This is a genomic window from Rhizobium sp. 1399 (genome assembly GCF_031455475.1).
Lineage (GTDB): Bacteria > Pseudomonadota > Alphaproteobacteria > Rhizobiales > Rhizobiaceae > Rhizobium.
Genome location: NZ_JAVDSU010000008.1, coordinates 108,479 through 165,155, shown reverse-complemented (window position 1 = coordinate 165,155; position 56,677 = coordinate 108,479). Strand labels below are relative to the sequence as shown.

Below are 56,677 nucleotides of genomic sequence, written 5' to 3'. Positions count from 1 at the left end.
CAGCCGGATGTGCAGCCAATGCGGCTGAACCTCGACACCCGCGCCTTCAGGAGCGGCAGGCTCTCCGTCGCCCGCTTCTGGCAGGGCCAGGTTTACCTCTTCTCCACCTGAAACCGGTTCAGGCAGCATTCTCCTCCGCATCGACCTGAGCCGGCGCTTCCGCCGGCTTTTTGCGCCAGCGGCGCAGCACGACATAAAAGACCGGCGTCAGGAACAGGCCGAAGATCGTCACACCCAACATGCCCGAGAACACAGCCGTGCCGAGCGACTGGCGCATTTCAGCACCTGGGCCGGTGGCGATGGCAAGCGGTAGAACGCCGAAGATGAAGGCGAAGGCCGTCATCAGGATCGGGCGCAGGCGAAGATGGCTTGCCTCGATTGCTGCATCCACGACGCTTTTCCCTTCTTCTTCCGCCTGTCGTGCAAACTCGACGATCAGAATGGCGTTCTTGGCCGCAAGGCCGATCAGGACGATCAGGCCGATCTGGGTGAGGACGTTGTTGTCCATTCCTCTCAGCGACACGCCGATCAACGCGGCGAGCACTGCGAGCGGAACGATGAGAATGATCGCCAGAGGCAGGATCCAGCTTTCATATTGTGCCGCGAGCGCCAGGAAGACGAAGATCACCGACAGGGCGAAGATGTAGATCGCCGTGTTGCCGGTGTGGGTTTCCTGATAGGCAAGCTCCGTCCATTCGAAGGTCGTTCCCGGCGGCAGGATCTGCGTTGCCAGGGCCTCCATCTTCTTGATGGCGTCGCCGGTCGATGTGCCGGGCGTCGGGTTGCCCTGAAGCGGCACGGAGACATACATATTGTAGCGCTGGACAAGTGCCGGGCCACTGGAATCCTGGATGTCCATCAAGGTCCCAAGTGGGACCAGCGCACCCGTTGCCGATCGGACCTTCAGGGCGAGGATGTCTTCCCTGTCCATACGGTATTGCCGGTCGGCCTGGGCACGAACCTGGTAGACGCGTCCGAATGCATTGAAATCGTTCACATAAGCGACGCCAAGGTTGATGGAAAGCGCGTTGAAGATATTGGGGATCGGCACGTTCAGGAAACGTGCCTTGTCGCGATCGATCGCAAGGAAATATTGCGGGCTTGCATCCGAGAATGTCGTGAAGACGCCGGTAAGCCCCTCGGTCGTTGCAGCAGCACCCATCATCTGGCGGGCGAGACCAAGGACGCGTGTCATGTCCGAGTTTTCAAGATCTGAAATCTGCATCTTGAAGCCGCCGGAGTTGCCGACGCCACGCACCGATGGCGGTGGGATGGCAATGATGAAGGCTTCCTGGATGCTTTGCAGCTTGCCGTAAAGCTCGCCGATGATCTTGTTTGCGGTCTCACCGCCCTCTTCACGTTCGGCAAAGGATTTGAACGGGACGAAGACGACGCCGGCATTCGAGGCATTGGTGAATGTCGCCCCGCTGAAGCCGGCAAATTGTACCGCATTGCCGACGCCGGGCACGGTGCGGGCGATATCGCCCACCTGTTTGACGACGGCATCGGTACGCGCAAGCGAGGCGCCGTCTGGCAGCTGGATGACGATGATCGCGTAACCCTGGTCCATGGTCGGGATGAAACCGGCGGGAACTTTCTGGCCCATATACCAGGTTGCTCCGAGCAGGCAGGCAAAGGCGACCAGCGAGCAGGTCAATCCTACCCAGCTGCTGACCAGATGCCGGACGATCCAGGAATAGCCGTAGCTCAGCCGATCGAATCCGCGGTTGAAGCCATTCGCAAGACCGCTTCCCAACTGGGAGAAGATATTCTTGGGCTTGTTTTCGTGATCGTGGGCCTTCAGCAATATGCCTGCGAGCGCAGGCGAGAGCGTCAGCGAGTTCAAAGCGGAAATTGCTGTGGTGACAGAGATTGTGACCGCAAACTGTTTGTAGAACTGTCCGGAAATGCCCGGAATGAAGGCTGTCGGCACGAATACCGCGATCAGCACCAGCGAGATGGCGATGACGGCGGTTCCGACTTCGTCCATCGTGACATGTGCAGCCTGTTTCGGGGTCATGCCGCGCGCCAGGTTTCGTTCGACATTTTCCACCACCACGATCGCGTCGTCGACGACGATACCAATCGCCAGCACGAGGCCGAACAAGGTGAGCATGTTGAGCGAGAAGCCGAAGGCCAGCAGGACCGCGAATGTACCGATCAGCGATACGGGGATGGCGATGATCGGAATGATCGCCGTTCGCCAGGATTGCAGGAAGACGAGAACGACGATCGCCACGAGGATCGCCGCTTCGGCGATGGTTCTATAGACCTCGGTGATCGAATCCGAGATGAATTCGGTCGTGTCGTAGACGATGCGGTACTCCAGGCCCTGCGGGAAATTCTGGGAGAGGTCCTTCATGATCCCCTGGATCTGATGGGCGGTATCCAGTGCATTGGTTCCCGGCCGGGCGAAGATGCCGAGAGCAACCGCGGGGTCATTGTTGAGATAGCTGTTTGTGACGTAATCCTGTGCGCCGAGTTCGATGCGGGCGACATCCTGCAAGCTCACAAGCCGGCCGGTGGCCGTCGATTTCACGATGACATAGCGGAACTGGCGCACATCAGAGAAGCGTCCATCCGTTCGCACCGTATATTCGAAGGCGTTCTTGCCGGTAACAGGCGGGGCGCCAATCTTGCCGCCGGATACCTGGACGTTCTGGTCTCTCAATGCGGCGACGACGTCATCGGATGTCATTCCGTAGGCGGAGAGCTTTTCCGGATCCAGCCAGATTCGCATCGAATACTGGCGCTCGCCGAAGAGCTGCACGTCGCCAACGCCGTCAAGGCGCACGAGAACGTCGCGTATGCGGTTACGGGCGTAGTTCGAAACGTAGAGCTGATCATAGCGGTGCGACGGCGACAAGAGGTGCACCACCATCATCAGATCAGGCGAGCTCTTGTCAGTGGTCACGCCAAGCCGCTGGACTTCTTCGGGAAGGCGGGGCAGGGCGATGGAAACGCGGTTCTGGACAAGAACCTGGACCTTGTCGAGATCGGTGCCGAGCTTGAACGTGATCGTCAGCGACATGGCGCCATCGGCGCTGGAGTAGGAAGACATGTAGAGCATGTCTTCGACGCCGTTGATCTGCTGCTCGAGCGGGGTCGAAACCGTGTCGGCGATCGTCTGCGGGTCGGCGCCCGGATAGGAGGTGCGCACGACGATGGTCGGCGGCGCTATCTCCGGATATTGGGATACCGGCAATTGCGTATAGGCGATGCTGCCGACGACGAGGAGAACGATCGAGATGACCGCCGCAAAGATCGGTCGGTCTACGAAGAAATGAGCAAATCTCATTGTCCGCTCTCCGCGCCGGCGGTTTCCGGCGGAGCGTCAGTCCGCTCTTTCGGCAGTTCGGTCATCTGAGGTGTGATCTTTGCGCCCGGCCGGGCGCGGATCAGGCCGTTGACGATGATCGTCTCGGTGCCGTCGAGGCCCTCGCGAATGACGCGGTAGCCGTAGAGCCGCGGTCCGGGCCTCACGGGCTTGGTCGAAACCGTGCCGTCTGCGCCAACGACATAAACGACACGCTCATTCTGGTCCGAGCCGATTGCCTCGTCGGGGACAAGAATGGCCTGATAGGTGTTGGAGGCTTCGACCTGGATGCGGCCGAACAGGCCAGGCTGCAGGATGAGATCGGGGTTGGGGAAGCGAGCACGCAGACGAATGGTGCCGCTCTCATTGTCGATCCGGTTCTCGGCGAAATCGAGTTTTCCCTTGAATGGCTTGGCATTGGGATCCGAGATCGTGACGGTTACATCCAGTCCGCCGCCGCCCTGCTGGAGATCCTTGCCCAGTTTGCGCGCCGTGTCGGCGAAATTCAGCAGCCGGCGCTCGTCGACGTCGAAATAGAAATCGATCGGGTCGAGGGAAACGATTGTCGTCAGCACGGTCTGGTCTGTCTGCACGAGGTTGCCGGCCGAGATCAGGCGGCGGTCGATGCGGCCGCTGAGCGGTGCGGTGATCTCGGTATATTCCATGTCGAGAGAAGCGCGATCGGCCGCGGCCTGCGCGCCGCGGACATTGGCCTGGGCCGAATCGAATTCGCGGCGGCGATCGTCCAGTGTCTGCGCCGACTGGCTGCCGCTCGAGGCAAGCGACTGTGCCCGCTTATACTGCGCATCGGCGAAGACGAGAGCCGATTTTGACGCTTCGAGCGCGGCATTAGCCTGACTGAGCGCGGTTACGAACGGCCGCTGATCGATGACGAAGAGCCGGTCGCCCTGTTTCACCAGAGCGCCGTCGGTGAAGTCAATTTCCTGCAGGTAGCCACCGACACGCGAGCGGACGGAGACCTCATCGACGGGTTCGAAGCGGCCGATGAACTCATCGCTATCGACCACATCGCGCACGACGGGCTTGGCAACGGTGACGGGCGGGGGAGCAGAGGCCTGCTGCGCCTGGGCCATGATGGGCAGGAAGGCCGCAAAGCAGCCGAGTGCCAGTGTCTGTCGAAGCGAATAAGCCATTCCGGTCCCCCTTGCGGACGGCCGAATGCAGCCGCCTGAACCTATGCCTGAGATAAGCTGCTCATGTCTGCCGGGACGAAAGCATGAGCCTTCGTCCTAAGTCCGAATTCTACTCATGCGCGGCTGCCAGGAAGATGACAGGTGCAAGCCAGCACCTCGAAATCAACCGGAGGGAGAAATCTGTCTCTCCGTAACCCTCTGAAGAAAGACTATAAAGGGGAGAATCCAAAAATTGCAAATGCCAATTGATTGCACCGGTTTGGGTTCCCCAGGCATCGGCTTCCCACCAGCGCGTCGCTGCCGGGTGCTGCGGAAGCAAGCTCCGGTCACGTTTCAATCTTTCGGAAAGCCATATCGAAAGCTCTGCTTAACCGTGGGCTGCGGCATTTTGGCCGCAGGTGCGGAATTTTGCGGTAGCATCCTTGTGCGGCGCACATGCTCAATATATCTACCAACATCATAAGGGTGCTTATTACTAGCCGGCGAAGGTATATGGCCAACAATCCAACACTCGGTTTTCTTCTGCACGACGTTGCCCGTCTGCTTCGCAAGCGGTTCGAGCAGCGCGCAAAGGACCTTGGGCTGACGCGGTCTCAGTGGCAGACGCTTGCCTATCTCGCCAATAATGAGGGCATCCATCAGAGCGGGCTTGCCGAAATTCTCGAAATCGAGCCGATCACGCTGGTCCGCATCCTCGACAAGCTTGCCGAGCGCGGCCTGGTCGAACGCCGCCAGCATCCGACAGACCGGCGCATCTGGCTGCTTTACATGCGCGAGGAAGCTCATCCGATTCTCGCCGAAATGCGCGAGATCGGTGACGTGACACGTGGCGAAGCATTGGAAACCATCACGCCCGAACAGCGCGACCAGCTTTTCCACATCCTATCCGTAATGAAGACGAACCTGGTGCGGGCGTGCCGGTCTCCGGTCGCCGAGAATGAGACGAAACATGGCTGACCAATCCTCCCTGCGCGTCGTGTCCGACGCAAACGCCAAGAACCCTGTCGAAGAGAAAGAAATTCCCCAACAACCGGAAACGGTGGCTGAGGCGCCTTCATCCAATTCAGCGCCCGCGGCCGCCGCGGTGGCTGCGCCTGGCGGCAACAAGGTCCGCCGCCGGCGCAGCTTCACCCGCCCCGTTCTCTTTGCCCTGCTGCCGGTGGCGCTCGTCGTCGGTGGCTACTACTACATCAATGGCGGTCAGATCATGTCGACCGACAATGCCTATATCCAGGCGGATATGGTGGGCATCACGACTGACGTTTCCGGTCTCGTCGAGCAGATCAACGTGCATGAGAACGAGCAGGTCAAGGCGGGGCAGGTGCTCTTCAGCCTGCGCTCGGATTCCTTCAAGATCGCGCTCGATGGCGCCAAGGCGCAGCTCGGGGCGCAGCGCAACCAGATCATGAACCTGAAGGCCAGCTACCAGCAGTCGCTTGCCGAGATCACACAGGCCGAAGCCGATCTGCCCTATTACCAGGATCAGTTCGACCGGCAGCAAAATCTCGTCAACAACGGCAGCGCGACACAGTCGGCCTATGACGAAGCCAAGCACAATCTCGAGGCGGCACAGCAGAAGGTTTCCGTCGCCAAGGCGGAAGCCGCAACGACGCTTGCTCAGCTCGGCGGCAATGCCGACCAGCCGGTCGAGGAAAATCCGCTCTACTTGCAGGCCAAGTCGCAGGTCGACAACGCTCAGCGCGAGCTCGATCACAGCGTTGTCAAGGCACCTTTCGACGGCATCGTGACCAACGTCAACGCGCTTCAGGTCGGCTCCTACCTCCAGGCTTCGCAGCAGGCCTTCTCGCTGGTTTCGACCTCGCATCTATGGATCGCCGCAAGCCCGAAGGAAACTGAGCTCACCTACGTCAAGCCCGGCCAGTCGGTCGATATCTACGTCGACACCTATCCGGGCGCGCTTTGGAAGGGCAAGGTCGAGAGCATCAGCCCGGCATCGGGTTCTTCCTTCTCGCTGCTGCCGGCACAGAATACGACCGGCAACTGGGTAAAGGTCGTACAGCGCATTCCGATGCGCGTCAGCATTGACGACTCTCAGGGCAAGCCGCCGCTTCGCGTCGGCATGAGCACGGTGGTCGATGTCGATACCGGCCATGCGCGCGGCCTGCCTGATTTCGTCAACAACCTTTTGGGCCACGGCAACAGCCACGAGTAACGGCCATGAGCACTGCTCCTACATCACCGGCAACCCCGGTTGCCAATCGCGGCGCGATCACGGCCTGCGTTATTCTCGCCGTCATCATGCAGGCGCTGGATACGACGATCGCCAACGTGGCGCTGCCCTATATCCAGGGCAGCGTTTCGGCCTCCGCCGACCAGATCAACTGGGTTTTAACCTCCTACATCGTCGCGGCCGCGATCATGACGCCGCCTTCGGGCTTTCTTGCTGCCAAGTTCGGCCGCAAACGTGTGTTGCTGACGGCGATTGTCGGCTTCGTTGTCGCCTCCGTGCTTTGCGGTCTGGCGCAGTCGCTGCCGCAGATCGTTGCCTTCCGCCTGCTGCAGGGCCTGTTCGGCGCCTCGCTGGTTCCGCTTTCCCAGGGCATCCTCCTCGACATCTATTCCGCCGAGGAGCGCGGCTCGGCCATGGCCCTATTCGGCGTCTCGGTCATGGTCGGGCCGGTTCTGGGTCCTGTCATCGGCGGCTGGCTGACGGACAATATCAGTTGGCGCTGGGTCTTTTACATCAACATCCCGATCGGCGCGCTCGCCTTTGCCGGCATCGTCATATTCGTCTCGGAGACGAAGAGGGATGCGCTCGCCAAGCTCGACTGGTTCGGCTTCGGAATAATGAGCCTGTTTATTGCGGCGCTGCAGCTGTTCCTCGATCGCGGCGAGCAGCTCGACTGGTTCTCCTCCGGCGAGATCATGGTCGAGGCGATCGTCTGCTCTGCGGCCTTCTATCTGCTGCTGGTGCATACGCTGACGGCGGAGAAATCCTTCGTCAATCCGCGGCTGTTCCTCGACCAGAATTTCACCGTCAGCATGATCTTCATCTTCGTGATCGGCATCACCTATCTCGCCTCACTGGCGCTGATGACGCCGTATCTGCAGACGCTGATGGGCTATCCGGTCACTACGGCGGGCATCGTCATGGGACCGCGCGGTCTCGGCACCATGCTCTGCATGTTCATCGTCGGCCGGTTGATCGGCAAGGTGGATACCCGTTGGCTGTTGCTGCTCGGTCTCGGGCTGACGGCCTGGGCGATGTACGACATGACCGGCTGGACGCCCGACGTCTCGCAGTGGACGATCGTCTCGGTCGGCTTCATCCAGGGTGCCGGCCTCGGCTTCCTCTTCGTGCCGCTGACGACGATTGCCTTTGCGACGCTGCCGGCCCAGATGCGCGGCGACGGAACCGGCCTCTATAACCTGTCGCGAAACATCGGCTCCTCTGTCGGCATTTCGATTGTCTCGGCACTGATTGTCGAGAACACGCAGAGCAACCATGAGTCGATTGCGGCCTACGTGACGCCGTTCAACCACGCCTTCAATGCGACGGCCGCACAAAGCCTCAGCCCGCTGACGGCGGTCGGCCGCGCGGCGCTCAACGACGTCATTACGCTGCAGTCGACCATCATCGCTTATATGGACGACTTCAAGCTGCTGATGCTGATGTCGCTCGCCGTCATGCCGCTGGTCCTGTTGTTGCGCAAGCCGAAGGCCGCGCCGGCCATGGACCATAGCGCCGTCATGGAATGACGTTGAAGGTTCCCATTTAGCGGAACGGCTTGCTCAGATATCGCGATCCCTGAATGCCGAAGCGCCATGGTGCTTCGGCATTTTTCGTAATGCCGATCCGCTTGCCCGAGACGATGGGCACTGGCGCGGAAGGCGAGATCGCATAGGGTGGCTGGTCGAGCGTCCGGTCGTTGATGGAGATATCGATGCCGAGCGCCTGGCAGAGCTTGCCGGGGCCGCTGCAGAGCTGGGTCAGCACATCGGTGCCGCGCCGTTCCATCATGGCCGGCAAGCCTGTTTCCGGCTCCAGCGCACGGATCAGCACCGCCGAGCCCGGCATGCAGACGAAGTTCAGGCACCAGTACATGCCGTAGATGCGGTAGATATAGACATTGCCCGGATGGCCGTACATGGCGCCATTGCGCTTCGTCGGGCCACGGAAACTGTGGGAAGCCTCGTCATCCGGATAATAGGCTTCCGTCTCGGTGATCCGCCCGCCTGTGTCGTTGACCGTCAGATGGCAGCCGAGCAGGTCGCGGGCGACCTCGATCGCATCGCGTTCGAAGAAATGGCGCAGGCTTTCCCCGGCAAGCGGGCCGGCGCCGATCGCGCCATTGATCATATCGGTCGTCATGGAGAGTGCCGATAGCATCCTCTTTGCTCATTCGCCATCCGGAACAATGATTTGCCGGCCGGCGTTTGGAACGCAAGCCAACAATCGCAAGGAAATGGATCATGGATGATCTCAAGCTCTACCGGCTGGTTCCCGCCGCCGCCCCTGACGATCCCAACTGGGATCTTGCGCCGTCCCATGGTGTGGTCGTCGTTGCTGCTCTTACACCAGGGGATGCACGCGTCGTCGCCTCCGAAGCCGAACTCGATTTTCTGGAGATCGACGGTTCGCCGGCGGAAGACAAGTCGACAAAGAACGCGAGCGCCTTCCGCAACGAAAAGCTCTATACCGTCATCGAGGAAGCGGCGCGCACTAATATCACCGAGCGTGGCGTTGTGCGCGGAGAGGTCCGCGTCGACAATATCATCTCGACACAGATCTAGTGGCCGGCATTGGGGTCGCGTATCGAAATCGACGAACTGGTAACGGAAACCGGGTCGCTCGCCGGGAAGGAATCTTCCAGGCCTTCCTGCAGCTCTTCTTCAAGGACCGCTGCATCCTTGCTGCGAGGGCCGTCACCGTGAACGGGCTCGAATGCGGAAGAAAGCAGTGCTTTCGCCCTGGCGATGGCATTTTCGTGCGTGAGATCGGGGGCGTTGCGCAGCGTGACTGCGATCCTGTCTTCACCCTCGTTGCCGAACTCGACGACGAAGCCCTCATCCGTCTGGTAAACCATGGTGTCGCTGAGTGCCATGCCTGTTCCTCCGAGAATGCTAATATGAGTGAACCGCGTTTTCGGAGTTTTGTCGAGCGAAGACCTTCACCAACCAGTCGATGAAGACGCGTACGCGCGGTGAGAGTTGGCGGTTGCGCGGATAGAGCAGCGAAACCGGCGTCTGCGTGAGTGGAAAATCGGCGAGCACTTGGACCAGGGTGCCGGCGGCGAGATCCTGTTCGGCGTGGTAACGCGGGATCTGGATCATGCCGAGCCCCATGCGAGCGGCGGAGATATAGCTTTCGGCAGCGTTGACGGTCACAGTCGCGGGGATCGTGATGTTGCGCACGCTGCCGTCGACGATGAATTCCAGGGGTAGGGGGCCGGCGCTGCCGGTCGCGCGGAAGCCGACCATGCGGTGCGCGTCGAGACTGTCGGGATGTTCGGGCTGACCGAGAGCGGCGATATAGGACGGCGAGGCGAGGGTGATCTCATCCAGCATGGCGACACGCCGGGCGACCATGTCGCTGTCCTGCGGAGTACCGACGCGCAGCACGCAGTCGATGCCCTCGCGCACCAGATCCACCAGCCGGTCGCCCTCGCTCATGTAGAACTCGATATCGGGATAAGTTTCCAGAAAGGACGGCAGACTTGGCAGCACGAAATGCCGGGCAAGCGTGCCGTGCACATCGACCCGCAGTAGCCCCTTCGGCTTGGCGCCGGCGAAAGCGCCTTCGGCATCTTCGATATCGGCGAGGATCGACAGGCAACGCTGGTAATAGGCTTCGCCATCGAGCGTCGGGCTGACATGGCGCGTCGTGCGCTGGAGCAGGCGCACGCCGAGGCGCGCTTCCAGCTGCTTGACCGCATCCGTCACCGTCGAGCGCGGCAAGCCGGTGTCTTCGGCGGCAAGCGTGAAGCTGCGGCGCTCCACGACACGGGAAAAGACCCGCATGGCATCAAATCTGTCCATTTTGTTTGTTCGCAATTTCCGGATAGTGATGCCGAATAATGGCTGATTATCCGCAACGTGAAAAGGGACATCTTCTTCTCATCGAAAGGGCGCTGCGGCGCCGAACCAAAGGAGAAGAAAATGTCTGCCAATCAAAACAAGGTCGCTCTCGTTACCGGCGCTTCCCGCGGCATCGGTGCTTCGATCGCAGAACGTCTCGCAAAGGACGGCTTCACCGTCGTTATCAACTACGCTGGCAACGCGGCGCTTGCCGAAGAACTGGCCCAGAGGATCGAGAAGGCCGGCGGCAAGGCCCTGACGGCACAGGCCGACGTTGCCGATGAGGACGCCGTGCGCCGCATGTTCGATGCTGCAGAGGCAGCCTTCGGCGGCGTCGACGTCCTCGTCAACAATGCCGGTATCATGCTGCTCTCCCGTCTTGCCGACGTGGATGATGCCACCTTCGACCGCCAGATCAGCATAAACCTCAAGGGCACTTTCAACACGTTGCGCGAAGCTGCCAAGCGACTGCGTGACGGCGGCCGGGTCATCAACTTCTCGAGCTCGGTCGTCGGCCTGAAGCCGGAAGCCTATAGCGTCTACGCCGCCACGAAGGCCGCCGTCGAGACGATGGGCGCCATCATGTCCAAGGAAATGCGCGGCCGCCAGATTACCGTCAATTCGGTCGCTCCCGGCCCGACAGGCACCGACCTCTTCCTCAACGGCAAGTCCGGCGAACTGATCGACCACCTTGCCAAGGCAAACCCGCTGGAACGTCTCGGCACGCCTGAGGATATTGCTGGTGTCGTTGCCTTCCTCGCCGGCCCTGATGGTGCCTGGGTCAACGGTCAGGTGCTGCGTGCCAATGGCGGCATGGTCTGACGCAAACTCGTGGCGGTGTCGCGCCGCCTCACTCTTCCCCGCATTTTCTCAACCGCCCCACTCTCATAGAAGGAACAGGATCATGAGCAAGCAAGTCATCATCATTACCGGCGCTTCAAGCGGTTTCGGCGCTCTTACCGCCCGCGCTCTCGCCAAGGCCGGTCACACCGTCTATGCCTCGATGCGTGAAACCGAAGGCCGCAACCGGCCGCAAGTCGAGGCAGTGGAGGCCTTCTCCAAAGAAAACGGCGTCGATCTGAAGGCCGTCGAACTGGATGTCGCCTCTGAAGGTTCGGTCGAAGCAGGCATTGCCAAGGTGATCGCTGCCGAAGGCCATATCGACACGATCATCCATAATGCCGGCCACATGTCCTTCGGCCCGGCTGAAGCCTTTACGCCGGAGCAATATGCCGAGCTTTTCGATATCAACGTGCTGTCGACCCAGCGTGTAAACCGCGCGGTGCTGCCGCATCTGCGCAAGCAGGGCAAGGGACTGGTTGTCTGGGTTTCTTCCTCCAGCACCCGCGGCGGTACGCCTCCGTACCTTGCTCCCTATTTCGCCGCCAAGGCCGCCATGGACTCGCTTGCCGTTTCCTATGCCAGTGAGCTAACCCGGTGGGGCATCGAAACGGCAATCATCGTTCCCGGCGCCTTCACCAAGGGTACGAACCACTTCGCCCATTCCGGCTCGCCTGCCGATGCCGCCCGCGCCGCCGAATATAATGAAGGTCCCTATAAGGGCCTGCCGGAACAGGCGCTGAAAGGTCTTGCCTCGCTCGAACCCGCTGATGCAGATGCCGCTTCCGTTGCAACCGCCATCGTCGATGTCGTGAACATGCCCTTCGGAAAACGGCCGTTCCGTACCCATATCGATCCGTCGGAAGACGGCGCGGAGATCGTCAACGGCGTTGCGGACCGCGTGCGCGCCGAACTCTTCCGCCGCATCGGCATCGAGGATCTGCTGAAGCCCGTCACGAACGGATAAAGATCGTCGCAAACTTGTGAACGGCCTCTTGGTGAGCTGCCCCTTACTATCCGGCTAAGCGCACCTATATCAGAATGGACGGAGGCGGACGGCAATCGCCGCCCGCCTCCCGACCTCCACTCCAGGGCCTGCCGCGCCTTTCCTGCGGTGCGACAGGCCTTCAGTTTCAGACATCAGATCAAGGCCCGTGACGGTTATCCCTCCCATCACGGGCCGCTTCTTTTCTGCCAGTGGCTCTAGGTCAGCGGGCGTTGAGTTTTGCGTCTGCCAGCAGTTTCACCAGCCAGTCGACGAAGACGCGAACCTTGTTGCTGAGATGCCGGTTCGGCGGATAGACGACGTAGAGCGGCAGCGACTCGCGCGTCCATTCCGTCAGGGTCTGAACCAGTTCCCCCTTTGCCAGTGGCTCACGGGCCATGAAGATCGGGATCTGGGCGAGGCCGAGGCCGGCGAGTGCCGCGGTCATATAGGTGCGGCTGTCATTGACGGAGACGATATAGCGCGGATTGACCTCGATACTCTCATTGTCCTTCCGGAATTCGAAAGGCACCGTGCGATTGTTCTGGGCGCGGAAATAATTGACGGAATAATGTTCCGTTTCAAGCTCTTCCGGCCGCTGCGGCAGGCCGAATTTCTCGACGTAGAGGGGGGCGGCGCAGGTGATCATTTCGATTTCCGAAACGCGCCTCGCAATCAGCGACTGGTCGGCCGGCGTGCCGGCGCGCAGAGCACAGTCGACGTTTTCGGCGAGATAGTCGACGGTGCGGTCGCCGACGCCGAGGTCGATGCGGATATCGGGATAACGCTGATAGAAATCACAGAGCGCCGGTACCAGAATGGAATCGGCAAAGGCACCCGCCATCTCGACGCGCAGCCTGCCCGTCGGCAGGCTCTGGGAGTTTGAAAGACTGCCGTCCAGCTCCTCGAGCTCGGAAATGATCTGCGCGGCGCGTTCATAATAAAGAGCGCCATCCGTCGTCACCATGACACGGCGGGTGGTGCGGTTGAGGAGCTTGGTGCGCAGATGCGCTTCCAGTCCTTGAATGAGATTGGTCACCGTCGCCTTGGGCATGGCGAGCATGTCGGCGGCGCGGGTGAAATTGCCCGTCTCCACTACGCGGATGAAGACGCGCATTGCCGAGAGCTGATCCATCGGTTCAATTCCGCAGTTTGCGTTGCAACATTGTTCGGGATTTGGAATAGTGTTATCGCGATATCGCTTCTTATTCCCGGTTTTGAATAACAATATCTTTTTAGTGCAAAATGCAAGAGACGGGGGATATCCGTCCATCTGCAAAGCAGCGAAGAGATAGAGACTATGGTGCCCGAAATTAAGGACATGGTGCTGGAAAAGGTGGCCGCTGGCCCCGTTTCTGCGCGCGTCTATATGGGCGCTGATTTCGGCAAGGGTCCGCCGATCGTGCTTTATCTGCATGGTGGGGCGTTTCTCGACAGCGACCCCAAGGCCGATCGCCCGATTGCAAGCAGCCTCGCAAAGGCCGGCGCGATCGTCGTTTCCGCCGACTACAGCACGCTTTCGGGCAATGTCTTTCCGAAGGCGCTCGAAGTCTCCTTTTCGATCTTTTCCTACCTCGCACTCAAGAAGGCCGGCCTCGGCGACCGCAAGTCGCTGCTTTTCGTTGCTGGCGAAGAGGCGGGTGGTAACGTCGCCGCCGGTGTTGCGCTGAAAGCACGTGACCAGATGCCGGATGCGCTTGACGGCCAGATCCTGCTTTCTCCTCTTCTCGATCCTTTCATGGGTACGTCTTCGATCCGCAAAGCGGAGAAGATCGGCATGCGCCAGCGCTGGACGGAAGGCTGGAGCCATTACCTGAGCGGCGGTGGCTGTCATCCCTATGCCGCGCCTTGCCTGTGCTCGCGTATATCAGGTGTTGCACCGGCTCTGATTTTCACGGCGGAAGACGATCCGCTGCACGACGAGACTATCGGTTACGCCGCTCGCCTGAAGAAGGCAGGCGTTGGCGTGCGCCAGCATGTCCTTCCCGCCGGGACAGGTTGGCCATCCATTTATGGCGGAAAATCTGAGGGGACTTCCACGTGGCAGGGCAACGTCAGCCGCCACTTTGGAGATTTTCTTCAGGACGTGAGCGTTCAGCCACAATTGCATTGAAGACGAACTGATTTTTTACGGCCATTCAGGGCCGCAAGGAGAGTACCGATGACGTCCAGAAATAAGCGCTGGGCCCTGGTGGGCGCCGGTCTGGGTGTTGCTGCGTCCGTTTCGGCCGCTGCCATCTTTTTCGAACTGCCGATGAGCGCAACCGCCACGGCCGCCTCTGAACCTGCGCAGCCTCCCGCTGTGCCGGTGACGGTTGCCGTCGTCGCCAGCCGTGATGTGACGAACTGGGAGAATTTCTCCGGTCGTCTCGAGGCCATTGACCGCGTGCAGATCCGCCCCCGGGTTGGGGGTGCCATCCAGTCCGTGCATTTCCGTGAAGGTGCCTTGGTGAAGCAGGGCGACCTGCTTTTCGCCATCGATCCGGCGCCCTATCAGGCGGCGGTCGCCCAGGCCCAGGGCCAGGTCGCTTCGGCTGAAGCCAAGGTCAGCCTGGCACAGACCGAACTCGACCGTGGCCGCAGGCTTTCGGACAACCGTACAATCTCGCAGAGCGATCTCGACCAGCGCCAGAGCACGCTGGCCGAAGCCCAGGCGAGCCTGCGTTCGGCACAGGCGGCTCTCCAGTCCGCGCAGCTCGACCTCGACTATACGCAGGTTCAGGCGCCGGTTTCCGGCCGTATTGGCAAGATCGAGGTCACGGTCGGCAATATTGTTGCGGCCGGTTCGGCTTCGCCTGAGCTGACGACGCTGGTCTCTGTCGATCCGATCTATGCAAGCTTCAATGCCAGCGAAGAGATGGTCACGAAGGCTCTTTCGGAGCTTCCGGCGACTGACGCCGCATTGCCGGCTGTTGAACAGATCCCGGTTGAAATCGGCACGCTCGCCGATGAGGGGACGCCGATCAAGGGCAAGCTTCAGCTCGTCGACAACGAAGTCGATGCTGCCAGCGGCACCATTGCTGTGCGGGCAGTCTTCGACAATCCCGGCGGCAAATTGATCCCCGGCCAGTTCGTTCGGGTGCGCATGGGCCAGCCGAAGGCCGAGAACAAGATCGTCATCAGTGACCGCGCCGTCGGAACCGACCAGGACAAGAAATTCGTCTTCGTCGTCGATGGTGAGAACAAGGTCAACTACCGGCAGATCAAGCTTGGTTCGCTGTTCGATGGCCAGCGCGTGGTCGAAGACGGCCTCGAAGTCGGCGACAAGATCGTCGTCAACGGCCTTCAGCGTATCCGTCCGGGTGCAGTCGTAGCACCCCAGATGGAAGAGAAGGTCGCGACCGCTCAGTAAGATCTGAGCTGCCTTCCCTCGGGGAGGCGGCCGTTACACCAGATAACATGACCTGCCGGTGCGCCTTTAAGCCGCCGGCGAGGGACTTTGCATCCATGTTCACCCCGGAGAGGGCGTTAAAATGAACATATCCAGATTCTTTATCGACCGCCCCGTCTTTGCCGGTGTTCTTTCGGTCCTCATCGTGGTCGCCGGCCTCATCGGCCTCCGGGCGCTGCCGATCTCCGAATATCCCGAGGTCGTGCCGCCGTCGATCGTCGTGCATGCCACCTATCCCGGCGCAAACCCGTCGGTCATCGCCGAAACGGTAGCCACACCGCTCGAAGAACAGATCAATGGCGTCGAGGGCATGCTCTACATGTCAAGCCAGGCGACGTCTGACGGCGCCTTGAACGTCACCGTCACCTTCAAGCTCGGTACCGACCCCGATAAGGCACAGCAGCTCGTGCAGAACCGAGTGTCGCAGGCCGAACCGCGCCTGCCGGCGGAAGTTCGCGCGCTCGGCATTACCACGGTCAAGAGCTCGCCCGACTTCATCATGGTCGTCAACCTCGTCTCCGACGGGAACAGCCATGACATCACCTATCTGCGTAACTATGCGACGCTGAACGTCAAGGACCGGCTTGCCCGTATCGCCGGTGTCGGCCAGGTGCAGGTCTTCGGTGCCGGCGACTATTCCATGCGTGTGTGGATCGATCCGCAGAAGGCAGCCGAGCATAATCTTGCCGCAAGCGACATCAGTAATGCGATCAGCTCGCAGAACGTTCAGGCTGCTGCCGGCATCATCGGCGCTTCGCCGAGCCAGCCGGGGGTCGATCTTCAACTCAACGTGAACGCCCAGGGTCGTCTGCGCACGCCCGAGGAATTCGGCAGCATCATCGTCAAGACGGGCGCCAATGGCGAGATTACTCGTCTGCGCGACGTTGCCCGGATCGAACTGGGTGCTGCGGACTACACGCTGCGTTCGCTGCTCGACGGCAAGCCGGCTGTCGCCGTTGCCGTTCTCCAGGCGCCGGGTTCGAACGCGATCGAGATCGCCGATAATGTTCGCGCGACGATGGACGAGCTGCAGTTGGCCATGCCTTCAGGCGTGAAGTACGAGATCGTCTATGATACGACGAAGTTCGTTCGCGCCTCGATCGAGAAGGTCATCGACACGCTGCTCGAAGCCATCGCGCTCGTCGTTCTCGTCGTCATCCTGTTCCTGCAGACATGGCGTGCTTCGATCATCCCGCTGATTGCCGTTCCGGTATCCATCATCGGTACATTCGCGGTCATGTACATGTTTGGCTTCTCGATCAATGCACTCAGCCTTTTCGGTCTGGTGCTGGCGATCGGTATCGTTGTGGATGACGCAATCGTCGTCGTTGAAAACGTCGAACGCAACATCGAGGCCGGGCTCAGTCCGCGTCAGGCGACTTACAAGGCCATGAAGGAAGTCTCCGGCCCGATCATCGCCATCGCGCTGGTGCTCGTCGCGGTCTTCGTGCCGCTCGCCTTCATCTCCGGTCTGTCGGGTCAGTTCTATCGCCAGTTCGCGCTGACGATCGCGATCTCGACTGTCATTTCGGCCTTCAATTCGCTGACGCTGTCTCCGGCTCTGGCCGCCCTTCTGCTGAAGGGTCACCATGCGCCGAAGGACTGGCTGACGCGGTTCATGGACGCGATCTTCGGCTGGTTCTTCCGTGGCTTCAATCGCGCTTTCGGCACCGGTTCGAACGCCTACGGCAAGGGCGTCGGCGGTCTGGTATCGCGCAAGAGCATCGTCATGGTGATCTACCTTGCGCTGGTGGGAGCGACCTACAGCATCTTCAATACGGTACCGGGCGGTTTCGTGCCGTCGCAGGACAAGCAGTATCTGATCGGCTTTGCCCAGTTGCCGGATGCCGCAAGCCTCGACCGTACGGAAGGCGTCATCAAGCGCATGACCGACATCGCTCTGGCGCAGCCGGGCGTTGCCAACGCGATCGCCTTCCCGGGCCTGTCGATCAACGGCTTCACCAACTCTTCGAACGCCGGCATCGTCTTCGTGACGCTGAAGGATTTCGAGGAGCGCAAGACGCCTGATCTTTCGGGTGGGGCAATTGCCATGGCGCTGAACCAGAAGTTCGGCGTCATCCAGGATGCGTTCATCGCCATGTTCCCGCCGCCGCCGGTCAACGGCCTCGGCACGACGGGCGGCTTCAAGCTGCAGATCGAGGATCGCGCAGGCTTGGGCAATCAGGCGCTCGACGAAGCGACCAAGGCAGTGCTTGCCAAGGCCTATCAGACGCCTGAACTTGCTGGTTTGTTTTCCAGCTTCCAGATCAACGTGCCGCAGCTCTATGCCGATCTCGACCGCGCCAAGGCCGAGCAGCTTGGAGTTTCCGTCACCGACGTCTTCCAGACGCTGCAGATCTATCTCGGTTCGCTCTATGTGAACGATTTCAACGCCTTCGGCCGTACCTACAGCGTCCGTGTGCAGGCCGATGCCAAGTTCCGCGCCCAGCCGGAAGATATCGGCCAGTTGAAGGTTCGCTCGGCATCGGGCCAGATGATCCCGCTTGCAGCTCTCCTGAAGGTGGATGCAAGCACCGGTCCGGAGCGTGCGAACCGCTATAACGGCTTCCTCGCTGCCGATATCAACGGCGGTCCGGCTCCGGGCTTCTCGTCCGGGCAGGCTCAGGCGGCGATCGAGAAGATCCTGCATGAGACACTTCCTGCTGGCATCGACTTCGAGTGGACGGACCTGACCTACCAGCAGATCCTTGCCGGTAACTCCAGCATCGTTGTCTTCCCGCTGGCCTTGCTGCTCGTCTTCCTCGTGCTCGCTGCCCAGTATGAAAGCCTGACATTGCCGCTTGCGATCATCATGATCGTGCCGATGGGTGTTCTGGCCGCCTTGACCGGCGTCTGGCTCACGGGTGGAGACAACAACATCTTCACGCAGATCGGCCTCGTCGTCCTTGTCGGTCTATCGGCCAAGAACGCGATCCTGATCGTGGAATTTGCCCGCGAACTGGAGTTCGAAGGCAGGACGCCGCGTGAAGCTGCGATCGAGGCCAGCCGCCTGCGTCTGCGCCCGATCCTGATGACTTCGATGGCCTTCATCATGGGCGTCGTGCCGCTCGTCACCTCGACCGGTGCGGGTTCCGAAATGCGAGCGGCCATGGGTGTCGCGGTCTTCTCGGGCATGATCGGCGTCACCTTCTTCGGCATCTTCATGACGCCGGTATTCTACGTGCTTCTGCGCCGGATGACGGGCAACCGCCCGCTGGTTCAGCACAACGACAATCATCCGCAGGACGAGGACGACCATATGAAGGTCGCTGCGGAATAACCTCTCCTTTGTCGGGTAAATCGGGCGGGGGCCTCGGTCCTCGCCCGTTTCGTTTTTAGGCGATGAGACAAAAATGCGTTACGTCCATCAAAACGGTTGCATGCTGAGGTGAGGGGGGTATCAAGGGCAGGCAACAGTTCGGGAGGGCTGGGTGACACACGCATTGGAAAACAGAGGAAAGCGGAAGATCGCTTTCCTCGGTACGGGGCTCATGGGTGCGCCGATGGCGCGGCGTTTACTGGGTGCAGGCTTTTCTGTTACCGCCTGGAATCGTGACCGAGACAAGGCTAAGGCGCTGTCCGGCGATGGTGCCATTATAGCTTCTACGCCTTCGGAGGCTGCTTCCACAGCCGATGTCGTCATCTCCATGCTGACCAATGCTCAGGCCGTCAGCCAAGTGCTGTTCGACATGGGCACCGTCGAGGCCATGAAGCCGGGTGCTGTTGTCATCGACATGAGCTCGATCGCTCCGCCTTTCGCGCGGGAACATGCCGAGAAGCTTGCCAAGCGCGGCATCCGCCATATCGATGCGCCGGTTTCCGGCGGCGTGGTCGGAGCTTCGGCCGGGACGCTTGCCATCATGGCGGGTGGGGATGCTGTCGTCATCGCCGAACTTTCGGATGTCTTCGCGCCGATGGGGCAGGTCACGCATGTCGGCCCACATGGGGCCGGGCAGCTTGCCAAACTTGCCAACCAGCAGATCGTTGCGGTGACGATCGGCGCCGTCGCGGAGGCGATGATGCTGATCGAGGCCGGCGGTGGTTCGCCGGCCGCCTTCCGGGACGCGGTGCGTGGCGGCTTTGCAGACAGCCGCATTCTGGAGATCCACGGCAAGCGCATGATCGACCGGCAGTTCGCGCCGGGTGGTTCTTCGGCCAACCAGTTGAAGGATCTCGACGCCGTCATGGCGACGGCGAAAGCCCTTTCTCTGACCTTGCCGCTGACGGAAGCGGTTCATGCCGAATTCACAGAATTTGTTGCCAGGGGCAACGGCGAGACGGATCACAGCGCCTTGCTGCTCCATCTCGAAGACTGGAATGCCCGACCGGGAGGAAAGAGATGACCGACAGCAAGACCGCCAAGCGCCGCCTGCGTTCGCAGGACTGGTTCGACAATCCCGATCATATCGACATGACGGCGCTCTATCTGGAGCGCTTCATGAATTACGGGGTAACGCCGGAGGAGCTGCGGTCCGGCAAGCCGATCATCGGTATCGCCCAGAGCGGCAGCGATTTGACCCCCTGCAACCGCGTCCATATCGAATTGGCAAAGCGCGTGCGGGACGGCATCCGCGATGCGGGCGGCATCCCGATCGAATTTCCGACGCATCCGATCTTCGAGAACTGCAAGCGCCCGACGGCAGCACTCGACCGCAATCTCGCCTATCTCGGCCTTGTCGAAATTCTCTACGGCTATCCACTCGACGGAGTCGTGTTGACGACCGGCTGCGACAAGACCACGCCTTCGGCGATCATGGCAGCTTCGACGGTCGATATTCCGGCAATCGTTCTCTCCGGCGGGCCAATGCTCGACGGCTGGCATGAAGGAAAACTCGCCGGCTCGGGCATGGCGATCTGGCAGTCGCGCCGGAAGCTCGCGGCAGGCGAGATCGACGAAGAGGAATTCCTGCAGACGGCGCTCGATTCGGCACCCTCCGTCGGCCATTGCAACACGATGGGCACGGCCTCGACCATGAATGCGCTGGCCGAGGCGCTTGGCCTGTCGCTGACAGGCTGCGGCAATATTCCTGCTGCCTATCGCGAGCGGGGCCAGATGGCCTATCGCACCGGTCGTCGCGCCGTAGAGATCGTATTCGAAGGCCTGAAGCCGTCCGATATCCTGACGCGCGAAGCCTTCCTCAACGCCATCAAAACCAATTCGGCGATTGGTGGCTCGACGAACGCCCAGCCGCATCTTGCCGCCATGGCGAAGCATGCCGGGGTCGAGTTGTATCCCGAGGATTGGCAGGTGCATGGTTTCGATATTCCGCTGCTGGCGAATGTGCAGCCGGCTGGTGCCTATCTCGGCGAGAAGTTCCACCGTGCCGGCGGCACCCCTGCTGTCATGTGGGAATTGCTGCAGGCCGGCAAGCTCGACGGCGACTGTCGCACCGTCACCGGCAAGACCATGGCGGAGAATCTGCGAGGGCGCGAGGCGCGCGACCGCGACGTCATCAAACCTTACAGCGACCCTCTGAAGGAGCGTGCGGGCTTCCTCGTACTCAAGGGCAACCTCTTCGATTTTGCCATCATGAAGATGAGCGTCGTATCCGAGGATTTCCGCAAGCGGTATCTGCAGGAGCCGGGCCGCGAAGGCGTCTTCGAGGGCAAGGCTGTCGTCTTCGACGGTTCGGAGGATTACCACAAGCGCATCAACGATCCGGAGCTCGGCATCGACGAGAACACGATCCTCGCCATCCGCGGCGCCGGTCCGCTCGGCTGGCCGGGCTCTGCAGAAGTGGTCAACATGCAGCCGCCGGATCATATCCTGAAGCGCGGTATCAAGAGCTTGCCGACGATCGGTGACGGGCGCCAGTCCGGCACTTCGGACAGTCCGTCGATCCTCAATGCCTCCCCGGAAAGTGCGGCAGGCGGCGGGCTCGCGTGGCTCAGGACCGGCGACATCATTCGCATCGATTTCAATCAGGGGCGTTGCGATATGCTGGTTGACGAGGCTGAAATCGAGCGACGCAAGGGCGACGGAATCCCGCCGGTGCCGGCCGATGCGACGCCATGGCAGCGCATCTACCGGAAAACGGTGACGCAGCTGTCAGATGGTGCGGTCATCGAGGGGGCAGCAGAGTTCCGGCGGATTGCCAGGAACCCACCGCGACACAATCACTGATTAAAACAATACTGATTGAAAAGAAGGCAGTCGTAACGAAGAGTTCACCTAGTAACTAGTTCGGTACTTACGAAAAGGCTTCATTAATGAGGGCTTGCGACTATATTATGAGTTTTTGCAGGCTTCGAAGGCTGAAACGAAATTGCCCGAGAATAAACCAACGCGATCAGAGCGAGAGTTCCAGGATCTTCTTCGGCGACTGGAGCTGGCGCTTGATGCTTCGCAAATTGGTGTGTGGGAGCACAGCATCAACAAGGATGCTATTCTTTGGGACGCGCAGATGCATCGCCTCTATGGCACCGGTCAGACAAATCGAGAGGTGCCGACCTCTGTCTGGTCCGAGGCCATACATCCTGACGACAGGGGGCAGGCCGAGCGGGATTTCGAAAAAGCGGTTGCCGCCCGCGGTGCCTATAACTCCCAGTTTCGTATCATTCTGCCGAGCGGAGAAATCAGGCATTTAAGGTCGCGTGCACATTTCTATGTCGATGAGGAGGGCACACCCTCTTTCATCGGTGCCGAATGGGACGTGACATCCGATGTGCTGCTCAATGCCGAGCTCGGCAAGCAGAAGATGATGGCCGAGGCCCGGGCGCTGGCGCTTGAAGAAAGCAATGCGCGGATCGAGCATGTCGCCAATCATGATTACCTGACCGGCATGCCGAACCGGCGCCTGTTCGACAGGCGGCTCGCGGCGTTGCTGGCGGATAAGAGCGTGTCGACGCTTGCCGTTCTGCATCTCGATCTCGACCAGTTCAAACAGATCAATGACAGCCATGGCCACGCCGCCGGTGATGCCGTGCTGCGCACGGCATCACTCAGAATTGCCGCTGCCATTCCCTCAGATGGCATGGCTGCCCGTGTCGGCGGCGACGATTTCGTTATCGTACTGATCAATTTCGCCGGCCTCGATGCGCTGGAGGCAATCGTTGAGGATGTGCAGCGGCGATTGCTGAAGAAAATCCGCTTCGGGCAAGAGATGCTGCAATCCGGTGCGTCGATCGGCGTATCCTGGAGCAGCGACAAAAGGGCGCGCAACCTGCTCGCCGAATCCGATCTGGCGCTCTACCAGGCAAAAAAGCTCGGCCGTAATCGTATCGAATTCTTCAGCCGACAGCTTCAGGACGATTTGCGCGGCAAGCGTCGCTTGGCCGAAGATCTCGCCCAGGCCCTGGAGCAGGGTGAGATCATTCCCTACTACCAGGTGCAGCTCGATGCGCGCACCCGCGAGATCACGGGGCTGGAGGCGCTGGCACGCTGGAACCATCCGGAAAAGGGCGTGCTTGCGCCAGGCGTCTTCCTGCGCATTGCGGATGAATACGGGCTTTCGGCGGAAATCGATGCCGCGGTTCTGCAGCGCGCGCTTGAAGATCGCGTCGCCTGGCAGGCCTTGGGCTACCATGTGCCGCGGATCGCCGTGAACATCTCGCCCGGGCGTCTTGCCGATCCTGCTCTGCTGGACAAGTTGCGCCGGCTGGCCATTCCGCCGGGTGCCATCGTCTTCGAGCTCGTGGAGACGATCTTCCTCGACGATTGCGATGAGAAATTCCTCGCCAATATCGACCTCATCAAGCAGATGGGCATCGATATCGAGATCGATGACTTCGGTTCCGGCCATGCCTCGCTCATCGGCCTCGTGCGACTGAAACCGAAGCGGCTGAAGATCGACCGCCAACTCGTCACCGATGTGGTGGAATCGGCTGAGCAGAGGCGCGTGGTCGGATCGATCGTCGAGATTGCCAAGGCTCTCGATGTGGAAGTGATTGCGGAAGGGGTGGAGACCGAAGCCCATGCCGTGACGCTGTCATGGCTCGGCTGCGACAGCCTGCAGGGTTTTGCGCTCGGCTATCCCTCCAACGCCGCCGATACGGGGCGCCTTCTTGCATCAAACGGCCACGGCGGCAAATCGCGAAGTGTGGCCGGTTGAGATTTGCGGATGAAGTTTAGTCGATGAATGGAATGGGAAGCCGATTTCGGTTCGAACGATCCAGTCGGCGAGCACTTTAAGCTAACTCTCAGTGCACTGACACGGCACGCCTTGGGTGCGTGCCGTATTTTTCAGGTAGTGCGGAAGCGGCCCCGGATCTGGCTCATGTAGAAGTCGCCAGGAGAAGCTGCTGCGGTCAGTCCGACGACGATGCCTTCAGGGACATCTTCGTAATGACGACGTTGACCGTTGGTCAGATAGAGCGTGAGGTGTCGAGTCTCGCGCTTGTAATCGATCGCTTCAATGAGTTTGGACTGCAGTCTAGTTTCCATGCGGTACTCCCCGATGTGTTTCGCGCGCGAGAGGTGGCTGCTGGATCCGACGAGTGGTTCAAGACAGCGTCAAGCTAATCTCTGGTCGATTCAAGTCAAGGATCCAAAGAGTGGAGCCCTACCTATTTTGAGTTAAATGCGTCTGAAGTTTGACGCTCTAAATTAGCCCGAAAGCGTTATGACAATTAAGCGCAACCTGCAGCGGAACAATGCTCCCTGAGCGAGCGTTCAAAAGCGTTTCGTCCAGCCTTGAAATGGGGATGTCCTTGCGGGTGATTGCAGAGCTGATCATTCTTTTCGGCCGCATCTGTTGCGCGCTCGTGGCCGTTGTGGGCAGGATGGCTTTCGCCTCCTATCTGATCGCCTCTCCGGTCGATGCGACGCCACGGATGGATGCAGAAAGTGGAGCGATCTGGACCCTCGTGCCGGTTCATATCGATCTGAGCCATCAGCCCTATGAACGCGAGCCCGATCGCTATCCCTTCAAGTTTTCTGCCGGCCCGGCCCTGAAGGTCATCGACAATGCGACCTTTTCCCTTGATGGCAACACCTTCGTCATTGCCGGTGTCGCGCGGATCGCCCCGCGGGCGCTTTGCGCCGATGCGCAGGGTCGGCGCCTTGCCTGCGGCCAGAATGCAGCGGGCCTGCTGCGGACTGCCTTGCGCCGCAGCTTCATCGAATGCAGCAGCAAGGAGTTAGCGCCGAAGCTGTTCATGGTGAGTTGCCGGCGGGACGGTCAGGACCTCGCCGGGTTGCTCAACGACATGCCCGAGGTGCAGCTCGTTGCCAGCGCGAAGTGATCAGGCGCGTCGCCAGAAGATGAGTTCCGGCACCTGCCAGGAGGGGTCGGGCGCGGGCAGCCAGGTCTTCGGGGAGAAGTAATCCTTCGTGCGGCGCTGTTGGGCGGAGGCCTCCTGAAGCAGGAGCGTGAAGTTGAAGGCGCCCGGCCGAGAATATTCCTGGGTGAAATTGATGAGGGCACCGAAGCCTTCCTCCTTCACATCCCTGAGATTGCGGATTGCCGTCAGTGCATCATGGAAATCCAGCCACGCCGGCTGAGTCAGCATGGTTTCAAAGATGCGCGATATGCTGGGATCAAGCTGTCCGTTGCTGTCGGTCGCGGGACCGAGGAGCTTCACGCGCATGCTCGTAATCGTGCCTCTGCCATTGCCGCGCACGACGAGGAAGAGCGAGCTGACGACGTGCTCCTTCTCCTTCTTGTAGACATGTTCGTAGGAGCATTCGAACGTATCGGAATTGAACGCCGTTTCCGCCCATTCGCTGGTTTCCACGCCGGCTGAGCGCAGCGCTTCGCACATGACCGGGCCGGAAATCCGCCAGGTGCGCAGGAAAACGCTCGCGAGCGCCGGCTGCGGCGGGTCGAACATGCGCGGTGCGATCTTGATGCTGACAGGTTCGGTGCGGCGGAAGACCTTGGGCGGCGGGGGAGGCGGGGGTGCGGCGGGCAGAAAAAGCTCTATGCCGAAGTAGTGGGCCAGCGACTTCAGGTGCCGCATGTCATTCGACAGCAGCACCGTTGCGCCAATAATTGAAACGGACAGAACAATCAGCAGCCACATGACGGCGCGGCCCTTTCGCGGCTGCGGCGCCAGTTTCATGTTCTGATCGGACGATGGCATTGTCAGTTCGCGAGACCTCGGACAATGGAAATCATCATTTATAAGGCTCGGACCGATGTGGCAATCGATCTCACCTGGCGCGGCGTAATCGATTTAAAGCCGCGCCGGTAAAAGTACCGAAGTGCTTTAAGCTGCGATGCGACGGTAACGCTTTCTGATGCGGTCGATATAATACTGGCCCGGGGAGGGCGCCATCACCATGGTGCTGACGTCGTCAGCCGGTACGTCTTCGAACAGGCGTTCTTCGCCGTTGCGGAAGCAGATGCGCAGGCGCCCGTCTTCCTGGCTGAAATAGACGTTCTGGATAATACGGGATTTGACTGGAACTTCGTGCATCGTTTTTGCCCCTGTTTCGTTTTGAGGCACCTTAAAAGTAAGGATGCGAAGATAACGTCAAGGCGTATGGTAAAGATTGTTTTCTGCTTGAACAGCGACAGTCTAAAAAATCGCGTTTCAATAAAATTGTACGGATCGGCTTAAAAAGCCTGCAAATACTGGCATGTAGAGTGCCCCTCATGAAAGCGGCCGGGCATGGACAGATGCGACCGGCGCTGCGGCCAGGCGGAAATCGCCGGCCGACTGGAAAAGGGGACTTTAAGATGAGCAGACTTCTTCTCGCCGCGACGCTCGCAATGACGGTATCGGCTGTAAGCCAGCCGGCTTTCGCCTTTGGCCCGGGCGGTTTCGGCCGCGATCTCATATACACGTCGGCCATCGGCCATCTGCCCGAGGAGCCGCTGACAACGAGCATTGGCTTCGTTCGCCCGAACATTCCCTTTGCCCTGAGCGCTCCGGCACAGGTCGAAGGCGAGGGCTATCAGCTGAGGGCCTATTCGCAGCAGCTGACCATCGTTGTCGGCTTCGTTTTCGACAGTGTTCTCAGCCAGGCTGCCCAGACCATCGGTACTGCCGAAGCGCTGGGTCCGTTTCTGCGCTAAGGCTTAAATACTTCATATGTCGTCTTTCGATTTGCGCCCGCCGGAAGGATCCGGCGGGCGCAGTAATTTTCTTGAGATTGCAATTACATTGTTTCATGGTAAGGCGAGATCGAAGTTCTTTTGCATTGCATTTCAAAACGACGACACACATCGTTCAAGCCGTGAACGCGAGTTCATCATGACCGGTCTGAGCGCAGGGACAATCGACTTGACGATTGCTTGGCGCATGGCGGAATGGACTTGCGGGTTTCAATCTGGGAAGGTTGCATGAATTCGGAATTTGCCGTTCGTTCCATGCGGCCCGGCGAACTGGAGCTTGCGCTGGAATGGGCACGTCAGGAGGGCTGGAATCCCGGCCTCGACGACGCGATCGCATTCCACGAAGCTGATCCTTCCGGATTTTTCGTCGGCGCCATCGGTGAGGTGCCGGTCGGTTCTATCTCGGTCGTCAAGTATGGCGACAATTTTGCCTTTCTCGGTCTTTACATCGTGCATCCCGATTTCCGTGGCCGGGGCTTCGGCAAGGCGATCTGGAACGCCGGCATCGCTTCGGCGGGAGACCGCACGATCGGCCTCGATGGGGTTGCGGCTCAGCAGGCAGCCTACCGCAAGGCCGGTTTCGAGGTCGCCTATAACACGATCCGCTATGGCGGCGTGCCGACATCGGTGCCGCAGTCGTCACTCGTCGCGCAGCCGGTCCCGGATGCGAGGCTCGAAGGCCTGCTTCGCTATGACAGCGGTATTTTTCCGCAGCCACGCGCGGCCTTCCTTGCCGCCTGGTGCACGGGCCGCAAGGGGCGCAGCTCGGTCGTCGTGCGCAAGAGCGGCAAGATCCGCGGTTACGGTACGATCCGCCGCTGTTATGAGGGCTACAAGATCGGCCCGCTTTTTGCTGGCGACGCAGATAGCGCCGCCGCTCTTCTGGCCGGCCTCATTCCTCAGGCGCATGGCGCGTCGATCTATATCGATATCCCCTCGGCCAATGCCGAGGCTATTGCACTTGCAGAAAGCGTAGGGCTCGAGCCAGTCATGGAAACCGCGCGCATGTATCGCGGTCCGGCGCCGGAAATCCCGCTGAAGAACGTCTATGGTGTGACGACGCTGGAGCTTGGTTAGTCGACCGGTGAAGCGGGCACGGTGGGCGCAGCCGTTTTTGGCCGGCCCTTTTCGGCGATAGCGATGCCGCCGAGCGTCAGCACCAGCGCAATCATGTGGAAAAGCTGCAGCGTTTCGCCGAGCAGGGCGACAGAAAGCAGCGTGCCGAAAACCGGGACGAGATTGATGAACAGGCCGGCGCGATTGGCGCCGATTTCCTCGACGCCCCTGATATAGAGTATCTGCGCCAGCAGCGAGGCGAAGATTGCCGTATAGAAGGCAATCGCCCAGCCTTTGTCATCAGGCCATTGGGCCGCACCGCGGGAGGCTTCCCATAGAAGCAGTGGCAGGGCAGTCAGCGCCGCGCCGAGCGCGGGAATCGCCATCAGCGTGCGCCAGTCGACGACGGGCTTCCAGCGCAGGAAGATCGTATAGACGGCATAGGCGGCGACAGCGATCAGCATCAATCCATCTCCGCGGTTCAGGCTGAGCTGCAGCAGGGTTGCAAGATCGCCATGGGCAGCCGTCAGTGCGACGCCGACAAGCGTCATGCCGAAGCCGACGACCTGGGCCAGCGAAACGCCGGTGCGGAAAAAGACGAAATTCAACAGGAAGATCAGCATGGGAATGCCGGCTTGCTCGATCGCGACATTGATTGCCGTCGTGTACTGCACGGCCGAATAGAGCATGGCATTGAAGGTCGTGTAGCCGATCACGCCATAGAAGAAGAGGAGGGGCAGGTTCTTGCGCACCACCGGCCAGTCCTTCTTCAACTGTGGCAGCGAGACGGCGGCGATCAGCACGACAGCCAGGAACCAGCGAAGGAAGGTCAGCATCATCGGGCTGACATGGCCGAGCGCCAGCTTGCCTGCCACGGCATTGCCGCCCCAGCAGAGAGTTGCAATGACGAGGCAGATATAGGCCGTAGCTTGCAAGGGGATCTTCCCGTCTTTGTCGTCTCTGGCAGGCTTTTTATGACGGGGCTTAGCCTGCCGGCGGCTGATTTGTCACGTAAAAAGCCGAATCTGCTGTGACAACAGGGTCGCTTTCCCAAAAACAAAGCTTTATAGATGCGCGGGTTTGAGCAGGTGTGCGGTTCTCCGCCGGTAACAGGAAGAGTTTGATGACGAACGTGGTCGTGGTCGGTTCGCAGTGGGGCGACGAAGGCAAGGGCAAGATTGTCGATTGGCTTTCGGAACGTGCTGACATCGTTGTGCGCTATCAGGGCGGACACAATGCCGGCCATACGCTCGTCATCGACGGTACGAGCTACAAGCTCTCGCTGCTGCCTTCCGGCGTCGTACGCCCCGGCAAGATGGCCGTCATCGGTAACGGTGTCGTCGTTGATCCGCATGCGTTGATCGCCGAGATCGGCCGGCTGGAAGCGCAGGGCGTGAAGGTGACGCCTGAGAACCTGCGCATCGCCGACAACGCGACCCTCATCCTTTCCCTGCACCGCGAGCTCGATGCCTACCGCGAAGATGCAGCCTCCAACAGCGGCACCAAGATCGGCACGACGCGGCGCGGCATCGGCCCGGCCTATGAAGACAAGGTCGGCCGTCGTGCCATCCGCGTCATGGATCTCGCGGACCTCGAAGCCTTGCCGGGCAAGGTCGATCGCATCCTGACCCACCATAACGCGCTTCGCCGCGGCCTCGGCGTTGCCGAAGTCAGCCACCAGACAATCATGGATGAACTGACCTCGATCGCCGATCGTGTGCTGCCTTTCCGCGATACGGTCTGGCTGTTCCTCGACAAGCAGCGCCGCAAGGGCGCCCGCATCCTCTTCGAAGGTGCGCAGGGCAGCCTCCTCGATATCGATCACGGCACCTATCCCTTCGTGACCTCGTCCAACACGGTGGCCGGCCAGGCCGCTGCCGGTTCGGGCATGGGTCCGGGTTCGCTCGGCTACATCCTCGGCATCACCAAGGCCTATACGACGCGAGTCGGCGAAGGTCCGTTCCCGACCGAATTGACGGACGAGATCGGTCAGTTCCTTGGCGAGAAGGGCCATGAGTTCGGCACGGTGACGGGGCGCAAGCGCCGTTGCGGCTGGTTTGACGCTGCATTGGTGCGCCAGTCGGTCGCCACCAATGGCATTAGCGGCATTGCGCTGACAAAGCTCGATGTGCTCGATGGTCTCGACGAACTGAAGATCTGCGTCGGCTACAATCTCGATGGCGAACAGATCGATCATCTTCCGGCAAGCCAAGCGGCACAGGCTCGGGTCGAGCCGATCTACGTCACGCTGGAAGGCTGGAAGGAATCGACGGTTGGCGCCCGCAGCTGGGCGGATCTGCCGGCGCAGGCGATCAAATATGTTCGCCAGGTCGAAGAGCTGATCGGCGCGCCTGTCGCGCTTCTCTCGACAAGCCCTGAGCGTGACGACACCATACTTGTGACTGATCCGTTTGAGGATTAATGTCGCGGGTCACCTAGGGCGAGTGTTCGGGAGTGTGCCGGACTTCTTGAGAAAGTACTGATGGCGGATTTTATTGCAGTTATTCGGCGGGCAGTCGACGGCCTGTCTGAAAATACGCCCGAGATGCGGGTGAAGGTCTACGAGCGTGCGCGCGGCGCAGTGCAGCGGCAGCTCGAGAACATGAAGCCGCGTCCGCCGGAAGCCATGCTGCAACGCCAGCTCGAAAAGCTCGAGGCCGCAATCCGCGAAGTCGAGGGCGAACACTCGGAAGCCGTGCCTGTCGAGGAACCGGTCGCCGCCGCTCCGGAGCCTGAGGTCCATGAGGAGCCCGCGCTCGAACATGAGCCTGTCACGGAGACGGCCCCTGCTGCTGAGGAACCCGTCTCCGAAAGCCATGAGCAGCAGGAGGACGTAGAACATCCCGCCTACGAGCAGCCTGCTGAGCCAGAGGAGGTCGTTCAGGCGGCGGCTGCCGCCGAAGAGGTGGTGCCCGAGCACGCCGAATGGCATCCGCCTCATGAGGAAGAAGCGCCTGCAGACGAATGGCGCGCGCCGGAGCAGGCAGAGGTTCACGCCGAGCCCGAGAGCCCTCATGAGCCGGTAGAGGAATATTATCCGGAAGAACCGCGGCCGGAAGAGGTCGCTGCAGAGCCGGTAGCCGAAACCGCCCATGAGGTGGAAGAAGAGCTTCAGCGCGAAGAGGCTCATCAGCCGGCTCCACGCGGCCTTGACCGTGCGTCCAACCGGCTCGTCGAGCCGATGGCCGATTTCGAACCCCAATCGCAGCCGCAAACCAGCGACTTCATCGAGCACACGCGCGAAGAACCTATTGCAATGGATGCGGCAGCGCATTTCGATCGCATGTGGTCCGAGCCGGCTGCCGAAACACTGGCTCCTGTAGCGCAGGAAGCTGAGACCGAATGGGCGCGCGAAGAACTCCATTCCTATGCTGAGGCAACGCCCGCCGTTCCCGCCGATGCTTCGGCACGCGCTCTCAATGAGGTTTCAACGCTCAGAAACAGCGCTTCGCCGGCCGTCATGCCGGCTGCCAAGGAAAATTTCTCCTGGGAAGCTGCCGCTTTCGACGATCTGCCGCCGATCGAGGCTGGTACGGACAAGAAGACACCAGCTTCCGCGCATTTCGACGACGTCGATATCTTTGCGGAAGTGCATGCTGGCAACGGTTCCGGCTCTGCAGCTCCCGCACCGGCCGCAGCGCCAAGCGAAGGCTGGCGTGAGGCGCGGACGCTGCGTGGTTATGACCGCCGCAACGCTGCGACCGATGACGACGACAGCAATCCGCCGATGGATCTGGACCAGATCGTTGCCTCGAAGATGCAGGGCAAGAGTTTCCGCATGGAACCGAAGCGCCGACGCTTCGGCATCGGCACCATTCTGGCGATTCTCGTTACGCTCGGCATTCTCGGTGGCGCCGCCTACGCGGGCTGGATGAACCGCGAAGCGGTGATGGAAATGGTCGATGGTCTCGTCAGCTCAGCGCCGTCACAGGCTGCGCGCGACGAGACTGTGACGACGCCAGCCACAACGCCTCCGGTGCAGCAAAACAGTACGCCGGCCACGGCCCAGCCGGCAGATCAAAGTGCTACCACGCCGCCGGCGCGACCCAACCAGGAAGTTGCCTCGCTGGACGGTTCGGCTGCCAATACCAAGTTTACCCAGCGGCTGCTCGCCGATGGCACCGAAGTCGATAGCGGCCCTGCAGCAGTGCCGGGAACGCCGACGGCGGAAGGCAAGTCGGTTGCCGCGCAGAACGTTGCTGCAGCCGATACCAGCACGCCGAGTGTCCAGTCCGATGCTGCGCCTGCTGAAAACCTGACGCCGAACGGCCCTGCCGCAGCACCTGCGGCGCAGAACACACCTATCGGCGCCACCGAAAAGATGTTCCTCTATGAGGAGCGGATCGGCGAAAGCTCGCCGACGGCAATCGAGGGGTCGGTCGTCTGGACCGTTCAGCATGAAGCCGGACAGGACGGCCGCCAGGAAGCCACCGTGCAGGGCAATGTCACCGTTCCGGAGCGCAATCTTTCGGCGCTTGTAACCTTCAAGCGCAATTCCGACCCGTCGCTGCCGGCAAGCCATCTGGTCGAGATCGTCTTCTCCGTTCCGCCGAATTTCGAAGGCGGCAGCATCGATAGCGTCCAGCGCATCTCGATGAAACGTACGGAGCAGGATCGCGGCGATCCGCTGATTGCGGTGCCGGCCAAAATTACCGACGATTTTCACATGATCGCGCTCAACGACTATCCGGATGCGCGCAAGGCCAATCTGGACCTGCTTGCCACGCGCGACTGGATCGACATTCCGGTCACCTATCGCAACGGCCGCCGTGCGCTGCTGACCATGCAGAAGGGCGCCACAGGCGGGAATGCCTTCAACACGGCGATCAAGGAATGGACAGCGCTCGGAGATCTCTCGACCAGCCAGTAAGGCCGGCGTCGCGGAGCCTCGGAAATCACGCAAAATAAAAGGCGGGCCGCAGGGACCCGCCTTTTTTGATTTCAGATGACGACCAGCTTATGCGGTGGCTTCGACCACACGCACGGCCTTGGCACGCTCCAGCGCTTCCTTGCGGACCGCATCCTGCACCTTTTCAAAGGCGCGGACTTCGATCTGGCGGACACGCTCGCGGCTGATATCGAACTCGGCCGAAAGATCTTCCAGCGTTACCGGATCTTCAGCAAGGCGGCGAGCCTCGAAGATGCGGCGTTCGCGGTCGTTCAGCACGCTCATGGCCTTCGACAACATACGGCGACGGGTATCGAGCTCATCCTGCTCGATCAGCACGTCTTCCTGGCTGTCGTGGTCGTCCACGAGCCAATCCTGCCACTGGCCGCTGTCGCCTTCAGAGGCCTTGATGGGCGCGTTCAGCGATGCGTCGCCGGAAAGGCGGCGGTTCATCGAAACGACCTCTTCCTCAGAAACGTTCAGCTTGGTAGCGATTTCGGTCACATGCTCGGGCTTCAGGTCGCCGTCATCGATGGCCTGGATACGGCCCTTCAGGCGACGCAGGTTGAAGAACAGGCGCTTCTGATTGGCAGTCGTGCCCATCTTCACCAGAGACCACGAACGCAGGATATATTCCTGGATCGAGGCCTTGATCCACCACATGGCGTATGTGGCAAGGCGGAAACCGCGTTCCGGATCGAATTTCTTGACGGCCTGCATGAGACCGACGTTACCTTCGGATACGACTTCGCCGATCGGCAGGCCGTAGCCGCGATAGCCCATGGCGATCTTCGCGACGAGGCGAAGGTGGCTGGTGACGAGCCTGTGGGCGGCGTCACGATCGCCGTGCTCGGAGTAACGCTTGGCGAGCATGTACTCTTCCTGCGGCTCCAGCATCGGGAATTTACGGATTTCGTCCAAGTAACGATTGAGACCGGCTTCGCCGGCGGTAATGGACGGCAAGTTATTTCGGGCCATGATGCACCCTCCTTATATGGATTCCGGTTCCCGATGGAACGCGCCCTCGCGTTAAAGGCAAACCGGGACATGCGGCTCTCTCCAAGCCCGCAATAAGTCTATTTACAAATAAGTATGGCGAAACAGGGATTCAAGGTCGCCTTGGCGTTCACGAGGGCGTTATCCGGCCTTTGCCAGAGCCAACCAGAGGCATTGATTTTACCGAGAGCTGCCGCATTTTTCCAGTGGCGGTGGCACTCTTGCCCAGCCGCTTTTATGAGGGGAACCAGATGATCAGACCAGCCCTTGCCGCCATCCTGCTGCTTTCGCTTTCCGCCGCTCTTTCATCCTGCGGGAACACCGCCAGGGGATTGGCGCAGGACGGGCGCGACACCAGCCACGCTCTCGACAATGCGACGCATCGGGTCCTGGGTGCCGGCTCCAAGAAATAGCAGCGGCCGTTTCTCATCCCCGCAGGGCGTCGGCGAGTTCCACCATATCGCCTGGTAGCGGCACTTCGAAATGCATCACTTCGCCGGTGCGCGGATGCTCGAATTGCAGCATGTAGGCATGCAGCGCCTGGCGGTCGAAAGCCTTGACGACCTTGCGGGCCCCGTCGGGCAGAAGATTGGCCTTGGTCTTGAAGCCGGCGCCGTAGACGGCGTCACCCAGCAGCGGATGGCCGATATGGGCCATGTGGACGCGGATCTGGTGCGTGCGGCCGGTTTCCAGGTGGCATTCGACGAGCGAGGCAAGCGCGCTCGCATCCGGACTTTCATGGAAGCGCTCGAGCACTTCGTAGTGGGTGATCGCCTCGTCGGCACTCTCGTTTTCGGGGCGCTTGACGGCGCGGCGGGTCCGGTCGCCGGTGGCACGGCCGAGCGGCGCGTCGATCGTTCCTGAGAGCGAGCGCGGACGGCCCCAGACGATCGCCCGATAGGCACGTTCCAGCGGCATGGTGCGGCCGTGATCGGCGAACTGCAGCGAGAGATGGCGATGCGCCATATCGTTCTTGGCGACGACCATGACGCCGGTCGTATCCTTGTCGAGGCGGTGAACGATGCCGGGGCGGCGCACGCCGCCAATGCCGGAGAGGGTATCGCCGCAATGGTAGATCAGCGCGTTGACGAGCGTACCGATCCAGTTGCCGGCGCCGGGATGGACGACGAGGCCAGCCGGCTTGGAAATGACGATGACATCTTCATCCTCGTAGAGGATATCGAGCGGAATATCCTCGCCCTTCGGGGCCGGGTCTTCGGGCTCGGGCAGGATGATCTCGTAGCTGTCGCCGGCTCGCACCTTCTTTTGGGGATCGGTAATCGGCGCGCCCTTCAAAAAGACCTGCCCGTCCTTGATCAGCGCCTTGATGCGGCTGCGGGAAAATTCCTCACCGACCTGCGCGGTCAGCCAGGCGTCGAGGCGGCCTTCGGCTGCCTCATCGGCGGTCAGGACTTTTCTATTGTCATCTGCTTGTTTAAAGGGGTCGCTCAAGACGCTTCTTCTCCGACGTATTTTTAGAACGGGACGCCATAGATGACGAAATTCGAGCCAGCCGACGATGAGCAGGAAGAAAAGCCCCTTGATCCGGCTATGGAAAGTGTCCGGCGCAAGATGGTTCGCCTGCAGATCGTCTCGGGCGCCATCATGTTCGTGAGCCTTATGGCGGTCTTCGGCGCTGTTGTCTACAAGGTGACGCGTACGGAGCCCTCGCAGACCACGGCGTCCGCAGGCTCTTCCGGTGTTCCCTCCGACTCGCCGATGAATTCGACAGCCTCGCTGCCGCTCGGCTTCAAGATCGAGCAGACATCGCTTTCAGGCGGACAGATCCTGTTTTACGGCACGGCGGTCGACGGCAAGCGCAAGGCCCTTGTCTTCGATATCAAAGCGGGCCGCATCGTGGCTGACATCACGCTGTCAGGCAATTGAGGCCGGCATGGCCGGACAGCCCCTCACGATCGAAACCCCGGACGATCTGCGGATCGCGGAGTTTCGCGATATCCGCGAGCGCGACCTGACGGGCCGGCAGAACCGCTTCATCGCCGAGGGTACCGTCGTGCTGCGCATGCTCGCCGATGCGCATGCGGCGGGTAGAGGATTTTCAGCCGAAAAGATCTTGCTGCTCCGCAATCGGCTCGACGGCGTGGCGGAGATCCTCGACACCTTTCCGAACGACGTACCCGTCTATGTGGCCGACGCCGATGTTCTTGACGGTATCGTCGGCTTCAACATGCATCGCGGCGTGCTTGCGCTCGGTCGCCGCGAGCAGGCGACGGAAACCATGCTTCTCGATACGCTAGCCGAGCAGGCGTTGGTCCTCGTCGGCTGTGGCATTTCCAATCACGACAATGCCGGGTCGATGTTCCGCAATGCCGCTGCCTTTAAGGCGGATGCGATCCTCCTTGATGAGACCTGCTGCGACCCGCTCTACCGCAAGGCACTGCGCGTTTCGGTCGGCTCGGTCCTGAGCATGCCCTATCATCGCGGTGGCGATGCGCTCGCTCTTCTTTCGAGCCTTGCCGAGCGCGGCTTTTCAATCTGGACGCTTTCGCCACGCGGCGAGACGGATATCCGGCAGATACCGGCTTCCAGTCGCATGGCGCTCGTCGTCGGCACTGAGGGCGAGGGACTGCCGGAAGCGGTGCTTTCCCGTTTCCGCAGTGCGCGCATTCCGCAGTCTGAAGGACTGGACAGTCTCAACGTGGCCACGGCGACGGGTATTGCGCTCTTTGCCATATCTGCGGCGATGGCGCGGATCTGACGGGGTTCAGCGCTGCGGATCGGCGATGATTACGGCTGCGCGGTCGGCGAGGTTTACGCGGTCGTTTGCGCCCTTCTTCTCCCCGCCATCGGGCAGCAGGGACAGGATCGGAGAGGACGGGCCTTCCTTGAGCGCAGTGAGCGCTACCATGTTGGCGGCGATCGAGGTGATTTCCTCGCGAAGCGCGCCATCACGGCCGGTATTGTTTCTTGCCTTCTGAAGGTGGTCGGCAAGTGCTGCGCTGCGCCGGCGCACATTGTCGCTCATCTGCGCTGTGATGGCAGCGAGATCGAGTTCAGAGGCCTCTGCTTCGCTGGTCGCTTCGGCGGGCAGATCGGCAATGGCCTTGGAGAGGCCGGCATCACGCAGCACCTTGGCGACCTTACGGAGTTCGGCATTGGCAGCCTTCAACTGATCCTTCAGCTTGGCGATTTCCTGTTGCCGGCGGCCGAGCAGGGCTTCCTTGTCCGCAGCAGAGGCGGCCTCACGGGCGGCCTTGTCTTCCAGGCGAATGACCATGTGCTGCTGCTGGCTGAGCTTCTGTTCGGCATCCTTGGCGCGCTTCTGCAGCACGGTCACGTCCTGGCGCATCGTATCGCGTTCGTCGCGCAGGGCATTGGTGCGGAACTTCAGATTCTCGGCTTCAGTCTCACGCGCAGCAAGGTCGATCTTGAGGTTGTTGGCCTGTTCGGTGATCTTGGAAAGCCGCGCCCGCAGCGTTTCCAGCTCGCTATCCTTGTTGGAGCCAGCCTGCTCGGCAATATGCAGGCTCGTCTTCAACTGGCTGATATAGTTTTCGTCCCTGCGCAGGTGGGAGCGCTGCTCGGCAGCCTCTACCTGCATTTCGCCGATCTGCGCGCGCGCCTCATTGACTTCAGAGGCCAGCCTGCCGGCATCGACGGCGAGTGCGTCGTGGCGCAGCTGGAGGGAGAGCGACTTTTCGCGTTCGCGGTGCAGGTCCTGTGCGGTGCGGGCATTTTCAGCAGCGTAGAGCGCGCGCACCATGTCTTTCTGTGCCCGTACTTCCTGCGGGCTCAGCGGCATCGTCGCCTTCAGGCGGTTTTCGGTATACCAGACGATGCGGCGGTGGACCGCGGGCGAAACCAGAAAGACGAGAAAGGCCGCGGTCAGGAAGCCCAATCCGAACAAAAGAGCGTATTCGATCACGGCGCGGCCATCGATTCGAAGGTTGATACGGGTCAGTCCGCCTGATTAAGCACGCAGCGCGCGCAGCGACAAGGCTGCGGGCACCGGCAAGACCATATTCCCAAGGATATTAGCGGTGATTTTGGTTTTTCAGAAGGGGTTCCAGGTCGGGTTCGGGGTGACCTTCAGATAGCCGACATTGATGCCGAGGCGGGCGCCGACACCAGTGCGGATCGGCACAACCAGAACATTGTTGTTCTTGAGAAGCGTCATGCCGAAGCCGGCAATGACATAGGCTGAGCCGCTGACGCCGCCGAAGCGAGCATAGATGGAGTCGATGGACGGCAGGTCGTAGACCAACATCATGACGCGGGAGCCCTGGCCACCGTAATCGAGGCCAAGAGATGGACCCTGCCAGTAAAGCGGATGCTCGCCGGCATTCTTGGTATTTAGCTGGCCTTCGCCGTAGGTGAGGCCAGCGATGAAGGCGCCGCCGCCCTCCTGGCCGAGGATGTAGCCGTTCGGCAGGCCGTATTTCTGGAAGGCGCTTTCAACGACTTTGGCAAGGCCGCCGCTGGTCTCGCCGAAGAAGGAATGACCGGCATCTACGATTTCCTGCACTGTGTACTGGCCGTTGTTCTGCTGCGCTGCGGCCTGTCCGGTAATCATCACCGACGAGATCATGATAGCGGTCAGCAACTTGCAGAAGCCGATAAATCTTCCGAGAAATTGGAGGCGCATGATGTCATCCATTCGTCATTGTCGGGGGGCATTGGCATTTGATGCATTTTGCTCCGATCGTCTTAACAATCGGTTTACCAAATATGGTGTCATTATGGCGGCGAGTACGGTCGCAAACTTCGCGCAATTTTGATCAGGCACACTACCGGGTGGAATGACACTGCCGCCCTCAGGAGACGATGATGTCCAAGAACCCGAATCTCACTTTGTCCGGCCCGGACCTGGCAGCACTTCTTTGCAGTCGTGTGTGCCATGACGTGATCTCGCCCGTCGGCGCGATCAATAACGGTCTGGAGCTTCTGGACGAAGGCGGAGCGGATTCGGACGCGATGGATCTCATCCGCACCAGTGCGCTCAATGCCTCGGTCCGTCTCAAATTCGCACGCCTTGCCTTCGGTGCATCCGGTTCCGTCGGCGCCTCGATCGATACCGGCGAGGCCGAACGTGCAGCCAAGGACTTTGCCGTGGCAGAGAAGAAGACCGAGGTCAGCTGGAGCGGCCCACGCGCGATCGTCGCCAAGAACAGGGTCAAGCTTCTCCTTAACCTCTTCCTCGTCGCATATTCTTCCATTCCGCGTGGCGGCAATCTGGATATTACGCTGGAAAATCCGGAATTCGATGCCAGTTTCAAGCTCGTCGCCAGGGGCAAGCTGATGCGCTTGCCGCCGAAATTCGTCGAAATCGCTACCGGCACCGCCGAGGAAGCGATCGATGCGCATTCGATCCAGCCTTATTACACTGTGCTGCTAGCGGAAGAATGCGGCATGGTTCTGGATTATTCAGCCAGCGCCGAAGAGATCGTCTTCACTGCCAAAGTAGCCGCAGCGTAATTCACGGATTGCTGATCGAAGCGAGTGCAGTAACGATTCCTTAGCCTGATCAACCTATCCTCGAAGGTTAGGAAGACCCTCGACGGAGACAGCGCGAGGGGTAAGGAGCTGCCATGCAAAGATTCATGATCACCGATAGTTCGGACATCGTTCGCAAGGTCGGCAAGCGAATCCTTTCAGAGCTCGATTTTCTGGTCAGCGAAGCTTCGAATGCCGAGGAGGCGTTGCAGCGCTGCCAGGCTGAGCTTCCCGAATATCTGATCGTCGATTCGGGCATGGAAGGCGCGCTCGATCTCATTGCCAATATCCGCGCCATGGACGGCGGCAAAGAGGTCAAGATCTACTATTGCGTCATCGAGGCCGATCTGAAGAAGCTGATGGCCGGCAAGCGGGCAGGGGCAACCGACTTCCTGCTCAAGCCGTTCGACCGCAAAATCCTTACCGCCGTGTTCGGAAATCGCGCAATCGCTGCCTGAATAGGTCGCACAAATCGTTAACGGGGGCCGTCCTTTTGGGCGGCTTTTTCATTTCCGCACATTGCCGACAAAATAAAAGTCCCGCCGGAGAGGCGGGACTTTTCATTTGGTAAGGGGATTCGGCGGATCAGGCGGTTTCGGCGTATTCGGCACCATCGGGCTCGCGCAGCACATAGCCGCGGCCCCAGACGGTTTCGATGTAATTGGCGCCGCCGGCAGCATTTGCGAGCTTCTTGCGCAGCTTGCAGATGAAGACGTCGATGATCTTCAGTTCCGGCTCGTCCATGCCGCCATAGAGGTGGTTAAGGAACATTTCCTTGGTGAGCGTGGTGCCCTTGCGGAGCGAAAGAAGCTCCAGCATCTGATATTCCTTGCCCGTCAGGTGGACGCGCTGGCCGCCGACTTCGACGGTCTTGGCGTCGAGGTTGACGATAAGCTCGCCCGTGATGATGACAGACTGGGCATGACCCTTGGACCGGCGGACGATGGCGTGGATACGGGCGACGAGCTCGTCCTTGTGGAACGGCTTGGTCATGTAGTCGTCGGCGCCGAAGCCGAGACCACGAACCTTGTCTTCGATGCCGGCCATGCCCGAGAGGATGAGGATCGGCGTCTTGACCTTCGACAGGCGGAGAGTGCGCAGCACTTCGTATCCGGACATGTCGGGAAGGTTCAGATCGAGAAGGATGATATCGTAATCATACAACTTGCCCAGATCCACGCCTTCTTCGCCGAGATCTGTCGTATAAACATTAAAACTCTCAGATTTGAGCATCAGTTCGATGCTCTGCGCCGTAGCGCTGTCATCCTCGATGAGAAGTACCCGCATAATTATCCCCTTTACCGCCGCCGAAAGGTGGCATGGCCCCCTACGCGATACCGAATAAGCTACGTGATTTGGAAGCTGCCACGAAATGGTTAACAAATTCTAATTCACTCTGGCAAGGAGTATCGAATTTATTAAATAATTTTTCCATTTCCCTGTTTTCCAATGGGAATCTCGAAACGCAATTCTCAACTTCAACATTAAGAATATGCGCTAAGTGATTCATCCGACTCGCTAATGAAAAGGTTCGGCTTTCCTGTCCTGGTGTTTACCGAGCCTTAAATCATCGGGCCTATCATTAACGATGCCCGTAAACGAAAGGTTACCAGCGGTAGGTTTTTGTTAATATCGCAGGAAATTTTTTAGCAAACCGTGTCAAAGCGGCGCGCAAGGGCGGTTTCAAGTTGAGCCGGGGTCTCGCATCACGGGAGTAATGCGTATGAAGTCGCGAGAGAGCCTCGTTCGCCTGAAAGAGTTTCAGGTTAACGAAAAACGTCGTCAGCTGCAGCAGTTGCAGATGATGATGTCCGAATTTGAACGGATGACGAAGGATCTGGAGAGCCAGATCGTCGTCGAGGAAAAGAAGTCCGGTATTTCCGACCCGAATCACTTTGCATATCCGACCTTCGCCAAGGCCGCACGTCAGCGCGCCGACAATCTTCAGGTCTCGATCAAGGAACTGAAGGTTCAGGAGGAGGCGCTGGAATTGGCGCTTGAGGAAATGCAGGCGGAATATGCCAGGGCAACGGCGCTCGAAGAGCGTGATGGCGCGGTTCGCGTCCGGGCCTGACGAATGTTGCAGGCGCCGGTCACGGCGCCTTGGGGGATAACCACAGAAGCCATGCATGACGGGCGCGGTGTCCGTCATGCATGGCTTTTGGTGTTTCTTTCGTATGGTGGATGTTCAGTTTACCACGTCGTTCCATTCCGGATGGCGCTGCGCCTGTGATTTAAAGAAGGGGCAGAGCGGGATGATCTTCCAGCCGCCCTCGCGGGCTGCCTCGACCGCATGAAGGGCGAGTGCCTGGCCGACGCCCTTGCCGCGCAAAGCGTCCGGCACGCCGGTATGATCGATGATGATGAGTTTCGGTGATGTGCGGGAATAGGTCATTTCCGCTTCATGGCCTTCCAGCGTCGCAACATAGCGGCCGCCGGAGGTGTTTTCTTCAATCCTGATATCCATGCCTGTCTCCTGACGAATTATGTGATCGCGAGCGTGACATGGCGGCATCGGCATGCCAAGCCGTAGCGGCAGGAGACAGTGTGTTCAAAGGGGAGGCGGAAAATTGAACAGGCTTTCGGCGGTCCGGCCCGTTCTATTGGTGACGGCGCCGTTTCTACTGGCGCTTGGCCTCGTGTTGCCGCTCATCCGCTTCGAGAAGCTCTGGTTCTTCGACGAGACGCCGTCACTGCTGGAAATCGTGGCTTCGCTCTGGAATGGAGGTGACGTGGCGCTTGCGGCACTGGTTGCGCTCGTCTCGATCGTATTGCCGGTTTTGAAAATGATCGGGATCGCGGCTGAATCCGTGGCTGCCGGCGGCACCGGCAGCCTGTTTTATCGCAACGTCGTGCCGCATCTGTCCAAGTGGTCCATGATGGACGTGCTGCTGGTCGCGATCGTGATTGCGGCAGCGAAGACGACGGGACTTGCGAATGCGTTTACGCAACCCGGCCTCTGGTGTTACGCGGCCTCGGCAATGATTTCGGGCCTTCTTCATTCCCTCAAGGGAAATGCGTCCGGCCCGAAATAATCAAATCGAATGGAATCAGTGGCGGTACTGCTGGATGCGCGTAGTGCGCAGGCCGGCGAGACCATGGCTGTTGATGGAGGACTGCCAGGAAAGGAATTCTTCGACAGTAAGCGTGTAACGCTCACAGGCTTCTTCCAAGCTCAACAGGCCACCGCGAACAGCCGCGACAACCTCTGCCTTCCGGCGGATGACCCAGCGCCGCGTGTTCGGCGGCGGAAGATCCGCAATCGTCAGGGGGCTGCCATCGGGGCCGATGACATATTTCACTCGGGGACGTATCATTTCGGTCATTGGACTCTCTACACAACGCAAGACCACGGGCGCCACTCTAACTTGCCACATTTAAAAATTGCCTAAACGCATCGTAACACTTTGATAATAACTTTAGACGCGCGCCGGAGGGCTGATTTGCTGGCCCCTGCCGTTACGTCAATTTGATGCGGCTGCATGGGAGCCATGCGGAATAAATGTTACATATTTCTTCCGGATAATTTTATAAGCGCTGCAACATAAGTATGAGCGCAAAGACTTCGTCTCCGTTGCTCCCGCAGTATCAATAAAGATTGCCGTTTGAATGCTTCGTATCCTTCGGATGCGGGGCAGATGCTGTCTTTCCTGATGTCCGGCGCGTCCAAGCCGCTGCCGGTTGCGAGGCCGAGCCGAAGCCAGGCCCGTGAAGGAATAAGAGAATGAAGAGACGTGAACGCGCAGTCCGCGACTGCGCCGATGATGCCGCATTTTCTGCGTTCAAGGCCAGTTCTGCGGGCATTTCCGCTGTCGACGGTGCAAGCCGCCTGGACGAGCTGACGAAGGCCGCCGGGTTCGAATTCCACCTGTTTTCCGTATTCCCGCGCGGGGACCGGACGGCCTTTCTCGAGAACAAGCTGATCAGCAACTGGCCGCAGAGCCTCGTCAACTTTTACGAGGAGGCGGACCTCTTCTATTGCAGCAAGCTGGTCGCCGTCATGAAGCGCACGATCATGCCCATTTTCTGCGAAGAGGGGCCTTTTGGTGGCAATGCAGCGAATCAGGAAAACCGCCGTCTGAACACGATGTTTCAGATGCACGGGCTGAAGCATACGTTCGCGTTCGCGCTGCACGACGCTGACCTGAAACAATACATCTTCGCCTTTTCGGGCGCGCGTGCCATGCCCTCCCGCGAAGAAGCGACGGCGCTGCTTTATGGCTGTATGGAGCTTCTGGACACGCTGCCGGGCGACGAGAAGCCGGAAGACCGGCCCTCGGAAAGCCTCACCCGGCGCGAGATCGAATGCCTGCGCTGGTCGGCCGCAGGCAAGAGCAGCGACGAAATAGCGATCATTCTCGATCTCTCATCGCATACGGTGGTGGGATATCTGAAGAGCGCGATGCGCAAACTGGATTCGGTCAACCGCATGCAAGCCGTCGCCCGGGCATTTCGGTATCGGCTGCTGTAACAGCCGATACCCTTACTTCTCCAATCAGAAGCCTTTGCCGCCATTCAGCTCGGAAATCAGCGTTCCGATGATGATGCGGATGTCCATTAATATCGAGAAGTTCTCGACATAGTGGAGATCGCTGGCGATGCGGGCGCGCGCCTTGGCCGGACGGTCCGTCGGGCCGCGCAGGCCGCGCATCTGCGCCAGGCCGGTGATGCCCGGACGCATGGCGTGGCGGTGATGATATTCCGGAACCAGCTCTTCATAGAGCATGCCGCCGGCACGCATGCCGATTGCATGGCAACGCGGCCCGACAACCGACATGTCACCCTTCAGCACATTGAGGAGCTGCGGGAGCTCGTCAATGTTCGAACGGCGCAGGAAAGCGCCGACGCGTGTGACGCGGGGGTCATTCTTGACCGTCTGCGCAACGCCGGTGACGTCTTGCATATCCGTACGCATGGAACGGAACTTGTAGACCTTGATGGCCCGGCAGTTCTTGCCCCAGCGCGTCTGCTTGAAGAGCACCGGACCGGGGCTGTCCATCTTGATCAGGGCTGCGACGACCAGAAGAAGCGGAGCAAGCACGATAAGTGCGCTGATCGAGGCAAAAATATCGAAGGCTCGCTTCAGCACGAACTGCATGGAGGCAGGTGGCGGAACGATGCTGTCGAGTGCGGTAACTGGGAACCTCGCGTTCACCTGACGAACAGGCGGAACGCGAAAGTTCTCTTCAGAAATACTCTTGTTAAGGTCCATGACGCTCAAGGATCTACCCTTTGTATTTTGAAGCTTTCGGCGGTGTCATTCGCTGGCTTGGTTAGCGCCACATTAAGGCACCAGAATGTTAGGCGACGTTTAACCCTACTACATCCTAAATTTGCGACATTTGTTTAACCGAGTCCAGAGAAATTTCGCATCGCAGCAAACTTCGCAGTTGCGTTAAGTTTATGCAAAATCAGGAGTTTTATTTTTCAACCGGGGTTTTTATTAGGAATCTTATGTGTTTGGTCAGATTCGGAACACAGACGACGGTTGTGATGGCCATGGCTTACACCGTGCCAAAACGCTCCATTCCCGCAGGGTCTACGGGATCCCGGTCCCGTCTAGATCGAATTTATTGTCTATTGCGCCGGAGCCGGATGAGCGGAGGCTGTCGGAATTTGTATTCCGAAACTATGGAGTTAATACCATAATTATGTCTGCTCACGCGTTAATGTTACCGAAGTCACATGATGGCGGCGGTAGCGATTGTGGCGACATTGCGGCGGGAGGGCATGCGACCGGAAGAAGGGAAGGGCGCGGACTCCGAATCAGAAGTGAAGACCGGAGATGGAACTTACCGGGTGATTTTCCCGGCCGGAGGCATCCAGGAAATGGTATCGAACAGCCCGCTACAATATTGCGGCGACAAAGCTGAAAGACACCGACTTTCGGCGATCGCTACGCCCGCTCGAGCGCAGGCTTCGTGCCGCCCCAGGAGACGAAATGGGGATTTGCGAAGTCGAAATCAGCAGCCGCCCCGGTTTTGCCGTAGAGGAGTGGCTGGCCGTCCATCGTAACAGTCGATCCGCCGGCTGCACGCAACACCGCATCGCCGGCCGCGGTATCCCACTCCATGGTGCGGGTGAAGCGTGGGTAGACGTCGGCCTTGCCTTCTGCCAGCAGGCAGAATTTCAGGGACGAGCCGATGTTGGTGCATTTGGAGATCGCGTGCCTCGCGAGGAAGAGGCCAGTCTCGGGACTATCATGCCGAAAACTCGCGAGCGCCATACTTTCTGCGGGCTGTTTGCGCACTTTGATCGGCATTCTCTCCGTTATCGCAAAGTTCTCGTCGATCGCTAGTTTCTCCGCGCTTTCGCGCTCGCCGGAAAACGCGATGCCGAGCGCTGGGGCATAGACGATACCGGCGACGGGGATGCCATTTTCCACATAGGCGATATTGACGGTGAACTCCTGGCGCTTATCCAGGAATTCGCGGGTGCCATCCAAGGGATCGACCAGAAAGAAGGACTTTCCGGCGATATCAGGCACTCTGCCAGCGGCTACCGATTCTTCGGCGATGACGGGGATCTCAGGGAAATCACGTTTCAGATGCGCCAGTATTATGCGCTCGGCCTCCTGGTCGGCGATCGTCACCGGGCTTGCATCGGCTTTCATTTCCACCGGGCAGCCATCACAGAAGACTTCTATAATGGCTTTGCCGGCTTCGAGTGCCGCCCGTTCAAATGTCTTCAGCATATTCCTGCCGTTCGTCTGCAAATTCGTCTTGAGACCACCGCGCTATATATAGTGTATAGGAGGTGCTGCCGCACCCCTTTGCTGGAATCCCGTAACATTAGCACAGGCTCGTAAGGTTTGCACAAAACGCGTCAGAAGCAATTGCCCGTGAAATGCCATTTGCAATTGACAGCATCTTCGAGTTTGAAATTTCGTCGATTTCCTTACTTGTGGAACAGTTTACGCATAAGGCGAGCGTTTCTGGCTTCGTTCGGTGCCAAAAAAATTATTAGCGAAGCCCATTCTGGCTAAAAATTTGCCAGTCGCTGCCGCTTTTGTGTGGATTTTGATTTGAATTGCGCCATTGAGGCCTGTTTGCCCAAGATTCTGGCGCAATAAATCCTTTTTGTCTTCACATTTCCAACGAAACCGCTATGCAATGCGACTAGTGGCTCGTGTGAAAGCACGAGCGATAAAACTAATAAGAGATGCAACTTAAATTTGGTTCGCATCCAGGGGAAATGACATATGGAGTATTTTGTCCAGCAGCTCTTCAATGGGCTGACTCTCGGATCCATCTATGGCCTTGTGGCTATTGGCTATACGATGGTTTACGGCATTATCGGCATGATCAACTTCGCCCATGGCGACATTTTCATGCTCGGTGGTTTCGCTGCTCTTATCGTCTTTCTCGTTCTCACATCCATCTTTGCAGGTCTTCCGGTAGCCGTGCTGCTGCTGGCGATGCTTGTGGTCGCGATGCTGATGACGAGTTTGTGGAATTGGACGATCGAGCGCGTCGCCTACCGCCCGCTGCGCGGTTCTTTCCGCTTGGCGCCGCTGATTACCGCGATCGGCATGTCGATCACGCTATCGAACTTCATCCAGGTCACGCAGGGTCCGCGCAACAAGCCGATCCCGCCACTTGTCGGCACGGTTTATAATGTCGGCAATCTCTCGATCTCGCTGAAGCAGATCATCATCATCATTGTGACCGTCGTCCTGCTCGCCGCCTTCTGGTACATCGTCAACAAGACGGCACTCGGGCGCGCCCAGCGCGCAACGGAGCAAGACCGCAAGATGGCAGCCCTGCTCGGCGTCAATGTCGATCAGACGATCTCCATAACCTTCATCATGGGTGCGGCACTCGCTGCCGTCGCCGGCACGATGTACCTGATGTATTATGGTGTCGCCTCGTTCAACGACGGCTTCGTTCCGGGCGTTAAGGCCTTCACTGCAGCCGTTCTCGGCGGCATCGGCTCACTGCCGGGCGCTGTTCTCGGCGGGCTGATGATCGGCCTTATCGAATCCCTGTGGTCGGCCTATTTCACCATCGCGTACAAGGATGTCGCTACCTTTGCCATTCTTGCATTCGTGCTGATCTTCAAGCCGACGGGCATTCTCGGCCGGCCGGAAGTCGAGAAGGTATAAGTCATGGCAAACATCGACACTTCCGCTGGCAAGTCCGACGCCGGGCTTGTCCAGAAGGGGCTTAGGGAAGCCTTCTTCTCCGGCCTCATCGCACTTGGCCTGTTCGTTCTCTATGTCGGTCTCGGCACGCAGCAGAACATCAACAATGAGTTGATCGTCGTTCAGCGCTGGGGATTGCTGGCCATTTTCGTGCTGGTCGCCGCCGTCGGCCGTTTCATCGTGGTCGTTTTCGTCAGGCCGCATCTTGATCAGCGCAAGCTTTCGAAGGCGCGGCAAGGCGATCTCGAGATTTCGACAGAGAAGGGCTTCTTCCGGACGCATTTCCTGAAGATCGCGCTCGTATTCCTTCTGGTCTATCCGCTTGCCACTGCCTATTTCCTCGGCCCGCAGGGCGCGTTGAAGTGGGTGGACAATTTTGGCATCCAGATCCTGATCTATGTGATGCTCGCCTGGGGTCTGAACATCGTCGTCGGCCTCGCCGGGCTGCTCGACCTCGGTTACGTCGCCTTCTACGCGGTCGGCGCCTATTCCTATGCGCTGCTTTCGGCCCATTTCGGTCTGTCCTTCTGGGTGCTGCTGCCGCTCGCCGGCATTTTTGCAGCTCTCTGGGGCGTCATCCTCGGCTTTCCGGTGCTGCGCCTGCGCGGCGACTATCTTGCGATCGTCACGCTTGCCTTCGGTGAAATCATCCGCCTAGTCATCATCAATTGGACGGAAGTGACCAAGGGTACCTTCGGTATCTCCGGCATCGCCAAGGCTTCGGTTTTCGGCATCTTGAGCTTCGATGTCGGCAAGGCGAACAATTTCGCCAAAGTTTTCGGCCTGCCGTCATCATCGGCCTACTACAAGATCTTCCTGTTCTACGTCATTCTGGCGCTCTGCATGCTGACGGCCTATGTGACGATCCGTCTGCGCCGCATGCCGATCGGCCGTGCGTGGGAAGCATTGCGCGAGGATGAAATTGCCTGCCGCTCGCTCGGCATCAACACGGTGACGACGAAGCTGACGGCTTTCGCCACCGGTGCGATGTTCGGTGGCTTCGCCGGCTCCTTCTTCGCCGCACGCCAGGGCTTCGTCTCGCCGGAATCCTTCGTGTTCCTGGAATCGGCCGTCATCCTCGCCATCGTCGTTCTCGGCGGCATGGGTTCGCTGACAGGTATTGCGATTGCCGCCGTCGTCATGGTTGGCGGTACGGAAGTGCTGCGCGAAATGGACTTCCTCAAGGTCGTCTTTGGGCCGGATTTCACGCCGGAACTCTACCGCATGCTGCTCTTCGGCCTTGCCATGGTCATCGTCATGCTGTTCAAGCCGCGCGGTTTCGTCGGTTCGCGTGAACCGACAGCCTTCCTCAAGGAGCGCAAGGCGGTATCCGGAAGCTTTACCAAGGAGGGCCATGGTTGATGAGCCCCGTCGAGAATACGATGTCGAATGACACTTTGCTCAAGGTCGAGCACCTGTCGATGAAGTTCGGCGGCCTGATGGCCATCAACGACTTATCCTTCGAGGCCAAGCGCGGCGAGATCACCGCGCTGATCGGCCCTAACGGTGCGGGCAAAACGACCGTCTTCAACTGCATCACCGGCTTCTACAAGCCGACGATGGGCATGATTACGCTGACGCAGAAGAGCGGCAAGCAGTACCTGCTCGAGCGTCTGCTGGACTTCCGCATCACCAAGGAAGCCAAGGTTGCCCGTACCTTCCAGAACATCCGCCTGTTCTCGGGCCTCACCGTTCTGGAAAATCTGCTGGTTGCCCAGCACAACAAGCTGATGAAGGCTTCGGGCTTCACGGTGCTCGGCCTGCTCGGCATCGGTCCCTATAAGAAGGAAGCGGCTGCCGCCATCGAGCTTGCGCGCTTTTGGCTGGAGAAGGCCGATCTTATCGACCGCGCCGACGATCCTGCCGGCGACCTGCCTTACGGCGCCCAGCGTCGTCTGGAAATCGCCCGCGCTATGTGCACCGGTCCGGAGCTGCTTTGCCTCGATGAGCCGGCTGCCGGTCTCAATCCGCGTGAATCGGCAGCGCTCAATGCCTTGCTGAAAGGCATTCGCACCGAAACCGGGACCTCTATCCTGCTCATCGAGCACGACATGTCGGTGGTCATGGAAATTTCCGACCACGTCATCGTTCTGGAATACGGCCAGAAGATTTCCGACGGCAACCCTGACCACGTGAAGAACGACCCGAGGGTTATTGCGGCCTATCTCGGTGTCGAAGATGAAGAAGTCGAAGAGGTCATTGCGACCGTAGAAGGGGGCGCAATCTGATGGCGGCCGGAGAACAGCTTCTCAAGGTTCAGGGCGTCGAGACATATTACGGCAATATCCGCGCACTCGCCGGCATCGATGTCGAGGTGAAAAAGGGTGAAATCGTCAGCCTGATCGGCGCCAATGGCGCCGGCAAGTCGACGCTGATGATGACGATCTGCGGCAGCCCGCAGGCCCGTACCGGCTCGATCATCTTCGACGGCCAGGACATCACCAGGCTACCGACGCACGAGATCGCACGGCTGCGTATCGCGCAGTCGCCCGAGGGACGACGCATCTTCCCACGCATGACCGTTCTGGAAAATCTTCAGATGGGCGCGGGTCTCGACAACCTCAAATATTTCAATGAGGACGTCGAGAAGATTTTCACGATGTTCCCGCGCTTGAAAGAGCGCCAGTCGCAGCGCGGCGGTACCCTTTCGGGCGGTGAACAGCAGATGCTTTCGATCGGCCGCGCGCTGATGGCCCGCCCGAAACTCCTGCTGCTCGACGAACCCTCGCTCGGCCTCGCGCCGCTGATCGTCAAGGGCATCTTTGAAGCCATCAAGGTGCTGAACGAGAAGGAAGGGCTGACCGTCTTCCTCGTGGAGCAGAACGCATTCGCCGCACTTAAGCTGTCGCACCGTGCCTATGTGCTCGTGAATGGCAAGGTGACGATGAGCGGCAGCGGCAAGGAACTGCTTGCCAATCCTGAGGTCCGTGCTGCCTATCTCGAAGGCGGGCGGCATTGACCGCAGAAGGGAGAGTTTGATTATGCAGGGACTTTTCTTCGAAAGCGACAACGGCGTAAAGATCGTCATCCGCGGACTCGTTGTGCTCATCGGTTTCTGGACGGCGTGGCGTGCCGGCAGGGCGGTTGCGGACGGCTGGAACAACTATCCGCTGGTCGTCGTCTATACCTTCCTGCTCGCATGGGCGATGCAATTCCTGCATCACGCGCTGTTTAACGGCCCGATGCTCAGCGGCCTCTTCTACATTATCGATTTCGTAACTCTGCTGATCTTCTCGACAGCAGGGTTCCGCTATCGCCGCACCAACCAAATGGTGAACAACTATTACTGGCTGTATGAAAAAACTTCCGCGTTTTCGTGGAAGGAGAAACATTGACAGCCCGTTGAAACTAGGCATGAATTGCCTTCAGAGCGGAACAGCTTTCCTGGCGCAGTCAAAGGTGGGGTATGCGTCAGGCCTTGGAAGAAACCCGCCCAAAAATTGGGAGTAACAATATGAAGAAGTCTCTCTTGTCAGCGGTGGCACTGACGGCGATCGTCGCTTTCGGCGGCATCGCACGAGCTGACATCCTGATCGGCGTGGGTGGTCCGCTGACAGGCCCGAACGCTGCGTTCGGTGCCCAGCTGCAGAAGGGTGCCGAGCAGGCAGCCGCTGACATCAATGCTGCTGGCGGCATCAACGGCGAGCAGATCAAGATCGAACTCGGCGACGACGTTTCCGACCCGAAGCAGGGTATCTCCGTTGCCAACAAGTTCGTTGCTGACGGCGTGAAGTTCGTTATCGGTCACTTCAACTCGGGCGTTTCCATCCCGGCTTCTGAAGTTTACGCCGAAAACGGCATTCTCGAAATTACCCCGGCTGCTACCAACCCTGTTTTCACCGAGCGTGGCCTGTGGAACACCTTCCGCACCTGCGGCCGTGACGACCAGCAGGGCGCTATCGCCGGCAAGTATCTGGCCGACCACTTCAAGGACGCCAAGATCGCCGTCATTCACGACAAGACTCCTTATGGCCAGGGTCTCGCTGACGAAACCAAGAAGGCTCTGAATGCCGCTGGTGTCACCGAAGTCATGTACGAAGGCGTGAACGTCGGCGACAAGGACTTCTCGGCCCTCATCGCAAAGATGAAGGAAGCCGGCGTTTCGATCATCTACTGGGGTGGTCTGCACACCGAAGCCGGTCTCATCATCCGCCAGTCGGCCGACCAGGGCCTGAAAGCAGCGCTCGTTTCGGGTGACGGTATCGTCTCGAACGAACTTGCTTCCATCGCTGGTGACGCCGTTGCCGGTACGCTGAACACCTTCGGCCCGGATCCGACGATCAACCCGGCCAACAAGGACCTCGTTGCGAAGTTCAAGGCTGCCGGCTTCAATCCGGAAGCTTACACCCTCTACTCCTACGCTGCGTTGCAGACGATCGCTGCTGCTGCCAAGGCTGCCGGATCTACCGACGCTGAAGCTGTTGCCGCAGCCATGAAGGAAAAGGGTCCGTTCCCGACCGTTCTCGGCGATATCTCCTTCGACGGAAAGGGCGACCCGAAGCTTCCAGGCTACGTGATGTACGAATGGAAGAAGGGCGAAGACGGCAAGTACAGCTACTTCCCGAAGGCCGACTAATTTCAGCCTCTGGCAGTGATGCCTTTCATGGAAGCCCGGTCATCGACCGGGCTTCTTTCGTTTCGCCTGCGCCGGTCAAGATCGCAGTCTCTACGGGTTCGAAAGCCATTCCATTCCTAGCCTTCATGGCCTAAGTCAGAGGCAAAGGATGGAGGATCCAGATTCATGCCAAAACCCCGCATTCTCGTCACCCGACGCTGGCCTGCCGCGGTAGAGGCCGTGCTCGCGGAGCGCTTCGACCTGACGCTCAACAGAGATGATGTACCGCTTGCTGAAAGCGAACTGCGTCAGGCGCTGGCGGATTATGATGCGGTGTTGCCGACCGTTTCTGACAAGCTGCCGGCTGCGGTCTTTTCCGGGGATGTCCGTACGAAAATCCTCGGCAATTTCGGGGTTGGCTTCAATCACATCGATATCGCCACCGCCAAGGCGAAGGGCATCGTGGTGACGAACACGCCTGGCGTGCTGACCGATTGCACGGCTGATATCGCCATGCTGCTTCTTCTGTCCGTCGCACGTCGCGGCGGGGAGGGCGAGCGGCAGCTGCGTTCCGGCGAATGGAAGGGCTGGTGCCCAACGCATATGGTTGGCACGAAGGTGACGGGCAAGACGGTCGGTATTATCGGCTTTGGACGAATCGGCAAGGCTTTCGCACAACGCTGCCATTTCGGCTTCGGCATGGATGTCGTGTTCTACAATCGCTCACAGATCGATCCCGCCGAAGCGGCACGCTACGGAGCACGTCAGCTTGCTTCGGTGGAGGAGGTGCTTGCCGCTTCCGATTTCGTCTCGCTGCATTGCCCCGGCGGCGCAGAAAACCGGCATTTGATGAATGCTGCGCGGCTTACGGCAATGAAGCCAGGCGCCTTCCTCATCAATACGGCGCGCGGCGACGTGGTCGATGAGATGGCGTTGATTGCTGCGCTTGATAAAGGCGCGATCCGCGGCGCAGGGCTCGATGTCTACGAGGCGGAGCCGCATGTGCCGGACGCATTGCGGCGGATGGAGAATGTCGTTCTGTTGCCGCATCTCGGCAGCGCGACGGAGGAAACCCGCACAGCGATGGGGATGAAGGTCGTGGAGAATGTGACTGATTTCTTCGAGGGCCGCGAGGCGCCGGACCGGGTGGTTTGAGGGTGCTGCCTGCTGCCCCTTATATCTCATGCAGTACGTGCGCTGCCTTCACGGCGGCGGATGCCCTGTTCTCGACGCCGAGCTTCACATAGATCTGTTCCAGGTGCTTGTTCACCGTGCGCGCAGAGAGGCCGAGAATTTCGCCAATATCGCGGTTGGCCTTGCCTTTGGCGATCCACATCAGAACCTCGGATTCGCGCTGTGTCAGCGCAAAGTGCTGACGCAGGACCGCGTCGTCGTTGCGCTGGTTGGCGGCCGTCAAGCGGAAGAGATATTCGTCCGGACCGATGGCGCCGAGGAAGGCGAGTTGCAGGGCAGCCTGCCCGGCATGAGCAATGGAGATGAGTGCATCGCGGGCGGCTGCGGCGCGTTCCTTCATCCAGTTGCCGATCGTGCGGGAGACAACCTCCATGCCGTCGTCGCTGCCCATGGCGGCGTTGACGAGGCGGGTTGCCTGCGGCGTCGACCAGTGGATCGCACCATTGCCCTTCACGGCCAGAAGGTGGCGGCCGGCGGCATCGAGCGCCACGCGCGCGCTCTGCGCCGAGCGTGCGTTGCGCAGGTGAACGCGAATGCGGGCGCGCAGCTCGTCGATATTGATCGGCTTCGACAGGTAGTCGACGCCGCCTGATTCCAGCGCGTGCACGACATGTTCGGTTTCCGTGAGCCCGGTCATGAAGATGACGGGCACCTGGGCGACGGCGGCATTGGCCTTCAAGCGGCGGCAGGTCTCAAAACCGTCCATCGAGGGCATGACCGCATCGAGGAGGATGAGATCGGGCGTGATGCGCTCGACGATATTGAGCGCGGCCGAGCCGGAGGTGGCAATCAGTACGGAAAAGCCTGATTGTTCCAGTGCGTCGGTCAGGAAGCCGAGGGCCTCGGGCGAATCATCGACCAGCAGAACGATGTCGCGGGGAAGCTCAGCCAACGGTTTCACCTTTTTCTTCGAATTTATGCAGGAAATCCATGAAGCCGGTGAGATCGAAGGCGGCGACATAGGAGCGGAGTTCTTCTGTGAATGGCTGATTTGCCTCCACCTTGGCAAGGTCGGTGAGCTTGGCTTCTATGCCTCTGATGTAGCCGATCTCGCCGAGACGCAGCAGTTCCTGTACATGCGCTGTTCCAGGGCTCTTGAGCGGCATGGCAGCAATCACCGGCGCGGGTGTCTGATCGTCGGCATAGAGCCATTTCAGGGCGAGATGCAGGGCCAGCTTGTCGCGCAACTGCTTGATGTCGACCGGCTTGCCGATCGCGTCACTGTGGCTGTCGTCGCTGTCGCTGTGAGCGGCGGCATCGCCGATATTTGCTGATAGCATCAGGATCGGCGCTGTACGTCCCGTCTCGCGCAGCCGGGAGACGAGCTGCCAGCCGTTCATGCCGGGCATGGATATATCGACGAGGAAGAGATCCGGCTCGATGCCTTCGACCAGCGTCAGGCAGTCGGGACCGGTCGCGGCCGTCAGCACGATGAAATCGAGGGGGACCAGGATTTCGCGCATCATCTCGCGATGATCCTCATTGTCGTCGACAACGACGATAGTGCGGCGCGGGCCGTCATAGCTGACGATCTTCTTTTCCTGCGGCGGTGCTGCAACGGCGCGCATGACGGCCGACAGCATGAGACGGACGCGGAAGGTCGAGCCCTTGTCCTTTTCACTCGTGACAGAGATTTCGCCGCCGAGCGTGTTGGTCAGTAGGCGAGTGATGGTGAGGCCAAGGCCGAGACCGGGCATCGGCCGCACGCTCTCCGCTTCGCCGCGCTGAAAGGGTTCGTAAATGCGCGTCAGATCCTTCTCGGCGATGCCGCGGCCTGTGTCGGAGACGGTGAAGGTCGCGACCTGGCTGCGGTAGCCGACATCGAAGGTTACGCTGCCTTCGTCGGTAAACTTGATGGCATTGGAGAGCAGGTTGACGAGAATCTGGCGCAGCCGCTTCTCGTCGGTGCGCACGAATTGCGGCAGGGACGGAGCACGCTCGTGGATGAAGGTGAGCCCCTTTGCCTGCGCCTGCGGTCGGAACATATCGACGATCTGGTCGAGGAAGTCCTGGATATTGATTTCGTTCGAATAGACCTGCAGACGGCCGGCTTCGATCTTCGAGATGTCCAGAAGACCATCGATCAGACCGGAGAGATGTTCGGCGCTGCGGCGGATCACCTTGATCGAGGACTGGCGTGGCGCGGGAATCGTCTCGTCGCGTTCGAGGATCTGCGCATAGCCGAGAACGGCATTCAGTGGCGTGCGCAATTCGTGGCTTAGGCCCACGACATAGCGGCTCTTGGCACGGTTGGCGGCTTCAGCGGTTTCCTTGGCAGTCTGCAGTGCGGCATCGGTTTTCTTGTGGGCAGCGATTTCCTTGAGGAGCAGGGTGTTCTGGCGGGAGGATTCTTCCTCGGCGACGACGCGGCTGTCATGGGCAAGCACATAGAACCAGCAGGCGACGCCGGCGATGACCGAGAAGACGAAGAAGACGATCAGGATGGTGCGGTTCACGACTTCGGCCGTCTCCGGCGAGGCCGAGCTGACCTGATGGGCGATCATCGCAAGAATTGCACCGACGGCCGTCAGCGCCAGCGCCACGGCAATACCGTAGCGGCCGAGGCGGGTGGTCAGCTTCTGGACCATGGTTTCCGGCAGCAGGGTCTTTGCGACGGCGCCGACCTGCGCATTGAAGCGGGCATTCGGCTTGCACATGTCGTGGCAGCGGCTGTCGAGCGAGCAGCAGAGCGAGCAGATCGGAGCGGCATAGGCCGGGCACCAGGCCATATCTTCAGGCTCGAAGGGATGTTCGCAGACGGAGCAGGTGATGGTGGTCAGGTTCTTCCAGGCACGGCGCGGTTTGCGGGCGAGATAGAACTTGCCCTTCGTCGCCCAGGCGAGGGTGGGGGAGGCGATCAGCGCGATCACGAGGGTGATGTAGGGCGCAAGCGAAGCTGCGATCGAGCCGAAGGTGCCGAAATGGGCGATGAGCGCGACGCCGGCCGACAGCGTCATGGCGCCGAGGCCGACCGGGTTGATGTCATAGAGATGGGCGCGCTTGAATTCGATGCCGGGAGGAGCAAGGCCGAGCGGCTTGTTGATGAAGAGATCGGCCGAGATCGTGCAGAGCCAGGCCATGGCGATAATCGAGAAGATACCGAGCGTTTCCTCAAGCAGCCGGTAGATGCCGAGCTCCATCAAGAGCAGCGCGATCGCCACGTTGAAGACCAGCCAGATGACGCGGCCGGGATGGCTGTGGGTCAGGCGCGAAAAGAAGTTCGACCAGGCGAGCGAGCCGGCATAGGCATTCATCACGTTGATCTTCAACTGCGAGACCACGACGAAGGCGGCCATCAGCAGCAGGGCGGCATTGTGCCAGGGGATCATGTAGCCGAAGGCGGTCAGATACATCTGCGCCGGGTCGGCGGCGCGGTCGAGGGGCACGCCGGAGGAGAAGGTCAGCACGACGAGAAATGAACCGGCAAGCAGCTTGGGTGCACCGATGATGACCCAGCCGGGACCGGCGAGGAAGATGGCGAGGCGATGGCGCCATTTGCGCTGCGGGTCCGGCGGCAGGAAGCGCAGGAAGTCCGCCTGTTCGCCGATCTGCGACATCAGCGCCAGGATGACGGCGGAAGCTGCGCCGAATTCGACGAGATTGAAATCTGCGACCGTGCCGGGGGGGCCGGAGACGTGGCGGATACCGGCAAAGGCGCGCCAGACG

The 56,677-nt window shown here is 59.9% G+C and carries 53 protein-coding genes and 1 pseudogene (2 of these 54 cut by a window edge); 33 read left to right on the top strand and 21 right to left on the bottom strand.

Features of this window, described 5'->3' with window-relative positions; translation table 11 throughout:
* Positions 1-111: the final stretch of a metallophosphoesterase gene (locus J2X71_RS24065; RefSeq protein WP_310385914.1), read on the top strand. 666 nt of this gene lie to the left of the window's left edge; only the last 111 of its 777 coding nucleotides appear in the window; its start codon lies off the left edge, out of view; it ends in the stop codon at positions 109-111.
* 7 nt (positions 112-118) lie between these two features.
* On the opposite strand, the gene J2X71_RS24060 is transcribed toward J2X71_RS24065, so the two are convergent.
* Together J2X71_RS24060 and J2X71_RS24055 are read right to left on the bottom strand one after the other, a co-directional pair.
* Complete coding sequence (locus tag J2X71_RS24060; RefSeq protein WP_310385912.1) at positions 119-3,298, bottom strand: multidrug efflux RND transporter permease subunit; 3,180 nt, start codon at positions 3,296-3,298, stop codon at positions 119-121.
* Positions 3,295-4,470: an efflux RND transporter periplasmic adaptor subunit gene (locus J2X71_RS24055; RefSeq protein WP_310385910.1), complete on the bottom strand. Its 1,176-nt coding sequence runs from the start codon at positions 4,468-4,470 to the stop codon at positions 3,295-3,297. Before J2X71_RS24055 ends, J2X71_RS24060 begins: the two co-directional genes overlap by 4 nt.
* 492 nt (positions 4,471-4,962) lie before the next feature.
* Here J2X71_RS24055 and J2X71_RS24050 point away from each other — a divergent pair, with 492 nt between their 5' ends.
* Genes J2X71_RS24050 through J2X71_RS24040 form a run of 3 tightly spaced genes read left to right on the top strand, consistent with a single transcriptional unit; the run spans position 4,963 to position 8,190 of the window.
* Complete coding sequence (locus J2X71_RS24050) at positions 4,963-5,427, top strand: MarR family transcriptional regulator (RefSeq protein WP_310385908.1); 465 nt, start codon at positions 4,963-4,965, stop codon at positions 5,425-5,427.
* Entirely contained in the window at positions 5,420-6,643 is a 1,224-nt protein-coding gene (locus J2X71_RS24045) for an HlyD family secretion protein (protein WP_310385906.1), read from the top strand. Before J2X71_RS24050 ends, J2X71_RS24045 begins: the two co-directional genes overlap by 8 nt.
* Before the next feature lie 5 nt (positions 6,644-6,648).
* A complete protein-coding gene (locus J2X71_RS24040) occupies positions 6,649-8,190 on the top strand; it encodes a DHA2 family efflux MFS transporter permease subunit (RefSeq protein ID WP_310385904.1) in 1,542 nt (513 codons plus the stop codon).
* A 16-nt stretch (positions 8,191-8,206) separates the two neighbouring features.
* Here J2X71_RS24040 and J2X71_RS24035 read toward each other — a convergent pair whose 3' ends face one another.
* On the bottom strand, positions 8,207-8,821 hold the full coding sequence (locus J2X71_RS24035) for a DNA-3-methyladenine glycosylase (RefSeq protein ID WP_310385902.1): 615 nt from the start codon (positions 8,819-8,821) through the stop codon (positions 8,207-8,209).
* An 83-nt stretch (positions 8,822-8,904) separates the two neighbouring features.
* Between J2X71_RS24035 and J2X71_RS24030 the strand changes: the two genes are divergently transcribed.
* The gene (locus J2X71_RS24030; protein WP_310385900.1) at positions 8,905-9,225 is read left to right on the top strand and encodes a hypothetical protein; all 321 of its coding nucleotides are present in this window, start codon (positions 8,905-8,907) and stop codon (positions 9,223-9,225) included.
* Here J2X71_RS24030 and J2X71_RS24025 read toward each other — a convergent pair.
* A complete protein-coding gene (locus J2X71_RS24025; protein WP_310385899.1) occupies positions 9,222-9,536 on the bottom strand; it encodes a hypothetical protein in 315 nt (104 codons plus the stop codon). The two genes, J2X71_RS24030 and J2X71_RS24025, sit on opposite strands and share 4 nt — an antisense overlap.
* Before the next feature lie 19 nt (positions 9,537-9,555).
* On the bottom strand, positions 9,556-10,470 hold the full coding sequence (locus J2X71_RS24020) for a LysR family transcriptional regulator (RefSeq protein ID WP_310385897.1): 915 nt from the start codon (positions 10,468-10,470) through the stop codon (positions 9,556-9,558).
* Between the two features lie 120 nt (positions 10,471-10,590).
* Here J2X71_RS24020 and J2X71_RS24015 point away from each other — a divergent pair, with 120 nt between their 5' ends.
* Positions 10,591-11,331 carry an SDR family oxidoreductase gene (locus tag J2X71_RS24015; protein WP_310385894.1) on the top strand — a complete coding sequence of 247 codons (741 nt, stop codon included), beginning with the start codon at positions 10,591-10,593 and terminating at the stop codon, positions 11,329-11,331.
* 82 nt (positions 11,332-11,413) lie between these two features.
* On the top strand, positions 11,414-12,316 hold the full coding sequence (locus tag J2X71_RS24010; protein WP_310385892.1) for an SDR family oxidoreductase: 903 nt from the start codon (positions 11,414-11,416) through the stop codon (positions 12,314-12,316).
* A gap of 241 nt (positions 12,317-12,557) precedes the next feature.
* On the opposite strand, the gene J2X71_RS24005 is transcribed toward J2X71_RS24010, so the two are convergent.
* Positions 12,558-13,469 (bottom strand): LysR substrate-binding domain-containing protein, encoded by a 912-nt coding sequence (locus J2X71_RS24005; RefSeq protein WP_310385890.1) that lies wholly within the window; start codon positions 13,467-13,469, stop codon positions 12,558-12,560.
* A gap of 165 nt (positions 13,470-13,634) precedes the next feature.
* On the opposite strand from J2X71_RS24005, the gene J2X71_RS24000 reads away from it, so the two are divergent.
* From J2X71_RS24000 to J2X71_RS23975, 6 genes and pseudogenes are all read left to right on the top strand, one after another.
* Positions 13,635-14,447, top strand: a complete 813-nt coding sequence (locus J2X71_RS24000; RefSeq protein ID WP_310385888.1) for an alpha/beta hydrolase — start codon at positions 13,635-13,637, stop codon at positions 14,445-14,447.
* Positions 14,448-14,495: 48 nt separating this feature from the next.
* Positions 14,496-15,686, top strand: a complete 1,191-nt coding sequence (locus J2X71_RS23995; RefSeq protein ID WP_310385886.1) for an efflux RND transporter periplasmic adaptor subunit — start codon at positions 14,496-14,498, stop codon at positions 15,684-15,686.
* A 121-nt stretch (positions 15,687-15,807) separates the two neighbouring features.
* Positions 15,808-19,005: a multidrug efflux RND transporter permease subunit gene (locus J2X71_RS23990; protein WP_310385884.1), complete on the top strand. Its 3,198-nt coding sequence runs from the start codon at positions 15,808-15,810 to the stop codon at positions 19,003-19,005.
* Positions 19,006-19,144: 139 nt separating this feature from the next.
* Positions 19,145-20,068: pseudogene (locus J2X71_RS23985) on the top strand (NAD(P)-dependent oxidoreductase); the annotation flags it as partial.
* Positions 20,065-21,849, top strand: coding sequence for an IlvD/Edd family dehydratase (locus tag J2X71_RS23980; RefSeq protein ID WP_310385882.1), 1,785 nt, complete (start codon positions 20,065-20,067; stop codon positions 21,847-21,849). The pseudogene J2X71_RS23985 and the gene J2X71_RS23980, both read left to right, overlap by 4 nt.
* Before the next feature lie 115 nt (positions 21,850-21,964).
* Complete coding sequence (locus J2X71_RS23975; protein WP_310386182.1) at positions 21,965-23,776, top strand: EAL domain-containing protein; 1,812 nt, start codon at positions 21,965-21,967, stop codon at positions 23,774-23,776.
* A 131-nt stretch (positions 23,777-23,907) separates the two neighbouring features.
* Here the strand turns inward: J2X71_RS23975 and J2X71_RS23970 are convergent, their stop codons facing one another.
* Positions 23,908-24,108, bottom strand: a complete 201-nt coding sequence (locus J2X71_RS23970) for a KTSC domain-containing protein (protein WP_051942244.1) — start codon at positions 24,106-24,108, stop codon at positions 23,908-23,910.
* Between the two features lie 266 nt (positions 24,109-24,374).
* Between J2X71_RS23970 and J2X71_RS23965 the strand changes: the two genes are divergently transcribed.
* Positions 24,375-24,908 carry a hypothetical protein gene (locus J2X71_RS23965; protein ID WP_310385880.1) on the top strand — a complete coding sequence of 178 codons (534 nt, stop codon included), beginning with the start codon at positions 24,375-24,377 and terminating at the stop codon, positions 24,906-24,908.
* Here the strand turns inward: J2X71_RS23965 and J2X71_RS23960 are convergent, their stop codons facing one another.
* Both J2X71_RS23960 and J2X71_RS23955 read right to left on the bottom strand, forming a co-directional pair.
* Positions 24,909-25,748, bottom strand: coding sequence for a DUF6030 family protein (locus J2X71_RS23960; RefSeq protein WP_310385878.1), 840 nt, complete (start codon positions 25,746-25,748; stop codon positions 24,909-24,911).
* A gap of 126 nt (positions 25,749-25,874) precedes the next feature.
* Positions 25,875-26,084 (bottom strand): KTSC domain-containing protein, encoded by a 210-nt coding sequence (locus J2X71_RS23955; RefSeq protein ID WP_310385876.1) that lies wholly within the window; start codon positions 26,082-26,084, stop codon positions 25,875-25,877.
* A 263-nt stretch (positions 26,085-26,347) separates the two neighbouring features.
* Here J2X71_RS23955 and J2X71_RS23950 point away from each other — a divergent pair, with 263 nt between their 5' ends.
* Both J2X71_RS23950 and J2X71_RS23945 read left to right on the top strand, forming a co-directional pair.
* Entirely contained in the window at positions 26,348-26,686 is a 339-nt protein-coding gene (locus tag J2X71_RS23950) for a hypothetical protein (protein ID WP_310385874.1), read from the top strand.
* Positions 26,687-26,953: 267 nt separating this feature from the next.
* Positions 26,954-27,802, top strand: a complete 849-nt coding sequence (locus J2X71_RS23945; RefSeq protein WP_113325389.1) for a GNAT family N-acetyltransferase — start codon at positions 26,954-26,956, stop codon at positions 27,800-27,802.
* Here the strand turns inward: J2X71_RS23945 and J2X71_RS23940 are convergent.
* Positions 27,799-28,716: a DMT family transporter gene (locus J2X71_RS23940; RefSeq protein ID WP_310385870.1), complete on the bottom strand. Its 918-nt coding sequence runs from the start codon at positions 28,714-28,716 to the stop codon at positions 27,799-27,801. The genes J2X71_RS23945 and J2X71_RS23940 overlap by 4 nt on opposite strands.
* 188 nt (positions 28,717-28,904) lie before the next feature.
* Between J2X71_RS23940 and J2X71_RS23935 the strand changes: the two genes are divergently transcribed.
* Both J2X71_RS23935 and J2X71_RS23930 read left to right on the top strand, forming a co-directional pair.
* On the top strand, positions 28,905-30,203 hold the full coding sequence (locus J2X71_RS23935) for an adenylosuccinate synthase (protein WP_113325387.1): 1,299 nt from the start codon (positions 28,905-28,907) through the stop codon (positions 30,201-30,203).
* Between the two features lie 60 nt (positions 30,204-30,263).
* Positions 30,264-32,651, top strand: a complete 2,388-nt coding sequence (locus J2X71_RS23930) for a hypothetical protein (protein WP_310385868.1) — start codon at positions 30,264-30,266, stop codon at positions 32,649-32,651.
* An 87-nt stretch (positions 32,652-32,738) separates the two neighbouring features.
* Here J2X71_RS23930 and rpoH read toward each other — a convergent pair whose 3' ends face one another.
* Positions 32,739-33,647, bottom strand: a complete 909-nt coding sequence (rpoH, locus tag J2X71_RS23925) for an RNA polymerase sigma factor RpoH (protein ID WP_037104500.1) — start codon at positions 33,645-33,647, stop codon at positions 32,739-32,741.
* 269 nt (positions 33,648-33,916) lie between these two features.
* On the opposite strand from rpoH, the gene J2X71_RS23920 reads away from it, so the two are divergent.
* A complete protein-coding gene (locus J2X71_RS23920; RefSeq protein ID WP_113185412.1) occupies positions 33,917-34,078 on the top strand; it encodes an entericidin in 162 nt (53 codons plus the stop codon).
* A gap of 13 nt (positions 34,079-34,091) precedes the next feature.
* Here J2X71_RS23920 and J2X71_RS23915 read toward each other — a convergent pair whose 3' ends face one another.
* A complete protein-coding gene (locus J2X71_RS23915; RefSeq protein ID WP_310385865.1) occupies positions 34,092-35,117 on the bottom strand; it encodes an RluA family pseudouridine synthase in 1,026 nt (341 codons plus the stop codon).
* A 42-nt stretch (positions 35,118-35,159) separates the two neighbouring features.
* Between J2X71_RS23915 and J2X71_RS23910 the strand changes: the two genes are divergently transcribed.
* Entirely contained in the window at positions 35,160-35,552 is a 393-nt protein-coding gene (locus tag J2X71_RS23910) for a hypothetical protein (protein WP_310385863.1), read from the top strand.
* 7 nt (positions 35,553-35,559) lie between these two features.
* On the top strand, positions 35,560-36,384 hold the full coding sequence (locus tag J2X71_RS23905; protein WP_310385861.1) for an RNA methyltransferase: 825 nt from the start codon (positions 35,560-35,562) through the stop codon (positions 36,382-36,384).
* Between the two features lie 6 nt (positions 36,385-36,390).
* On the opposite strand, the gene J2X71_RS23900 is transcribed toward J2X71_RS23905, so the two are convergent.
* Positions 36,391-37,551: a hypothetical protein gene (locus J2X71_RS23900; protein WP_310385858.1), complete on the bottom strand. Its 1,161-nt coding sequence runs from the start codon at positions 37,549-37,551 to the stop codon at positions 36,391-36,393.
* Positions 37,552-37,680: 129 nt separating this feature from the next.
* The gene (locus J2X71_RS23895) at positions 37,681-38,271 is read right to left on the bottom strand and encodes a DUF1134 domain-containing protein (RefSeq protein WP_007815180.1); all 591 of its coding nucleotides are present in this window, start codon (positions 38,269-38,271) and stop codon (positions 37,681-37,683) included.
* A gap of 182 nt (positions 38,272-38,453) precedes the next feature.
* Here J2X71_RS23895 and chpT point away from each other — a divergent pair, with 182 nt between their 5' ends.
* Positions 38,454-39,101, top strand: a complete 648-nt coding sequence (gene chpT, locus J2X71_RS23890; RefSeq protein WP_113321625.1) for a histidine phosphotransferase ChpT — start codon at positions 38,454-38,456, stop codon at positions 39,099-39,101.
* 113 nt (positions 39,102-39,214) lie between these two features.
* Positions 39,215-39,577, top strand: a complete 363-nt coding sequence (locus tag J2X71_RS23885; RefSeq protein ID WP_037104520.1) for a response regulator — start codon at positions 39,215-39,217, stop codon at positions 39,575-39,577.
* A 127-nt stretch (positions 39,578-39,704) separates the two neighbouring features.
* On the opposite strand, the gene ctrA is transcribed toward J2X71_RS23885, so the two are convergent.
* The gene (gene ctrA, locus J2X71_RS23880) at positions 39,705-40,406 is read right to left on the bottom strand and encodes a response regulator transcription factor CtrA (protein WP_007815188.1); all 702 of its coding nucleotides are present in this window, start codon (positions 40,404-40,406) and stop codon (positions 39,705-39,707) included.
* 436 nt (positions 40,407-40,842) lie between these two features.
* Between ctrA and J2X71_RS23875 the strand changes: the two genes are divergently transcribed.
* A complete protein-coding gene (locus tag J2X71_RS23875; RefSeq protein WP_007815190.1) occupies positions 40,843-41,193 on the top strand; it encodes a hypothetical protein in 351 nt (116 codons plus the stop codon).
* 114 nt (positions 41,194-41,307) lie between these two features.
* On the opposite strand, the gene J2X71_RS23870 is transcribed toward J2X71_RS23875, so the two are convergent.
* The gene (locus tag J2X71_RS23870; protein WP_113321626.1) at positions 41,308-41,586 is read right to left on the bottom strand and encodes a GNAT family N-acetyltransferase; all 279 of its coding nucleotides are present in this window, start codon (positions 41,584-41,586) and stop codon (positions 41,308-41,310) included.
* 52 nt (positions 41,587-41,638) lie between these two features.
* Here J2X71_RS23870 and J2X71_RS23865 point away from each other — a divergent pair, with 52 nt between their 5' ends.
* Positions 41,639-42,154 carry a paraquat-inducible protein A gene (locus tag J2X71_RS23865; RefSeq protein WP_310385849.1) on the top strand — a complete coding sequence of 172 codons (516 nt, stop codon included), beginning with the start codon at positions 41,639-41,641 and terminating at the stop codon, positions 42,152-42,154.
* Positions 42,155-42,169: 15 nt separating this feature from the next.
* Here J2X71_RS23865 and J2X71_RS23860 read toward each other — a convergent pair whose 3' ends face one another.
* A complete protein-coding gene (locus J2X71_RS23860) occupies positions 42,170-42,445 on the bottom strand; it encodes a DUF1153 domain-containing protein (RefSeq protein WP_007533628.1) in 276 nt (91 codons plus the stop codon).
* A gap of 398 nt (positions 42,446-42,843) precedes the next feature.
* Here J2X71_RS23860 and J2X71_RS23855 point away from each other — a divergent pair, with 398 nt between their 5' ends.
* Positions 42,844-43,590: a LuxR C-terminal-related transcriptional regulator gene (locus J2X71_RS23855; RefSeq protein ID WP_310385684.1), complete on the top strand. Its 747-nt coding sequence runs from the start codon at positions 42,844-42,846 to the stop codon at positions 43,588-43,590.
* A gap of 24 nt (positions 43,591-43,614) precedes the next feature.
* On the opposite strand, the gene J2X71_RS23850 is transcribed toward J2X71_RS23855, so the two are convergent.
* Positions 43,615-44,331, bottom strand: coding sequence for a sugar transferase (locus tag J2X71_RS23850; RefSeq protein WP_405049745.1), 717 nt, complete (start codon positions 44,329-44,331; stop codon positions 43,615-43,617).
* Positions 44,332-45,015: 684 nt separating this feature from the next.
* Positions 45,016-45,813, bottom strand: coding sequence for a 3'(2'),5'-bisphosphate nucleotidase CysQ (cysQ, locus tag J2X71_RS23845; protein ID WP_310385681.1), 798 nt, complete (start codon positions 45,811-45,813; stop codon positions 45,016-45,018).
* A 507-nt stretch (positions 45,814-46,320) separates the two neighbouring features.
* Here cysQ and J2X71_RS23840 point away from each other — a divergent pair.
* The 7 genes from J2X71_RS23840 to J2X71_RS23810 all read left to right on the top strand — a co-directional run bounded on the left by J2X71_RS23840 (position 46,321) and on the right by J2X71_RS23810 (position 52,972).
* On the top strand, positions 46,321-47,223 hold the full coding sequence (locus tag J2X71_RS23840; RefSeq protein WP_310385679.1) for an ABC transporter permease subunit: 903 nt from the start codon (positions 46,321-46,323) through the stop codon (positions 47,221-47,223).
* 3 nt (positions 47,224-47,226) lie between these two features.
* Complete coding sequence (gene livM / locus J2X71_RS23835; protein ID WP_310385677.1) at positions 47,227-48,624, top strand: high-affinity branched-chain amino acid ABC transporter permease LivM; 1,398 nt, start codon at positions 47,227-47,229, stop codon at positions 48,622-48,624.
* Positions 48,624-49,490: an ABC transporter ATP-binding protein gene (locus J2X71_RS23830; RefSeq protein WP_113321633.1), complete on the top strand. Its 867-nt coding sequence runs from the start codon at positions 48,624-48,626 to the stop codon at positions 49,488-49,490. Before livM ends, J2X71_RS23830 begins: the two co-directional genes overlap by 1 nt.
* Positions 49,490-50,221, top strand: a complete 732-nt coding sequence (locus tag J2X71_RS23825) for an ABC transporter ATP-binding protein (protein WP_007816029.1) — start codon at positions 49,490-49,492, stop codon at positions 50,219-50,221. The genes J2X71_RS23830 and J2X71_RS23825 overlap by 1 nt, the downstream gene beginning before the upstream one ends.
* A 22-nt stretch (positions 50,222-50,243) precedes the next feature.
* Positions 50,244-50,597, top strand: coding sequence for a DUF6867 family protein (locus J2X71_RS23820; protein WP_113321634.1), 354 nt, complete (start codon positions 50,244-50,246; stop codon positions 50,595-50,597).
* Between the two features lie 119 nt (positions 50,598-50,716).
* Positions 50,717-51,838 (top strand): branched-chain amino acid ABC transporter substrate-binding protein, encoded by a 1,122-nt coding sequence (locus tag J2X71_RS23815; RefSeq protein WP_113321635.1) that lies wholly within the window; start codon positions 50,717-50,719, stop codon positions 51,836-51,838.
* Between the two features lie 165 nt (positions 51,839-52,003).
* Positions 52,004-52,972 carry a D-glycerate dehydrogenase gene (locus J2X71_RS23810; RefSeq protein WP_310385671.1) on the top strand — a complete coding sequence of 323 codons (969 nt, stop codon included), beginning with the start codon at positions 52,004-52,006 and terminating at the stop codon, positions 52,970-52,972.
* 19 nt (positions 52,973-52,991) lie between these two features.
* Here the strand turns inward: J2X71_RS23810 and J2X71_RS23805 are convergent, their stop codons facing one another.
* Both J2X71_RS23805 and J2X71_RS23800 read right to left on the bottom strand, forming a co-directional pair.
* Positions 52,992-53,903 (bottom strand): response regulator transcription factor, encoded by a 912-nt coding sequence (locus J2X71_RS23805; protein ID WP_310385669.1) that lies wholly within the window; start codon positions 53,901-53,903, stop codon positions 52,992-52,994.
* Positions 53,896-56,677, bottom strand: partial view of an ATP-binding protein gene (locus J2X71_RS23800; protein WP_310385667.1) — the 3' portion only. The gene runs 605 nt beyond the window's last position; the window shows 2,782 of its 3,387 coding nt (coding positions 606-3,387); its start codon lies beyond the right edge, outside the window; the stop codon is at positions 53,896-53,898. The genes J2X71_RS23805 and J2X71_RS23800 overlap by 8 nt, the downstream gene beginning before the upstream one ends.

Bases quoted from the DNA above. Each gene is read 5' to 3' on its own strand.
- J2X71_RS23895 (WP_007815180.1), bottom strand. From the start codon at position 38,271: ATGCGCCTCCAATTTCTCGGAAGATTTATCGGCTTCTGCAAGTTGCTG.
- J2X71_RS23950 (WP_310385874.1), top strand. From the start codon at position 26,348: ATGAGCAGACTTCTTCTCGCCGCGACGCTCGCAATGACGGTATCGGCT.
- J2X71_RS23830 (WP_113321633.1), top strand. From the start codon at position 48,624: ATGAGCCCCGTCGAGAATACGATGTCGAATGACACTTTGCTCAAGGTC.
- J2X71_RS24035 (WP_310385902.1), bottom strand. From the start codon at position 8,821: ATGCTATCGGCACTCTCCATGACGACCGATATGATCAATGGCGCGATC.
- J2X71_RS23840 (WP_310385679.1), top strand. From the start codon at position 46,321: ATGGAGTATTTTGTCCAGCAGCTCTTCAATGGGCTGACTCTCGGATCC.
- J2X71_RS24025 (WP_310385899.1), bottom strand. From the start codon at position 9,536: ATGGCACTCAGCGACACCATGGTTTACCAGACGGATGAGGGCTTCGTC.
- J2X71_RS24005 (WP_310385890.1), bottom strand. From the start codon at position 13,469: ATGGATCAGCTCTCGGCAATGCGCGTCTTCATCCGCGTAGTGGAGACG.
- J2X71_RS23980 (WP_310385882.1), top strand. From the start codon at position 20,065: ATGACCGACAGCAAGACCGCCAAGCGCCGCCTGCGTTCGCAGGACTGG.
- J2X71_RS23870 (WP_113321626.1), bottom strand. From the start codon at position 41,586: ATGGATATCAGGATTGAAGAAAACACCTCCGGCGGCCGCTATGTTGCG.
- J2X71_RS23935 (WP_113325387.1), top strand. From the start codon at position 28,905: ATGACGAACGTGGTCGTGGTCGGTTCGCAGTGGGGCGACGAAGGCAAG.
- ctrA (WP_007815188.1), bottom strand. From the start codon at position 40,406: ATGCGGGTACTTCTCATCGAGGATGACAGCGCTACGGCGCAGAGCATC.
- J2X71_RS23955 (WP_310385876.1), bottom strand. From the start codon at position 26,084: ATGCACGAAGTTCCAGTCAAATCCCGTATTATCCAGAACGTCTATTTC.
- J2X71_RS23905 (WP_310385861.1), top strand. From the start codon at position 35,560: ATGGCCGGACAGCCCCTCACGATCGAAACCCCGGACGATCTGCGGATC.
- J2X71_RS23885 (WP_037104520.1), top strand. From the start codon at position 39,215: ATGCAAAGATTCATGATCACCGATAGTTCGGACATCGTTCGCAAGGTC.
- J2X71_RS23945 (WP_113325389.1), top strand. From the start codon at position 26,954: ATGAATTCGGAATTTGCCGTTCGTTCCATGCGGCCCGGCGAACTGGAG.
- J2X71_RS24015 (WP_310385894.1), top strand. From the start codon at position 10,591: ATGTCTGCCAATCAAAACAAGGTCGCTCTCGTTACCGGCGCTTCCCGC.
- J2X71_RS23960 (WP_310385878.1), bottom strand. From the start codon at position 25,748: ATGCCATCGTCCGATCAGAACATGAAACTGGCGCCGCAGCCGCGAAAG.
- J2X71_RS23855 (WP_310385684.1), top strand. From the start codon at position 42,844: ATGAAGAGACGTGAACGCGCAGTCCGCGACTGCGCCGATGATGCCGCA.
- J2X71_RS23825 (WP_007816029.1), top strand. From the start codon at position 49,490: ATGGCGGCCGGAGAACAGCTTCTCAAGGTTCAGGGCGTCGAGACATAT.
- J2X71_RS23930 (WP_310385868.1), top strand. From the start codon at position 30,264: ATGGCGGATTTTATTGCAGTTATTCGGCGGGCAGTCGACGGCCTGTCT.
- J2X71_RS24055 (WP_310385910.1), bottom strand. From the start codon at position 4,470: ATGGCTTATTCGCTTCGACAGACACTGGCACTCGGCTGCTTTGCGGCC.
- J2X71_RS23995 (WP_310385886.1), top strand. From the start codon at position 14,496: ATGACGTCCAGAAATAAGCGCTGGGCCCTGGTGGGCGCCGGTCTGGGT.
- J2X71_RS23810 (WP_310385671.1), top strand. From the start codon at position 52,004: ATGCCAAAACCCCGCATTCTCGTCACCCGACGCTGGCCTGCCGCGGTA.
- cysQ (WP_310385681.1), bottom strand. From the start codon at position 45,813: ATGCTGAAGACATTTGAACGGGCGGCACTCGAAGCCGGCAAAGCCATT.
- chpT (WP_113321625.1), top strand. From the start codon at position 38,454: ATGTCCAAGAACCCGAATCTCACTTTGTCCGGCCCGGACCTGGCAGCA.
- J2X71_RS24030 (WP_310385900.1), top strand. From the start codon at position 8,905: ATGGATGATCTCAAGCTCTACCGGCTGGTTCCCGCCGCCGCCCCTGAC.
- J2X71_RS24060 (WP_310385912.1), bottom strand. From the start codon at position 3,298: ATGAGATTTGCTCATTTCTTCGTAGACCGACCGATCTTTGCGGCGGTC.
- J2X71_RS23850 (WP_405049745.1), bottom strand. From the start codon at position 44,331: ATGGACCTTAACAAGAGTATTTCTGAAGAGAACTTTCGCGTTCCGCCT.
- J2X71_RS24050 (WP_310385908.1), top strand. From the start codon at position 4,963: ATGGCCAACAATCCAACACTCGGTTTTCTTCTGCACGACGTTGCCCGT.
- J2X71_RS24010 (WP_310385892.1), top strand. From the start codon at position 11,414: ATGAGCAAGCAAGTCATCATCATTACCGGCGCTTCAAGCGGTTTCGGC.
- J2X71_RS23865 (WP_310385849.1), top strand. From the start codon at position 41,639: ATGCCAAGCCGTAGCGGCAGGAGACAGTGTGTTCAAAGGGGAGGCGGA.
- livM (WP_310385677.1), top strand. From the start codon at position 47,227: ATGGCAAACATCGACACTTCCGCTGGCAAGTCCGACGCCGGGCTTGTC.
- rpoH (WP_037104500.1), bottom strand. From the start codon at position 33,647: ATGGCCCGAAATAACTTGCCGTCCATTACCGCCGGCGAAGCCGGTCTC.
- J2X71_RS23860 (WP_007533628.1), bottom strand. From the start codon at position 42,445: ATGACCGAAATGATACGTCCCCGAGTGAAATATGTCATCGGCCCCGAT.
- J2X71_RS23990 (WP_310385884.1), top strand. From the start codon at position 15,808: ATGAACATATCCAGATTCTTTATCGACCGCCCCGTCTTTGCCGGTGTT.
- J2X71_RS23815 (WP_113321635.1), top strand. From the start codon at position 50,717: ATGAAGAAGTCTCTCTTGTCAGCGGTGGCACTGACGGCGATCGTCGCT.
- J2X71_RS24040 (WP_310385904.1), top strand. From the start codon at position 6,649: ATGAGCACTGCTCCTACATCACCGGCAACCCCGGTTGCCAATCGCGGC.
- J2X71_RS24020 (WP_310385897.1), bottom strand. From the start codon at position 10,470: ATGGACAGATTTGATGCCATGCGGGTCTTTTCCCGTGTCGTGGAGCGC.
- J2X71_RS24000 (WP_310385888.1), top strand. From the start codon at position 13,635: ATGGTGCCCGAAATTAAGGACATGGTGCTGGAAAAGGTGGCCGCTGGC.
- J2X71_RS23820 (WP_113321634.1), top strand. From the start codon at position 50,244: ATGCAGGGACTTTTCTTCGAAAGCGACAACGGCGTAAAGATCGTCATC.
- J2X71_RS23875 (WP_007815190.1), top strand. From the start codon at position 40,843: ATGAAGTCGCGAGAGAGCCTCGTTCGCCTGAAAGAGTTTCAGGTTAAC.
- J2X71_RS24045 (WP_310385906.1), top strand. From the start codon at position 5,420: ATGGCTGACCAATCCTCCCTGCGCGTCGTGTCCGACGCAAACGCCAAG.
- J2X71_RS23970 (WP_051942244.1), bottom strand. From the start codon at position 24,108: ATGGAAACTAGACTGCAGTCCAAACTCATTGAAGCGATCGATTACAAG.
- J2X71_RS23910 (WP_310385863.1), top strand. From the start codon at position 35,160: ATGACGAAATTCGAGCCAGCCGACGATGAGCAGGAAGAAAAGCCCCTT.
- J2X71_RS23920 (WP_113185412.1), top strand. From the start codon at position 33,917: ATGATCAGACCAGCCCTTGCCGCCATCCTGCTGCTTTCGCTTTCCGCC.